At 66.5% G+C, this 56,476-nt stretch carries 51 protein-coding genes, 1 tRNA gene and 1 pseudogene (1 of these 53 cut by a window edge); 19 read left to right on the forward strand and 34 right to left on the reverse strand.

Features of this window, described 5'->3' with window-relative positions:
- Positions 1-212: pseudogene (locus QZM72_RS27405) on the reverse strand (efflux transporter periplasmic adaptor subunit); the annotation flags it as partial.
- A gap of 400 nt (positions 213-612) precedes the next feature.
- On the opposite strand from QZM72_RS27405, the gene QZM72_RS27410 reads away from it, so the two are divergent.
- On the forward strand, positions 613-1,254 hold the full coding sequence (locus QZM72_RS27410) for a TetR family transcriptional regulator (protein WP_089468335.1): 642 nt from the start codon (positions 613-615) through the stop codon (positions 1,252-1,254).
- A gap of 37 nt (positions 1,255-1,291) precedes the next feature.
- Here the strand turns inward: QZM72_RS27410 and QZM72_RS27415 are convergent, their stop codons facing one another.
- A complete protein-coding gene (locus tag QZM72_RS27415; protein WP_089468788.1) occupies positions 1,292-1,957 on the reverse strand; it encodes a cysteine hydrolase family protein in 666 nt (221 codons plus the stop codon).
- Positions 1,958-2,109: 152 nt separating this feature from the next.
- Here QZM72_RS27415 and QZM72_RS27420 point away from each other — a divergent pair, with 152 nt between their 5' ends.
- Positions 2,110-3,123: a helix-turn-helix domain-containing protein gene (locus QZM72_RS27420; RefSeq protein WP_089468336.1), complete on the forward strand. Its 1,014-nt coding sequence runs from the start codon at positions 2,110-2,112 to the stop codon at positions 3,121-3,123.
- A gap of 59 nt (positions 3,124-3,182) precedes the next feature.
- Here QZM72_RS27420 and QZM72_RS27425 read toward each other — a convergent pair whose 3' ends face one another.
- From QZM72_RS27425 to QZM72_RS27450, 6 genes are all read right to left on the reverse strand, one after another.
- Positions 3,183-3,890: a CoxG family protein gene (locus tag QZM72_RS27425; protein WP_089468337.1), complete on the reverse strand. Its 708-nt coding sequence runs from the start codon at positions 3,888-3,890 to the stop codon at positions 3,183-3,185.
- A 28-nt stretch (positions 3,891-3,918) separates the two neighbouring features.
- The gene (locus QZM72_RS27430) at positions 3,919-4,278 is read right to left on the reverse strand and encodes a DUF427 domain-containing protein (RefSeq protein WP_089468338.1); all 360 of its coding nucleotides are present in this window, start codon (positions 4,276-4,278) and stop codon (positions 3,919-3,921) included.
- Between the two features lie 126 nt (positions 4,279-4,404).
- A complete protein-coding gene (locus tag QZM72_RS27435) occupies positions 4,405-4,842 on the reverse strand; it encodes a carboxypeptidase-like regulatory domain-containing protein (protein ID WP_089468339.1) in 438 nt (145 codons plus the stop codon).
- Between the two features lie 104 nt (positions 4,843-4,946).
- On the reverse strand, positions 4,947-6,428 hold the full coding sequence (locus tag QZM72_RS27440; protein ID WP_301739678.1) for a DegQ family serine endoprotease: 1,482 nt from the start codon (positions 6,426-6,428) through the stop codon (positions 4,947-4,949).
- A gap of 112 nt (positions 6,429-6,540) precedes the next feature.
- Positions 6,541-7,887, reverse strand: a complete 1,347-nt coding sequence (locus QZM72_RS27445; RefSeq protein ID WP_089468341.1) for an ATP-binding protein — start codon at positions 7,885-7,887, stop codon at positions 6,541-6,543.
- A 3-nt stretch (positions 7,888-7,890) separates the two neighbouring features.
- The gene (locus tag QZM72_RS27450; protein WP_006481728.1) at positions 7,891-8,553 is read right to left on the reverse strand and encodes a response regulator; all 663 of its coding nucleotides are present in this window, start codon (positions 8,551-8,553) and stop codon (positions 7,891-7,893) included.
- 186 nt (positions 8,554-8,739) lie between these two features.
- Here QZM72_RS27450 and dacB point away from each other — a divergent pair, with 186 nt between their 5' ends.
- The 3 genes from dacB to QZM72_RS27465 all read left to right on the forward strand — a co-directional run bounded on the left by dacB (position 8,740) and on the right by QZM72_RS27465 (position 12,751).
- Positions 8,740-10,272 carry a D-alanyl-D-alanine carboxypeptidase/D-alanyl-D-alanine-endopeptidase gene (gene dacB / locus QZM72_RS27455; protein ID WP_301739679.1) on the forward strand — a complete coding sequence of 511 codons (1,533 nt, stop codon included), beginning with the start codon at positions 8,740-8,742 and terminating at the stop codon, positions 10,270-10,272.
- Between the two features lie 328 nt (positions 10,273-10,600).
- Positions 10,601-11,515 (forward strand): sterol desaturase family protein, encoded by a 915-nt coding sequence (locus QZM72_RS27460; RefSeq protein WP_301739680.1) that lies wholly within the window; start codon positions 10,601-10,603, stop codon positions 11,513-11,515.
- Positions 11,516-11,611: 96 nt separating this feature from the next.
- Entirely contained in the window at positions 11,612-12,751 is a 1,140-nt protein-coding gene (locus QZM72_RS27465) for an SGNH/GDSL hydrolase family protein (protein WP_089468344.1), read from the forward strand.
- 89 nt (positions 12,752-12,840) lie between these two features.
- Here the strand turns inward: QZM72_RS27465 and QZM72_RS27470 are convergent, their stop codons facing one another.
- From QZM72_RS27470 to pyk, 6 genes are all read right to left on the reverse strand, one after another.
- On the reverse strand, positions 12,841-13,869 hold the full coding sequence (locus tag QZM72_RS27470; RefSeq protein ID WP_089468345.1) for an L-threonylcarbamoyladenylate synthase: 1,029 nt from the start codon (positions 13,867-13,869) through the stop codon (positions 12,841-12,843).
- A gap of 11 nt (positions 13,870-13,880) precedes the next feature.
- The gene (locus QZM72_RS27475; protein WP_089468346.1) at positions 13,881-15,077 is read right to left on the reverse strand and encodes a 5-(carboxyamino)imidazole ribonucleotide synthase; all 1,197 of its coding nucleotides are present in this window, start codon (positions 15,075-15,077) and stop codon (positions 13,881-13,883) included.
- A gap of 91 nt (positions 15,078-15,168) precedes the next feature.
- Positions 15,169-15,690, reverse strand: coding sequence for a 5-(carboxyamino)imidazole ribonucleotide mutase (purE, locus tag QZM72_RS27480; protein WP_050014544.1), 522 nt, complete (start codon positions 15,688-15,690; stop codon positions 15,169-15,171).
- 17 nt (positions 15,691-15,707) lie between these two features.
- Positions 15,708-16,598, reverse strand: a complete 891-nt coding sequence (locus QZM72_RS27485) for a phosphoribosylaminoimidazolesuccinocarboxamide synthase (protein ID WP_089468347.1) — start codon at positions 16,596-16,598, stop codon at positions 15,708-15,710.
- Between the two features lie 232 nt (positions 16,599-16,830).
- Positions 16,831-17,895, reverse strand: coding sequence for a class II fructose-bisphosphate aldolase (gene fba, locus QZM72_RS27490; protein WP_006481730.1), 1,065 nt, complete (start codon positions 17,893-17,895; stop codon positions 16,831-16,833).
- Between the two features lie 316 nt (positions 17,896-18,211).
- Entirely contained in the window at positions 18,212-19,648 is a 1,437-nt protein-coding gene (gene pyk, locus QZM72_RS27495) for a pyruvate kinase (protein ID WP_050014704.1), read from the reverse strand.
- Here pyk and QZM72_RS27500 point away from each other — a divergent pair.
- Positions 19,647-19,775 (forward strand): hypothetical protein, encoded by a 129-nt coding sequence (locus QZM72_RS27500; protein ID WP_256979671.1) that lies wholly within the window; start codon positions 19,647-19,649, stop codon positions 19,773-19,775. The two genes, pyk and QZM72_RS27500, sit on opposite strands and share 2 nt — an antisense overlap.
- Positions 19,776-19,932: 157 nt before the next feature.
- Here QZM72_RS27500 and QZM72_RS27505 read toward each other — a convergent pair whose 3' ends face one another.
- The 3 genes from QZM72_RS27505 to QZM72_RS27515 form a co-directional block, all read right to left on the reverse strand.
- Positions 19,933-21,129: a phosphoglycerate kinase gene (locus QZM72_RS27505; RefSeq protein ID WP_301739681.1), complete on the reverse strand. Its 1,197-nt coding sequence runs from the start codon at positions 21,127-21,129 to the stop codon at positions 19,933-19,935.
- A gap of 280 nt (positions 21,130-21,409) precedes the next feature.
- Positions 21,410-21,733, reverse strand: coding sequence for an AzlD domain-containing protein (locus QZM72_RS27510; RefSeq protein WP_006477942.1), 324 nt, complete (start codon positions 21,731-21,733; stop codon positions 21,410-21,412).
- Complete coding sequence (locus QZM72_RS27515) at positions 21,730-22,485, reverse strand: AzlC family ABC transporter permease (RefSeq protein ID WP_089468349.1); 756 nt, start codon at positions 22,483-22,485, stop codon at positions 21,730-21,732. The genes QZM72_RS27510 and QZM72_RS27515 overlap by 4 nt, the downstream gene beginning before the upstream one ends.
- 207 nt (positions 22,486-22,692) lie before the next feature.
- On the opposite strand from QZM72_RS27515, the gene QZM72_RS27520 reads away from it, so the two are divergent.
- The 6 genes from QZM72_RS27520 (at position 22,693) to QZM72_RS27545 (ending at position 27,252) form a co-directional block, all read left to right on the forward strand.
- Positions 22,693-23,616: a branched-chain amino acid transaminase gene (locus QZM72_RS27520; protein ID WP_089468350.1), complete on the forward strand. Its 924-nt coding sequence runs from the start codon at positions 22,693-22,695 to the stop codon at positions 23,614-23,616.
- A gap of 50 nt (positions 23,617-23,666) precedes the next feature.
- A complete protein-coding gene (locus QZM72_RS27525; RefSeq protein ID WP_006482499.1) occupies positions 23,667-23,861 on the forward strand; it encodes a zinc-finger domain-containing protein in 195 nt (64 codons plus the stop codon).
- 140 nt (positions 23,862-24,001) lie between these two features.
- Positions 24,002-25,039 carry a lipopolysaccharide heptosyltransferase II gene (gene waaF / locus QZM72_RS27530; RefSeq protein ID WP_089468351.1) on the forward strand — a complete coding sequence of 346 codons (1,038 nt, stop codon included), beginning with the start codon at positions 24,002-24,004 and terminating at the stop codon, positions 25,037-25,039.
- Between the two features lie 115 nt (positions 25,040-25,154).
- On the forward strand, positions 25,155-25,601 hold the full coding sequence (locus tag QZM72_RS27535; RefSeq protein ID WP_034178922.1) for a nuclear transport factor 2 family protein: 447 nt from the start codon (positions 25,155-25,157) through the stop codon (positions 25,599-25,601).
- Between the two features lie 33 nt (positions 25,602-25,634).
- Positions 25,635-26,672 carry a hydrolase gene (locus QZM72_RS27540; protein WP_089468352.1) on the forward strand — a complete coding sequence of 346 codons (1,038 nt, stop codon included), beginning with the start codon at positions 25,635-25,637 and terminating at the stop codon, positions 26,670-26,672.
- Positions 26,665-27,252, forward strand: coding sequence for a DUF2946 family protein (locus tag QZM72_RS27545; RefSeq protein WP_301739682.1), 588 nt, complete (start codon positions 26,665-26,667; stop codon positions 27,250-27,252). Before QZM72_RS27540 ends, QZM72_RS27545 begins: the two co-directional genes overlap by 8 nt.
- A gap of 39 nt (positions 27,253-27,291) precedes the next feature.
- On the opposite strand, the gene QZM72_RS27550 is transcribed toward QZM72_RS27545, so the two are convergent.
- Positions 27,292-28,986 carry a M48 family metalloprotease gene (locus tag QZM72_RS27550; protein ID WP_089468354.1) on the reverse strand — a complete coding sequence of 565 codons (1,695 nt, stop codon included), beginning with the start codon at positions 28,984-28,986 and terminating at the stop codon, positions 27,292-27,294.
- A gap of 269 nt (positions 28,987-29,255) precedes the next feature.
- Between QZM72_RS27550 and moaC the strand changes: the two genes are divergently transcribed.
- Positions 29,256-29,735, forward strand: a complete 480-nt coding sequence (gene moaC, locus QZM72_RS27555; protein WP_089468355.1) for a cyclic pyranopterin monophosphate synthase MoaC — start codon at positions 29,256-29,258, stop codon at positions 29,733-29,735.
- A gap of 209 nt (positions 29,736-29,944) precedes the next feature.
- Here the strand turns inward: moaC and QZM72_RS27560 are convergent, their stop codons facing one another.
- The 10 genes from QZM72_RS27560 to QZM72_RS27605 all read right to left on the reverse strand — a co-directional run bounded on the left by QZM72_RS27560 (position 29,945) and on the right by QZM72_RS27605 (position 39,320).
- Complete coding sequence (locus tag QZM72_RS27560) at positions 29,945-30,295, reverse strand: TonB family protein (RefSeq protein WP_089468356.1); 351 nt, start codon at positions 30,293-30,295, stop codon at positions 29,945-29,947.
- Positions 30,296-30,743: 448 nt separating this feature from the next.
- Positions 30,744-32,522: a Wzy polymerase domain-containing protein gene (locus QZM72_RS27565; RefSeq protein ID WP_089468357.1), complete on the reverse strand. Its 1,779-nt coding sequence runs from the start codon at positions 32,520-32,522 to the stop codon at positions 30,744-30,746.
- A 155-nt stretch (positions 32,523-32,677) separates the two neighbouring features.
- On the reverse strand, positions 32,678-33,274 hold the full coding sequence (locus tag QZM72_RS27570) for a pilin (RefSeq protein ID WP_089468358.1): 597 nt from the start codon (positions 33,272-33,274) through the stop codon (positions 32,678-32,680).
- 95 nt (positions 33,275-33,369) lie between these two features.
- Positions 33,370-34,071: a TerC family protein gene (locus QZM72_RS27575; RefSeq protein ID WP_089468359.1), complete on the reverse strand. Its 702-nt coding sequence runs from the start codon at positions 34,069-34,071 to the stop codon at positions 33,370-33,372.
- 157 nt (positions 34,072-34,228) lie between these two features.
- The gene (gene sucD / locus QZM72_RS27580; RefSeq protein ID WP_006477916.1) at positions 34,229-35,110 is read right to left on the reverse strand and encodes a succinate--CoA ligase subunit alpha; all 882 of its coding nucleotides are present in this window, start codon (positions 35,108-35,110) and stop codon (positions 34,229-34,231) included.
- A gap of 69 nt (positions 35,111-35,179) precedes the next feature.
- Positions 35,180-36,346, reverse strand: coding sequence for an ADP-forming succinate--CoA ligase subunit beta (gene sucC / locus QZM72_RS27585; RefSeq protein ID WP_006477915.1), 1,167 nt, complete (start codon positions 36,344-36,346; stop codon positions 35,180-35,182).
- 68 nt (positions 36,347-36,414) lie between these two features.
- Positions 36,415-37,023 carry a DUF2889 domain-containing protein gene (locus QZM72_RS27590; protein ID WP_050014576.1) on the reverse strand — a complete coding sequence of 203 codons (609 nt, stop codon included), beginning with the start codon at positions 37,021-37,023 and terminating at the stop codon, positions 36,415-36,417.
- 146 nt (positions 37,024-37,169) lie between these two features.
- Positions 37,170-38,063: a recombination regulator RecX gene (gene recX / locus QZM72_RS27595; RefSeq protein WP_301739683.1), complete on the reverse strand. Its 894-nt coding sequence runs from the start codon at positions 38,061-38,063 to the stop codon at positions 37,170-37,172.
- Positions 38,063-39,133, reverse strand: coding sequence for a recombinase RecA (gene recA, locus QZM72_RS27600; RefSeq protein WP_011546125.1), 1,071 nt, complete (start codon positions 39,131-39,133; stop codon positions 38,063-38,065). Before recA ends, recX begins: the two co-directional genes overlap by 1 nt.
- 49 nt (positions 39,134-39,182) lie before the next feature.
- Positions 39,183-39,320, reverse strand: a complete 138-nt coding sequence (locus QZM72_RS27605; protein ID WP_179233432.1) for a hypothetical protein — start codon at positions 39,318-39,320, stop codon at positions 39,183-39,185.
- Here QZM72_RS27605 and QZM72_RS27610 point away from each other — a divergent pair.
- The 5 genes from QZM72_RS27610 to QZM72_RS27630 all read left to right on the forward strand — a co-directional run bounded on the left by QZM72_RS27610 (position 39,319) and on the right by QZM72_RS27630 (position 44,481).
- Positions 39,319-40,047, forward strand: a complete 729-nt coding sequence (locus QZM72_RS27610) for a response regulator transcription factor (RefSeq protein WP_089435843.1) — start codon at positions 39,319-39,321, stop codon at positions 40,045-40,047. The two genes, QZM72_RS27605 and QZM72_RS27610, sit on opposite strands and share 2 nt — an antisense overlap.
- Before the next feature lie 17 nt (positions 40,048-40,064).
- Positions 40,065-41,618, forward strand: coding sequence for a sensor histidine kinase (locus QZM72_RS27615; RefSeq protein WP_089468361.1), 1,554 nt, complete (start codon positions 40,065-40,067; stop codon positions 41,616-41,618).
- A gap of 227 nt (positions 41,619-41,845) precedes the next feature.
- Positions 41,846-43,504, forward strand: coding sequence for an MFS transporter (locus QZM72_RS27620; protein ID WP_089468362.1), 1,659 nt, complete (start codon positions 41,846-41,848; stop codon positions 43,502-43,504).
- A gap of 159 nt (positions 43,505-43,663) precedes the next feature.
- Positions 43,664-43,740 (forward strand) — tRNA-Met (locus tag QZM72_RS27625).
- 258 nt (positions 43,741-43,998) lie between these two features.
- Entirely contained in the window at positions 43,999-44,481 is a 483-nt protein-coding gene (locus QZM72_RS27630) for a DUF488 family protein (RefSeq protein ID WP_089468366.1), read from the forward strand.
- On the opposite strand, the gene QZM72_RS27635 is transcribed toward QZM72_RS27630, so the two are convergent.
- The 3 genes from QZM72_RS27635 to QZM72_RS35710 form a co-directional block, all read right to left on the reverse strand.
- Positions 44,438-45,268 (reverse strand): hypothetical protein, encoded by an 831-nt coding sequence (locus tag QZM72_RS27635; RefSeq protein WP_089468367.1) that lies wholly within the window; start codon positions 45,266-45,268, stop codon positions 44,438-44,440. The two genes, QZM72_RS27630 and QZM72_RS27635, sit on opposite strands and share 44 nt — an antisense overlap.
- Before the next feature lie 157 nt (positions 45,269-45,425).
- Entirely contained in the window at positions 45,426-46,355 is a 930-nt protein-coding gene (locus QZM72_RS27640; RefSeq protein ID WP_144030103.1) for a hypothetical protein, read from the reverse strand.
- 112 nt (positions 46,356-46,467) lie between these two features.
- Entirely contained in the window at positions 46,468-46,758 is a 291-nt protein-coding gene (locus tag QZM72_RS35710) for a DUF746 domain-containing protein (RefSeq protein WP_367620041.1), read from the reverse strand.
- A gap of 135 nt (positions 46,759-46,893) precedes the next feature.
- Between QZM72_RS35710 and QZM72_RS27645 the strand changes: the two genes are divergently transcribed.
- A complete protein-coding gene (locus QZM72_RS27645) occupies positions 46,894-47,124 on the forward strand; it encodes a hypothetical protein (protein ID WP_089468369.1) in 231 nt (76 codons plus the stop codon).
- Positions 47,125-47,171: 47 nt separating this feature from the next.
- Here the strand turns inward: QZM72_RS27645 and QZM72_RS27650 are convergent, their stop codons facing one another.
- The 3 genes in view from QZM72_RS27650 to QZM72_RS27660 are tightly spaced (each overlapping or abutting the next) and all read right to left on the reverse strand, a layout consistent with a single transcriptional unit that may run on beyond the window.
- Complete coding sequence (locus QZM72_RS27650; RefSeq protein WP_179233433.1) at positions 47,172-48,929, reverse strand: ShlB/FhaC/HecB family hemolysin secretion/activation protein; 1,758 nt, start codon at positions 48,927-48,929, stop codon at positions 47,172-47,174.
- Positions 48,926-49,294, reverse strand: a complete 369-nt coding sequence (locus QZM72_RS27655) for a hypothetical protein (protein ID WP_144030105.1) — start codon at positions 49,292-49,294, stop codon at positions 48,926-48,928. The genes QZM72_RS27650 and QZM72_RS27655 overlap by 4 nt, the downstream gene beginning before the upstream one ends.
- On the reverse strand, positions 49,291-56,476 hold the 3' portion of the coding sequence (locus QZM72_RS27660) for a hemagglutinin repeat-containing protein (protein ID WP_301739684.1). 2,777 nt of this gene lie beyond the right edge of the window; 7,186 of the gene's 9,963 nt are visible here — the last part of the coding sequence; the start codon falls outside the window, past its right edge; its stop codon occupies positions 49,291-49,293. Before QZM72_RS27660 ends, QZM72_RS27655 begins: the two co-directional genes overlap by 4 nt.

The raw sequence follows: 56,476 nt of genomic DNA on the forward strand, positions 1-56,476 counted from the left end.
CCGTCGACCCGTGCGCGCACTTGCGCGACGAGGAATGCACTGGTGCGGCCCGGCAGGTCGGTGAAGACCGGTACGGCTTGCGGCTGGACGGTGACGACGCCGACTTCCGGCGTTTGCGGCGGCGGTGCCGATTCTTTTTTCCCGCACGCGGCCAGGAAAACGGCGGCCGTCGCGACAGTGATTAAGCGGTATGGAACCCGTTCGACGCGCATGGAGCGACCTCTGTGTATAACCAATGGAATGAGTGCCGCGCCCGACCGGAGCGCAACACGGATGCGCCTCGCGGCGCAGATCGAACACCTGAATTACTGGACTGCCAGATACAGCACGTCGGCACGAGACCTCCGTGCCGACGGGGATGCCGCGAACTGCGGACTGGTACTAGGGCGGGAATCAGCAGAGTGGGATATTAACTGATTGCCACTTGGGTCATTCGATCGTAGGGTGGTATTGTATATACATTCACGAATGTATGTAAAAAGCCCGTTTGTACGCCGCCAGCTGTCCAGTCTTACGAATTGTTACCCGCGGCAAGCATAGCCCGTCTGTCCGACGGCGACGAGGGGTGGCGGACCCCATATTCACCGACGATCGATTCCATCAGGCCTGCACATGGTCAGACGTACCAAGGAGGAGGCGCTCGAGACGCGCAATCGCATTCTCGACGCCGCCGAACACGTGTTTTTCGAGAAAGGCGTGTCGCATACGTCGCTCGCCGACATCGCCAAGCACGCCGGCGTGACGCGCGGCGCGATCTACTGGCATTTCGCGAACAAGAGCGAACTGTTCGATGCGATGTTCAACCGCGTGCTCCTGCCGATCGACGAACTGAAGCGGATGCCGCCCGACGCGCCGGGCGGCAATCCGCTCGAGAAGGTGCGCCAGATCCTGATCTGGTGCCTGCTCGGCGTGCAGCGCGACCCGCAGCTGCGGCGCGTGTTCAGCATCCTGTTCATGAAGTGCGAGTACGTCGCGGACATGGAGCCGCTGCTGCAGCGCAACCGCGAGGGGATGAGCGAGGCGCTGCACATGATCGACGCCGATCTCGCGGTCGCCGTGGGGCTCAAGCTGCTGCCCGAGCGGCTCGATACGTGGCGCGCGACGCTGATGCTGCACACGCTCGTCAGCGGCTTCGTGCGCGACATGCTGATGCTGCCCGACGAGATCGACGCCGAGCAGCATGCGGAAAAGCTCGTCGACGGCTGCTTCGACATGCTGCGCTACAGCCCGGCGATGCTGAAGGACGGCGGCTGACGGCGCGGCACACCACACGCCGCATCGCCGTGCCGGATCAGGCCGCCTTCGCGCGCCGCGCGCGGGCCCGCCGGTTCGACGCGGCCACCGAATCGCGCGCCGGCATCGGCGCGCCGGCCAGTCCCGCGATCCACGCGTCGGTCGACATCACTGCCGCGAAATTCGACTGGAACACCACCCCATACGCGCGGTGGATTTCTTCGGCGCTCACCGCACCCGCTTCGTTCTCGTAAGGCAGCGTGCCCGTCGCGTCGTTCAGGTACTCGACCTTCAGCCCCGCATGCGCCGCGTGATAGACCGTCGACGCATTGCAGTTGTGGGTCATGTAGCCGGCCACCGCGAGCGTGTCGATCCCGTGCGCGTCGAGCCACGCGGCGAGATCGGTGCCGGCGAACGAGCTTGCCTGCGCCTTCTCGATCCGATGCGCGTACGGCCGGCTGGCGACCACAGCGTGCAGCGCGACGCCGTCGCTGCCGGGCGCGAAAATCGGCGCGCCCGCCGGCGCGACGTGCTGCACCACGATCACCGGCACGCCGGCCGCTTGCGCGGCGTCGATCGCCCGGCCGATGTTCGCGAGCGACACGTCGAGCGGCGGATATTCGATCGGCAAGTTGCCCGTCACGTATTCGTTCTGCACGTCGATCACGATCAGTGCGCGGCGGTTGGCGGGACGGGAAGCGGGATGAGGGACGGCGTTCGACATGGCGGGCTCCGGGGCGGGAGGCGCTGCCCCGCCCCGGAGCGGGGCGGCCAGCAGCGCGATGCGATGCATTGTCGGGCCGCATGCTGCACGTCGATAGTGGCCCAATAGCCATTCTTCGATAGAATCGGGCCATCGCCTTGCCGGAGTCCGCCATGCCCGCCGCCGCGTCCACCCCGCCCGCGCCCTCCGCGCCGACCGTCGTCGCCGTGATCGCGTACGACGGCATCAGCCCGTTCCATCTGTCGGTGCCGTCGGTCGTGTTCGGCAAGGAACGCGACGCGGCCGCGTCGCCCGTGTTCGAGTTCCGCGTCTGCTCGGCCGAGCGCGGCCCGCTCGCGACCACGGGCGGCTTCACGATCACCGCGCCGTACGGGCTCGACGCGCTCGACGACGCGGACATCGTCATCGTGCCTTCCTGGCGCGACCCGGACGAAATGCCGCCCGACGCGCTGCTCGATGCCGTGCACGCGGTCGCCGCGCGCGGGGCCGAGCTCGTCGGCCTGTGCCTCGGCGCCTACGTGCTCGCCGCGGCCGGCCTGCTCGACGGCCGCCCGGCCACCACGCACTGGGCGTGGGCCGATGATTTCGCGCAGCGCTTTCCGCGCGTGCGACTCGATCCCGACGTGCTGTACGTGGGCGACGGCAACCTGGTGACGTCGGCCGGCACGGCGGCAGGCCTCGACTGCTGCCTGCACGTCGTGCGGCAGCGCTTCGGCTCGGACGCCGCGAACCGGATCGCGCGCCGCCTCGTGATCCCGCCGCACCGCCAGGGCGGGCAGGCCCAATACGTGCCGCAGCCCGTCGCGGCGCATCCGCGCGATGCGCGGCTCGCTGGCCTGCTCGATTGGGTGCGCGCCCATCTCGACGCCGCGCACAGCGTCGATTCGCTCGCTGAACGCGTGCTGATGAGCCGGCGCACGTTCACGCGCCACTTCCGCCAGGCCACGGGCACGACCGTCACCGCGTGGCTGCAGGCCGAGCGGCTCGCGCGCGCGCAGCATCTGCTCGAAACCACCGGACAATCGATCGACGCGATCGCGCAGGCGGCCGGCTACGGCTCGAGCGTGTCGCTGCGCCAGCATTTCGCGGGCGCGCTCGGCACGTCGCCGTCTGCGTATCGAAGGGAATTTCGCGGCGCCGGCGCCGGTGCCGACGCAGGACGGTGATGCCCGCCGTGCGGGCGCAAGGCAGGCCGTGATACGGAACCGGGCGGCTGCTCGGCCGCTCAGCCGCCGTTGAACCAGCGCGCCGCGTAAAGCAGCAGCGCGACGAACACGATCATCGCCGCCCAGGCCCACACCGGCACCGTGCCGGAATCGCGATGCCGGAGCGCGCTCGCCGCCCGTCCGCTCAGCGCGCCGCCGAGATGCGGCGGCAGCGAACGCTTCGTCGCGGCCATCAGCGATGCCGGCCGCAGAAACACATGCTGGCGTCGCTGCGCGGCGGCGCTCGCGCGATTCGGCACGAGGCCGTGCTTCGTCTGCACGACCGCGCAGAACTCGCGGAAGAACGTGTCGGTCCATTCGCGCAGCGCATTGTCGATCTGCCGCCCCGGCAACTCGGCGAGCGGCCCGCTCGCCGTCGCCCAGATCACGTACTCGATTCGCGTGGCGGTCGCGTCGTCATCCGGCGTCAGTACGAGTTCGACCTGGCCGCGCAGCGCGCCCAGGCCGTCGGCGCGCGCCTTGAAGTTGAGCACGCGGCGCGACTGCCCTTGCGCGTCGCCCTGCTCGGCGGCCACATGCGCGCGCACGTCGTAGCGGGCGCGCAGCGGGCCGAGCGGCACCGTGATCGTCAGCGCGAACTCGCCGTGCGCGAGTTTCACGAACGATTCGCAATGGTCGAAGCTCGCCCGCAGCAGCGCGAGATCCTCCAGCGCTTCCCGCACGACAGGCGGCGCAAGCGGTACGCGTAACGTGTCGTTCAATTCCATGACGCCTCCCCGATGAACGCGCGCCGCATCAGGACGTCTCGACAAGACTGTCGACCCGTGCGACATCGAAGGCGACGTAGTGCGCAAGCACGGCGGCCGCCTCCTTCGGTTCTTCATAACTCCATGCGGCGTTCTCGATCACGCCGTCTTCCGTCTGCAAGTCGAAATGCACGGCCTGCCCCCTGAACGGGCAGGCCGACGTCACGCCCGACTTCACGAGCCGGCGCATGTTGACGTCGCTGCGCGGCAGGTAGTGGATGTCCGGAAGCCCCGCTTCACGCACGGTCAACGCGCCGTGCGAATCGGCATAGGTGATGCCGCGATGGATCACGCGCACGCGATGACGGTTCGGCACGATTTCGAGTCGGGGGTCGGCTGCATCGGACATCGTTTCTCCTTCGGGCGGCCGCCAGGCCGGGCAGGAAACGAAAAAGCCACGGCACGCATGCCGTGGCTTTCATTATGGGCGAAACTTCGTCCGATTGCGCGCCGGGAGCCCGGGCCGCGCGAGCGGCTACTGCGCACTCCACTGGAACGCGGCCTTCGTGCCGCCCTTCGCGCCGACCGTGACGGCGCGCGATTCGTCGCTGCCCTGGTACGACGCATGCACCGTATAGCGCCCCGGCGGCACCTTCACGAGCATGTACGGGCCGCGCGCGTCGGTCTTCAGCACTTCGGCGCCCTTGCCGTCGACGATCCGGACGTGGACGTCGGCCAGGAACTCGCCGCCCTTGCCGGTAAAGCGCAGCGCGAGCGGCCACTGCGCCTCGCTGCGCTGGAACGCCGTCGACTCGTCCTGCCCGACGCCGCCGGACACGAAGGTGACGTCGCCCTGCTGGCGCGCGGCGGGCAAGCCGTCGGACTGCGCGTACGCGCCGGTCGCACCGGCTGCGAGGCCGGCGGCCAGCGCCGCGGCGACGGCAAATCGGGACACGTTGCGTAGATATTGCATGGCTCTCTCCTTGGGGTCGGAACACATACGGGGCGCAGCGTCACGCGTTCGAGCAGCGGCCGCGCCCGCCGCGGCCGGCCAGGCCGGCCGTCGGCCGTGGCCGGTCAGCTCAGGTCGACCGGCACGAAGATCTGTGCATTATCGCGCTGGATCAGCAGAGCAAGACTGTTGCCCGCGCCCTTCACCGCGTCGCGCAATTGCTCGGGGCTCGTGACCGGGCGGCCGTTCACCGCGAGGATCACGTCGCCGGGCTGGATGCCCGCGTTGGCGGCCGGGCCGCCGGCCTGCTGCACGATCAGCCCGTGCGACAGGTTGTCCGCATTGCGCTCCTGCGGCGACAGCGGCCGCACCGCGACACCCAGGCGGCCCTGCTCGACCGGCCCGCCGTCGTTCGACGCGAGCTTCGCATCGGTCATCGCGCCGAGCGTCACGCTGATCGACTTCTTCGACTTGTCGCGCCAGATCTGCAGCTCGGCCGTCGAACCCGGCTTCAGGTTCGCGATCTGCGCGGGCAGCGACGTCGAATCGGCGACCGGCGAACCGTTGACCGACAGGATCACGTCGCCCGGCTGCAGGCCGGCCTTCGCGGCCGGACCGTTGGCGTCCACCGAGCTGACGAGCGCGCCGTCCGGCTTCTGCAGCCCGAACGAGCTCGCGAGCGTCTGGTTCAGCCCCTGCACGGCGACGCCGAGACGGCCGCGGCTCACGTGGCCCGTCTTCACGAGTTCGTCCTTCACCTTGATCGCCTCGTTGATCGGGATCGCGAACGACAGGCCCTGGAAACCGCCCGTCTGCGAGTAGATCATCGAGTTGATGCCGATCACCTCGCCCTGCAGGTTGAACAGCGGGCCGCCCGAGTTGCCGGGGTTCACCGGCACGTCGGTCTGGATGAACGGCGTGTAGTTCTCGTCCGGCAGCGCGCGCGACTTCGCGCTGATGATGCCCGACGTGACCGTGTTGTCGAAGCCGTACGGCGAGCCGATCGCGACGACCCACTGGCCGACCTTGCTCTGCGCCGGATCGCCGATCTTCACGGTCGGCAGGCCGCTCGCATCGATCTTCAGCACGGCGACGTCGGACTGCTTGTCGGAGCCGACGACCTTCGCCTTGTATTCGCGCTTGTCGGTCAGCTTGACCGTGACGACGTTCGCGCCGTCGATCACGTGCGCATTGGTGAGGATGTACCCGTCCGAGCTGACGATGAAGCCCGACCCGAGGCTCGCGCTCGGCTGGTCGTCCGGCTGCGCGTCGCCGCCCATGCCCGGCACCTGGCCGTAGAAGTGCTTGAAGAACTGGTAGAACGGGTCGCTCGGATCGATCGGCAGTTGCTGCTGCGGTATGCGCCGCGACACCTGCTTCACGACATGCTTCGCGCTGATGTTCACGACCGCCGGGCCGTACGTTTCGACGAGCCCCGAAAAATCGGGAATGCCGGTCTTGGCGGCGGCTTCGGCCGGCATCATGGCGGCCTGCGCGGGCGTGATGATCTGCGGATCGGCGCGGCGGGTACCGGCGAAATAGCCTGCCGACAGGGCGGCCGCCACGGCGACCGCGACGGTGCCGCGTGCAAGGAATCGGGTATTCATCGTAGGACCTCCTCGTTGTTAGGACGCAGCGTAACGACCCTGACTTAAAGGAGGCTTAATCAGCCTTAAGCCGGGCTTAAGCGGCTTCCGGCGCCGGGCCGGGCCGCCCCATTCAGACGGATTCGGAAGGCTGCGGCGCCTGGGCCGGCATCTCGGCATCGCGGAACACCACGCTGACGAGCAGGCCGCCCGCGGCCGCATCGCCGAGCGACACCGTCGCGCCCTGCTGCGCCGCCACGCGCTTGACGATCGCGAGCCCGAGCCCGCTGCCCGACACGTCGGTGCGCGCGCGCGCCGTGCTGTCGCGATAGAAGCGGTCGAACACGCGCTCGCGCTCGTCGGCCGGAATGCCCGGCCCGCTGTCGGCGATCTGCACGCATGCGCGGCCGGCCGCGTCGCGCGTCAGCGATACGTCGATGCGGCCGCCGTCCGGCGTGTACTTCACCGCGTTGTCGAGCAGGTTGCCGAACATCACGCGCAGCGCGCCGACGTCCGCGACGACGCTCGCCGCGCGCGTTTCCTCGAAGCCGAGATCGATGTCGTGCCGCTGCGCGAGCGGCGCATGCGCGGCCACGCATTCGGCGAGCAGCGCCTGCAGGTCGACCGGTTCGCGCATCGTCGCGCCGTCCGGCTCCGCGCGTGCGAGCGCGAGCAGCTGCTCGGTGAGACGCGTCGCGCGCGACACGCCGTCCTGGAGATCCGCGATCGCCTCGCGGCGCGACGCATCGTCCTTCGCGCGCGCGACGAGCTGCGCCTGGATCTGCACGGCCGCGAGCGGCGTGCGCAATTCGTGCGCGGCGTCGGCGACGAACGCCTTCTGCGTGTCGAGCGCCGACGACAATCGCGCGAGCAACCCGTTCAGCGCCCGCACGAGCGGCTGCACCTCGAGCGGCAGCCGGCCGTCGGGCAGCGGATCGAGCGCTTCCGGCCGGCGCGCCTCGACCGCGCGCGTCACGCGGCCGAGCGGCGCGAGCCCGCGCCCGACGATCCCCCACACGGCCGCGCCGAGGAACGGCAGCAGCACGATCAGCGGCCACAGCGTGCGCAGCGCGACGTTCGCCGCCAGCCGGTTGCGCACCGACAGCGGCTGCGCGAGCTGCACGACGTTGTCGCCGACGATCGCGCCGTACACGCGCCATTCGCCGCGGTCGGTGCGCTCGGTCGAGAAGCCGAGCTCCGCGCGCGGCGCGATCGGCGCGCGCGGATGCGAGAAATACATCAGCACGCCGTTGCGGTTCCAGATCTGGATCACGATGCCTTCGTCGCCGTTGGTGCGCGAGCCGAACACCTGCGAGAACGGCTCCGACGGCAGCGCCGCGGCGATTTCCTGCAACTGGTAGTCGAACAGCTCGTTCGCCTCGGCGAGCGCCTGCCGATAGATGAGCCAGCCCGCCATGCACACGCCCGCGACGACGATCGCGAGCAGCCAGATCAGCAATTGATGACGAATCGACCGCACGCGTCAGCTTTCCTTGACGACCATGTAGCCGAGCCCGCGCACGTTGCGGATCAGGTCCGAGCCGAGCTTCTTGCGCAGCGCGTGGATGTAGACCTCGACCGTGTTGCTGCCGATCTCCTCGCCCCAGCCGTACATCTTCTCCTCGAGCTGGCTCTTCGACAGCACCGCGCCCGGCCGCGCGAGCAGCGCCTCGAGCAGCGCGAACTCGCGCGCGGACAGCGCGACGGGCGCGCCGTCGAGCGTCACCTGGTGCGAAGCCGGGTCGAGCGTCAACGCGCCGTGGCGGATCAGCGACTCGCTGCGCCCGGCCTGGCGGCGAATCAGCGCACGCATCCGCGCGCCCAGCTCGTCGAGATCGAACGGCTTGACGAGGTAATCGTCGGCGCCCGCGTCGAGCCCCTTCACGCGATCGGCGACCGCGTCGCGCGCGGTGACGATCAGCACCGGCAGCGCCAGCCCGCGCCCGCGCAGCGTGCGCAGCACGTCGATGCCGTCGCGCTTCGGCAGCCCGAGATCGAGCAGCAGCAGATCGTACGTCTCGCCGCCGAGCGCCGTCAGCGCGGCGTCGCCGTCCTGCACCCAGTCGACCGCAAAACCGTCCGAGCGCAGCGCCTTGCGCACGCCCTCGGCAATCATTCGATCATCTTCGACAAGCAGAATCCGCATCGGGCCACGCATCCATGGGGCGAGTCAAACACGGCGACCATTGTAGCGCCGCGAATCGCGTGCGCGGCACCCTGCAATGCAACAGTAAGGCGGATTGCAAGGGGCGGGCCGCGACTTGTCTCTACAATGTGCGCTTCGGCGCCCCCGCGCGCCCTGCCCGAGCCCCCGCTTTTCCCGTATTCGCCCATGCCGATTTCCGATCTTTCCGCCCGGTTCGCCCCTCGCGCCCACGTCTGCCTGCGAGCGGCCGCCGTCGTCGCCACCTGCACCGCCCTCGCGTTCGCGCCGCCCGCGCAGGCCCGCAAGAAATCCCACAAGGAAGCGCGCAAGACCGCCATCGTGTCGCCCGCCGCGCGCGCGGCCGGCCTGCCTGCATCGGTGCTCGTCGCGCTGCAGCGCGCGAAGGTGCCGGCATCGGCGATGAGCGTCGTGGTCGAGCGCGTCGGCGATCCGCAACCGCTGATCGCATGGAATGCGAGCCGGCCGATGCTGCCGGCCTCGACGATGAAACTCGTGACGACCTTCTCGGGCCTGTCGATCCTCGGCCCCGACTACCGCTGGCGCACGACCGCGTACACGGACGGCACGATCGACCCCGACGGCACGCTGCAGGGCAACCTGTACATCAAGGGCACCGGCGATCCGAAGCTCGTGCCCGAAGAGTTGATCGACCTCGTCGACAAGCTGCGCAAGGCGGGCGTCAAGCGCGTGGCGGGCGGCCTCGTGCTCGACAAGAGCTATTTCGCGGCATCGACGCGCGACCTGCCTTCGTTCGACGACGATGCGAGCGCGCCGTACAACGTCGGCCCCGACCCGCTGCTGTATGCATTCAAGGCCGTGTCGTTCACGGTCACGCCGGGCGAAGACGGCAAGGTCGCCGTCGACGTGCTGCCGCCGCTCGCGGACCTGTCGATCGACAACCAGCTCGTCGAAGGCCCGGGCTCGTGCAGCGCGGCGGCCGCGGCCGCGCGCCCGACGCTGACGGCCGGCGGCGGGATCATGACCGCGTCGTTCGCCGGCGACTATCCGCTGCGCTGCGGCGCGCACACGACCAACCTCGCGATCCTCGATCACACGACGTTCTTCGCGCGCGGCTTTCTCGCGCTGTGGCAGCAGGACGGCGGCACGATCGCGGGGCCGGTGAGCGAAGGCAAGGTGCCGACCACCGCGCGGCCGCTCGCCGTGCATCACAGCCCGGTGCTCGGCAGCATCGTCTACGACATCAACAAGTTCAGCAACAACGTGATGGCGCGCAACCTGTTCCTGACGATCGGCGCGGTCAGCGGCAAGCCGCCCGCGACGCCCGAGCAGTCGAGCCGCGTGATCCAGGCGTTCCTGCAGAAGAACGGCATCGCGATGCCCGACCTCGTGCTCGAGAACGGCTCGGGGCTGTCGCGCGAAGAGCACGTGAGCGCGCTGTCGCTCGCCGCGCTGCTGCAAGCCGCGAACGCGAGCCCCGTCGCGCAGGCGTTCGTCGATTCGCTGCCGATCGCCGGCATCGACGGCACGATGAAGAACCGCCTCACCAACGCCGGCGTGCTCGGCAACGCGCACATCAAGACCGGCACGCTGCGCGACGTGCGCGCGATCGCCGGCTACGTCGCCGGCGCGGACGGCCAGAGCTACGTCGTCGTCAGCTTCATCAACGACGATCGCGCGGAAGGCGCACGCGCCGCGCACGACACGCTGCTCGAATGGATCTACGCGGGCGCGCACTGACGATCGGCGCACCGTGCAGCGGGCCGCCGCGACACGGCGGCCCGCGCCCCCCGCACCGCGTCGCCCGCGAAATTTCGCGCTGCGCGGTTTGAAACGCCCCCGCCACCGTCGCGCGACGCCCCGCGCGCGCCGCGTCCGCAAAACGGGGCCGCACCGCCCGGCCCCGTGCAGTAGGGATTCCGTAGAAACCCTGTCCTCAGAGGGAACCCTCTACGCTGCCCCCTCGCCTAGCGCGTGACGATTGCGTAGGCTGTTGGCCTGACCGATATCTACAACGGGCCACACGCCCGGCCTCATGGCTGCAGGGGAACGAAGGAGACACTCGCCCATGCGATTCGACGTCGAATTGCTTCTGCTCGCGCTGGCGCCCGTCTTCCTGCTCTGCATCGCGTGGGAGGCCAGGCACCTCGCCCGCACCCGTGCGCAGGACCGCATCTATGCGTGGCGCGACACGCTGTGCAACGCAGCGCTCGCGCTGATGCACCAGGGCGCCGACAAGCTCGCATGGCTGTTGGTGATTCCCGTCTATGCGTACTGCTACCGGCACTATCGTCTTTACACGTGGCATGACGGCTGGCTGTCGTTCGCGGTGCTGTTCGTCGCGCAGGACTTCCTCTACTACGTGTTCCATCGCGCGAGCCATCGCGTGCGCTGGCTGTGGGCCGCGCACGTCGTGCACCACTCGTCCGAGCGGATGAATTTCTCGACCGCGTTCCGCCAGAGCCTGATGTACCCGGTCGCGGGCATGTGGCTGTTCTGGCTGCCGCTTGCGTTCGCGGGCTTCCCGCCGCAACAGGTCGTCGGCATCGTGCTGATCAACCTGGCGTTCCAGTTCTTCGTGCATACGCAGGCGATCGGCAAGCTCGGCTGGCTCGAATACGTGCTGAACACGCCGTCGATCCACCGCGCGCACCATGCGCGCAACCCGCGCTACATCGACCGCAATTACGCAGGGGTCCTGGTGATCTGGGATCGCCTGTTCGGCAGCTATGTCGACGAAACGCCCGACGATCCGCCGCAGTATGGGATCGTCGAGCGACTCGGCTCGAACAACCCGCTCGTCGCGACGTTCCACGAGTGGGTCGCGATGGCGTCCGACGCGTGGCGCGTCGGCGGATGGCGCAACAAGCTGCGCGCGATTTTCGGCCCGCCCGAATGGGCGAGCGCTTATCATGCGCAGATTGCCGAGGCCGCGAACCAGGATCCGCGCACCGTGCCGCAAGCGGCTGCGCGCGACCGATAAACCGTTTCAGCCAACGGCCGCCGCGCAGCCCGGAACCGAGCAGGCACGCGGCAGATGAGAAACACATCAGGGCCATATCTACGAGGAGATAGAACGATGCAGACACAACAACACGCACTTTCCCGCACGCGTCAGCGCATGCTGCGCACCGCGCAGGTCGCGATCGCCGGCGCCGCGCTCGCGCTGCTCGCCGCATGCGGCGGCGGCGACGACAACAACGGCAGCAGCGCGTCGAACACGCCGCCGTCGGGCGTGAAAATGCAGATCGTGTCGTTCGGCGACAGCCTGTCCGACGTCGGCACCTACTCGCAGATCAAGCTCGGCTTCGGCGGCGGCCGCTTCACGACCAACCCGGGCCAGGTATGGACGCAGAACGTCGCGCAGTACTACGGCGACACGCTGCAGCCCGCGAACCAGGGCGGCTTCGGCATCCCGCTGCAGGCCACCGGCGGCCTCGGCTACGCGCAGGGCGGCTCGCGCGTGACGCTGCAGCCGGGCATCGGCCATGCGGACGCCAGCGTGCCGAACCCCGACTACGCGCAGGCCACCACCACGCCGATCGCCGATCAGGTCAAGCAGTACCTGACGCAGCACGGCAGCTTCAACGCCGGCCAGATCGTGCTGATCAACGGCGGCGCGAACGACATCTTCTACCAGGCCCAGGTCGCGCAGGCGCAAGGCAATACGCCGGCGGCGCAGCTCGCGGCGGCGCAGGCGATCGGCCTGGCCGCGCAGCAGCTCGGCGGGATCGTCCAGCAGATCGTCGCGGCGGGCGCCACGCACGTGTTCGTCGCGAACGTGCCGGACATCGGCGGCACGCCGCTCGCGCTGCAGGGCGGCACGCAGGCCGCGTTCACGCAACTGTCGGGCCTCTTCAACCAGACGCTGGCCGGCACGCTGGCCGCGCTGAAGGTCGACACGACGAAGGTCGCGGTGGTCGATTCGTTCACGTGGCAGGATGGCATCGCGGCCAACTACCAGGCGAACGGCTTCAGTGTGAAGAACACCGATACGGCCTGCAACCTGAAGGCGATGGTCCAGGCCGCGACGCAGTACGGCGTCGCGAACGCGACCGCGTTCGGCTCGTCGCTGTTCTGCTCGCCGCAGACCTACACGGTCGCGAACGCGGACCAGACCTACATGTTCGCCGACACGGTCCACCCGACCACGCGCCTGCATGCGCTGTTCGCGCAGTACGTCGAACAGCAGATCGCGAAATCCGGCGTCGGCAAGTAAGCCGCCGGCCCCGCGCTCAAACGAAAACGCCTGATCGGTTCGCGCCGGTCAGGCGTTTTTTCATTGTCGAGCGGAAGGCGAAGACTGCGTCAGTCGCGCGCTTCGAACGCGGCCGCCGCGCGGCCGAGGCGATCGTTGACCGCGATCCATTCGACGGTCTCGGGCAGCTTCTCGACGAGGATGCGCGCGACCTGCGCGCGATCGAGCGCCCGCAGCATCCCGTACAGGTCGCGTGCATAGGCCTGCGGATCTTCCGGCGCCGCGACGAAATGCACGCCGTCGGCCTGCGCCCAGTGCGCTGCCCGCGACGCGCGGGCGACGAGCGCGACGCGCTCGCCGTCGGTTTGCGCGGCCGAGAGCAGCGGCTCGAGCGCGTCGAACGGCAGCAGCGCGAGCGGCGTGCGCGGCGCGTAATGCGCTTTCAGCGTGCCCGACGCGCGCGGCGCGGTCGCATCGCTGCCGTCCGGCAGCTTCGGCGCGCGGCCGAGCACGTCGGCGATCTGTTGCGGCGTCACGTGGCCCGGGCGCAGCAGCGCCGGGAAACCGCGCGACAGGTCGAGGATGGTCGACTCGATGCCGACTTCGGATGCGCCGCCGTCGAGCACGTGCACGGTATCGCCGAATTCGTCGCGCACGTGCTGCGCGGTCGTCGGGCTCACGTGGCCGAACCGGTTCGCGGACGGCGCCGCCACGCCGCCGTGGCCGCCGCGCCGCGCGCTGAACGCGGCCAGCAGCGCCTGCGCGACCGGATGCGACGGACAACGCAACCCGACCGAATCCTGCCCGCCGCTCACGGCATCCGGAATGCGCGCGTGGCGCTTCAGGATCAGCGTGAGGGGCCCCGGCCAGAACGCATCGATCAGCAAGTGCGCGTCGGCCGGCAGGTCGTCGGCCCAATAGCCCGGATCGCCGCCGGGCGGCAGATGCACGATCACCGGATGGTTCGCGGGCCGCCCCTTCGCCGCATAGATGCGCGCGACGGCCTCGGGGTTCGCCGCGTCGCCGCCGAGCCCGTAGACGGTCTCGGTCGGAAACGCGACGAGCTGGCCCGCGTCGAGCAGCGCGGCGGCCGCGTCGATCTGCGCGGGCGTCACGTGCTTCGGGAGATCGATGGACATCGGCGCGCGCCTCAGTCGAGCGGCACGCGCAGCAGTTGCGCGCATGCGGTGGCCGCGGCGACGGCTTCGTCGCGCGTCTCGGCGGTGAAGTTCACGTGGCCCATCTTGCGGCCGACGCGGGCTTCTTCCTTGCCGTACAGGTGCAGGTGCGCGGCCGGCATCGCGGCGACCGTGTCCCACGGCGGCGTGACGGCGTCGGCCGCCGCACCGTTGGGAAACCACACGTCGCCGAGAATGTTCAGCATCGCCGACGGCGAATGCTGGCGCGGATTGCCGAGCGGCATGCGCGTCATCGCGCGCACCTGCTGCTCGAACTGGCTCGTTGCGCACGCATCGACCGTGTAGTGGCCGGAGTTGTGCGGGCGCGGCGCCATTTCGTTCGCGACGAACGAGCCGTCTTCCAGCACGAAGAATTCGACGCACAGCACGCCGACGTAGCCGAGCGTATCGGCGATCCGGATCGCCGCCTGCTGCGCTTCCTCGACGCGCGCCGCGTCGGCGGCCGGCGCCGGCACGACCGTCAGCGCGAGGATACCGTTGTGATGCACGTTCTGCGCGAGCGGGAACGCGGCCGAGCGACCGTCCGCGCCGCGCGCGATCAGCGCCGACACTTCGTATTTCAGCGGCAGGCGCTTCTCCAGCACGCACGGCACGCCGCCGAGCGCGGCATGCGCGTCGCGCGCTTCCTGCGCGGTGGCGACGCGCACCTGGCCCTTGCCGTCGTAGCCGAGGCGGGCCGTCTTCAGGATGCCCGGCAGCACCGCGTCGAGCGCCGCATCGTCGAGCACGGCGAGCGCCGCCGCCGATTCGATCACGACGTGCGGCGCGACCGGCACGCCCGACGCCTCGATGAAACGCTTCTCCGCGATGCGATCCTGCGCGACCGCGACGCAGCGGCCGGCCGGTGCGACGAACGTCGTGCGCGCGAGGAAATCGAGGCTCGCGGCCGGCACGTTCTCGAACTCCGTCGATACGGCGTCGCAGAGGTCCGCCAGTTCGGCGAGCGCGGTTTCGTCGTCGTACGCCGCGCGCAGGTGGCGATCGGCGACCGCGCCGGCGGGGCTCGTCGGATCGGGATCGAGCACGGCGACGCGATAGCCCATCGACTGGGCGGCAAAGCAGAACATGCGGCCGAGCTGGCCACCGCCGACCATGCCCAGCCACGCGCCGGGCAGGATCGGGGAAACGGAATCAGGAGTTGCGGTCATGTCAGTGGTCGGTCGCGGCGGCACGCGAAAAATGCCCGCCGCAGTAGGAAAATCCGGCGCCGGCCGCAGCGTGCGGCCGCGCGCCATGCCGTCATTCCAGCGGCGGCAGCACCATCGCGTGCGCGGCTTCGTTCTGGCGCACGCGGAACGCGGCGAGCCGGTTCGCGTAGTCGACCGAGTTGCCGGACAGGATCGACACGGCGAACAGCGCGGCATTCGCGGCGCCGGCCTCGCCGATCGCGAACGTCGCGACCGGCACGCCCTTCGGCATCTGCACGATCGAGTGCAGCGAATCGACGCCCTTCAGGTACTTGCTCGCGACCGGCACGCCGAGCACGGGCACGGTCGTCTTCGCGGCCAGCATGCCGGGCAGGTGGGCGGCGCCGCCGGCGCCCGCGATGATCGCGCGCAGCCCGCGCTCGCGCGCCTTCTCCGCATAGTCGAACATCTCGTCGGGCATCCGGTGCGCGGACACGACCTTCGCTTCGTACGGCACGCCGAATTCCTGCAGGATGGCGACCGCATGCTTCATCACGTCCCAGTCGGAACTCGAGCCCATCAGCACGCCGATGAGCGGCGCGCTGTGCGTGTGGGCGGTCTGGACTTCACTCATTTCGTACGTTCCCTCTGTCAGGCGAGCGACTGGCCCGTGATGCGCTCGAGCGCTTCCTGGTACTTCGCGGCCGTCTTCTCGACGACGTCGGCCGGCAGCGCCGGCGCCGGCGCGGTCTTGCCCCACGGCTGCGCCTCGAGCCAGTCGCGCACGAACTGCTTGTCGAACGACGGCGGGTTCGTGCCCACTTCGTACTGGTCGGCCGGCCAGAAGCGCGACGAATCGGCGGTCAGCACTTCGTCCATCAGGTACAGCTTGCCGTGGTTGTCGAGGCCGAATTCGAACTTCGTGTCGGCGATGATGATGCCGCGCGTCGCCGCGTAGTCGGCCGCTTCCTTGTACAGGCGGATCGAGATGTCGCGGATCGTCGCGGCCAGCTCGGTGCCGATGCGGCGTTCGGTTTCCTCGAACGTGATGTTCTCGTCGTGCTCGCCCATCTCGGCCTTCGCGGCCGGCGTGAAGATCGGCTCGGGCAGCTTCTGCGCGTTCTGCAGGCCTGCCGGCAATTGCACGCCGCACACGGCGCCCGAAGCCTGGTATTCCTTCCAGCCGCTGCCGGCCAGGTAGCCGCGCACGACCGCTTCGATCATGATCGGCTCGAGGCGCTTGACGACCACGCCGCGGCCCTTCACCTGTTCGACCTCGTCGGCCGCGACGACCGCTTCCGGCGCGTCGCCCGTCAGGTGGTTCGGCACGATGTGCGCGAGCTTGTCGAACCAGAAGTTCGCCATCTGGTTCAGCACGCGGCCCTTGTTCGGAATCGGCTCGCCCATCACCACGTCGAAGGCCGACAGGCGATCGGTCGTGACGATCAGGAGCTTGTCGTTGCCGACCGCGTAGTTATCGCGAACCTTGCCGCGACCGAGGAGCGGCAGCGAGCGGAGCGTGGATTCGTAAAGGGTAGACATCGTCTTTTCGCAGATAAGGAGCCAAACAAAAAGGGAAACGCCGTTCCCCGCGGCAGGCGGGAACGGCGGTCTTGCAATACGTCGGCGAACCGGCGGGCGCAACGCCCGGCGGCTGCCGGCCGGCCCTCGTTCGGCCGGACGGAACGGCTGCCGGGGCCGGATCGGATCCGGCCACCCGGGCGGCCAGCCCGTGCCCGGCGGCAGAACCGGGCGGGGCAATCGTACTACAGTCTCAGCGCACGACCTGCGCGAGCGCGCCGGACTTGTACTGCTCGGCGATCTTGTCGAGCGACACCGGCTTGATCTTGCCGGCCTGCCCTTCGCAGCCGAACGCGAGGTAACGGTCGACGCACACCTTCTTCGCGGCTTCGCGCGCGGGCTTCAGGTAGTCGCGCGGATCGAACTTGCCCGGGTTCTCGAACAGGTAGCGGCGGATCGCGCCGGTGATCGCGAGACGCAGGTCGGTGTCGATGTTGATCTTGCGCACGCCGTGCTTGATGCCTTCCTGGATTTCCTCGACCGGCACGCCGTAGGTTTCCTTCATGTCGCCGCCGAATTCGCGGATCTCGGCCAGCAGTTCCTGCGGCACCGACGACGAACCGTGCATCACCAGGTGCGTGTTCGGAATGCGCGCGTGGATTTCCTTGATGCGCTGGATCGACAGGATGTCGCCCGTCGGCTTCTTCGAGAACTTGTACGCGCCGTGCGACGTGCCGATCGCGATCGCGAGCGCGTCGCACTGCGTGAGCTTCACGAAGTCGGCGGCCTGCTCCGGATCGGTCAGCAGCTGCTCGCGAGTCATCGTGCCTTCCGCGCCGTGGCCGTCTTCCTTGTCGCCCTTCATCGTCTCGAGCGAGCCGAGCACGCCGAGTTCGGCTTCGACCGTCACGCCGATCGAGTGCGCCATCTCGACGACCTTGCGCGACACGTCGACGTTGTACTCGTACGACGCGACCGTCTTGCCGTCGGCTTCGAGCGAACCGTCCATCATCACGCTCGTGAAGCCGCTGCGGATCGCCGCCGTGCAGACCGCCGGCGACTGGCCGTGATCCTGGTGCATCACGACCGGGATGTGCGGATACGATTCGACCGCCGCTTCGATCAGGTGGCGCAGGAACGGCTCGCCCGCATACTTACGCGCGCCGGCCGATGCCTGCATGATCACGGGCGCGCCGACCTGATCCGCCGCCGCCATGATCGCCTGGACCTGCTCCAGGTTGTTCACGTTGAAGGCCGGCAGGCCGTAACCGTGCTCTGCCGCGTGGTCCAGCAATTGACGCATTGATACGAGAGGCATTGTGGAACTCCTTGGAATGAAAACCGGTGCGCCCTGACGCCGGCGCGGCGCTCGCTCCCCTCTGAACCGGGACGGCGCGGCGCGGCTGAGCGTCGAATAGCCGCATTTTATCGCGAAGCGCCTCCGATTCCGACCGCCCGGTGGCGCCCGCTCGCAATTTGTTACGTTCGCACGGCACAATCGGGCCAAAAAGGAGAAAAAAAGCCGCGCGGGGCTTCGGACCCCGCGCGGCTTTGCGCAAAAAACGGTGCCGGATCGATGTCGACCGACCCGGGCTGCCGGCCCGCGGGCCGGCTCGATGCGGCTCAGCGGGCGCTCAATAGTGCTCGCCCACGCGCACGATCTTCAGCGTGTTGGTGCCGCCCGCCTGCCCCATCGGCTCGCCGACGGTCAGCACGACCATGTCGCCGTGCTGCACGTAGCCCTGCTTGACGACGATTTCGAGCGCCGCCTGCAGTGCCGAATCGCGGTCGCTGTTGAAGTCGACGTGCAGCGGCGTCACGTTGCGGTACAGCGCCATCGTGCGCTCGCTGCCGACGCGCGGCGTCAGCGCGAAGATCGGCACGTGCGTGTAGTGACGCGACATCCACAGCGCGGTCGCGCCCGATTCGGTCAGCGCGATGATCGCCTTCGCGCCCAGGTGATAGGCGGTGAACAGCGCGCCCATCGCGATCGACTGGTCGATCCGCGTGAACGTGCGATCGAGGAAATCCTTGTCCAGCTCGACTTCTTCCGACTTCTCCGCCTCGACGCACACGGCCGCCATCGTCTCGATCGTGACGACCGGATACTTGCCGGCGGCCGTCTCGGCCGACAGCATCACCGCGTCGGTGCCGTCGAGCACCGCGTTCGCGACGTCCGACACTTCCGCGCGGGTCGGCACGGGCGCGTAAATCATCGATTCCATCATCTGCGTCGCGGTGATCACGAGCTTGTTCGACTCGCGCGCCATCCGGATCATCCGCTTCTGCAGCGCCGGCACGGCCGCGTTGCCCACTTCCACCGCGAGGTCGCCGCGCGCGACCATGATGCCGTCGGACGCGTCGAGGATGCTCTGCAGCGCCGGAATCGCCTCCGCGCGCTCGATCTTCGCGATCATCTTCGGCTTGATGCCGTACGGCGCGCCCGCGATGTTCGCGAGCTGACGCGCCATTTCCATGTCGGTCGCGTTCTTCGGGAACGACACCGCGACGAGATCCGCGCCGAGCGACATCGCGGTGCGGATGTCCTCCATGTCCTTCGCGGTCAGCGCCGGCGCCGACAGGCCGCCGCCCTGGCGGTTGATCCCCTTGTTGTTCGACAGCTCGCCGCCCACCTTGACGATCGTGTGGATCTCGTCGCCGAGCACGCGCTCGACGGTCAGCACGATCAGGCCGTCGTTCAGCAGCAGCAGGTCGCCCGGCTTCAGGTCGCGCGGCAGTTCCTTGTAGTCGAGGCCGACGCGCTCGTCGTTGCCGAGTTCGCAGCCCGCATCGAGGATGAACGGCTGCCCCGGCACGAGCGTCGTCTTGCCGTTCTCGAACTTGCCGACGCGGATCTTCGGGCCCTGGAGGTCGGCCATGATCGCGATCTCGCGGCCGACCTTGCGGGCGGCCTCGCGCACCATCTCGGCGCGCTGGCGGTGATCGTCGGCCGTGCCGTGCGAAAAATTGAGCCGCACGACGTCGAGGCCCGCCTGCATCATCTGCAGCAGAATCTCCGGCGAACTGGATGCCGGGCCGATCGTGGCGACTATCTTGGTGGCGCGCTGCATGAAACTCCTCATCTGGATCAAGGTGGATGCGCTGGGTGAAACGCTGCGAGAGCCGGAAGCGGCAGGCCCAGCGGCCGCCGTTCCGGGGAGCGTGCCGGTGCTGGCGCCCGGCATCGCTTTGTTCTGAATCTCGTGGTGCTGCACGGCCGCGTCGCCGGCGGCCGCCGGTGCGCGCGGGGCGGTGTTCGCCCGCGCGGGCGCGCGTGTGCGCTTGCCCGCGCCGGCCGGCTGCTCAGCTTTCGCGGAGCGCGCGGCCTTCGTCACCCCTGCGCGCGCCGCCACGCTCAGGCCGCCCGCGTTTCGAGCACTTCCACCGCCGGCAGCTTCTTCCCTTCGAGGAACTCGAGGAAGGCGCCGCCGCCCGTCGAGATGTAGCTGACCCGGTCGTGGATGCCGTACTTCGCGATGGCCGCGAGCGTGTCGCCGCCGCCCGCGATCGAGAACGCGGACGATTTGGCGATCGCTTCGGCGAGCGTCCTGGTGCCGTTGCCGAACTGGTCGAATTCGAACACGCCGACCGGGCCGTTCCACACGATCGTGCCGGCCTTCTCGAGCTGGCTCGCGAGCGCGCGGGCCGTATCGGGGCCGATGTCGAGGATCATGTCGTCCGCTTCGATGTCGGCGACCTGCTTCACCGTGGCCGCGGCCGTCGGCGAGAATTCCTTGGCGGTGACGACGTCGGTCGGGATCGGCACCGATGCGCCGCGCTCGCGCGCTTCGTCGATGATCGCCTTCGCTTCCGCGACGAGATCGGCTTCCGCGAGCGACTTGCCGATCGACAGGCCGGCCGCGAGCATGAACGTGTTCGCGATGCCGCCGCCGACGATCAGCTGGTCGACCTTGCCGGCCAGCGACTTCAGGATGGTCAGCTTGGTCGACACCTTCGAGCCGGCGACGATCGCCACCAGCGGGCGCGCCGGGTTGCCGAGCGCCTTGCCGAGCGCGTCGAGTTCGGCGGCCAGCAGCGGGCCCGCGCACGCGACGGGCGCGTACTTCGCGATCCCGTGGGTGGTCGCTTCCGCACGGTGCGCGGTGCCGAACGCGTCGTTCACGTACACGTCGCAGAGCTTCGCCATCTTCTGCGCGAGCTCGTCCGAATTCTTCTTTTCGCCCTTGTTCACGCGGCAGTTCTCGAGCAGCACGACCTGGCCCGGCGCGACGTTCACGCCGTTCTCGACCCAGTTCGACACGAGCGGCACGTCGCGGCCGAGCAGTTCGGCGAGACGCTTCGCGACCGGCGCGAGCGAGTCGTCCGGCTTGAATTCGCCTTCGGTCGGACGGCCGAGGTGCGACGTGACCATCACGGCCGCGCCGGCGTCGAGCGCGGCCTGGATGGCCGGCACGGACGCACGCACGCGCGTGTCCTCGGTGATGTTGCCCTGGTCGTCCTGCGGGACGTTCAGGTCGGCGCGGATGAACACCCGCTTGCCGGCGAGCTGGCCGGCGGCGATCAGGTCGGTAAGACGCTTGATTTGGCTCATGTTGAACAGATTGAAGTAGTGGATGGGGAAAGGGGGTTCACGCTGGACGTGCGCGGGCTGCCGCGAAAGGGCGCCGGATGCGGCCGTGGCTGGCGGTTCGCAAGACGCGCACGGGTAAAAAATCTCGAACGGGCATTCTAGCCGATCCACCCGGCAGACTGACCCGTGCGGCGGCGAATTCCGCCTATTTGGGATCGCGCGCCGGAACGGCCGGATTGCCGCAGCGCAGCAATGCGCGCGCGCAGCCGGGCGGCCCTGCCCGGGCCGGAACGGCGGCGCCTCAGAAAATCAGGCGCAGCGCGGTGAACACGAGCATGCCGACGACGATCGTGCCGAGCATGCTGCGCCGCCACAAAAACCAGCCGAGGCCGGCGAGCGCCGCGTAGAACGGGTGGTTCGACAGCGCGAACGACAGCCCGGCCGGCGTTTCGAGCACGTCGGGCAGCACGACGGCGACCAGCGCGGCGGCCGGCGCGTAGCGCAGCGCGCGCTGCGCGCGTTCGGGGAGCACGGTGCGCTCGCCGCCGATCAGGAACAGCGCGCGCGTGACGGCCGTGACGATCGTCATCCCGACGATGACGATCCAGATCTCGGTCGCGCTCATTCGATGTCCTTTTCGTGCACGGTCTCGGTCCGGATGCGCCGCCAGTCCGCGCGTTCGACGAAGAAATCGGCCGCGCAGCCGGCCGCGAGCGCGGCGAACACCGCGATCGGCAGCGCGAGCCGGTACGGCAGGTCGAACGCGATCAGCGACACGATGCCCGCGACCGCGACGGCCGCGAGCGTCGAGCGGTTCGCGACCGCCGACACCATGATCGGGATCAGCGCGAGCGTGCCGGCCAGCTCGAGCCCCCAGCTCGCGGGAAAGATGCTCGCGAGCAGGATGCCGGCGAGCGACGACACCTGCCAAGACGCCCAGCTCGCGAGCGCCATCCCCCAGAAATACGCTTCCTTGCCCGGCACGCGGCCGTAAGCGAAGCCCTGTTTCTGGAATAGCAGATAGATCACGTCGCCGTTGAAATAGCCGATCGCGAGGCGCCGCCACAGCGGCAGGTAGGAAAAATGGGGCGCAAGCCCCGCGCTGAAGATCACGAAGCGCAGGTTGACCATCGCGGCCGTGAGCAGGACCGTCCAGATCGGCAGTTTCGCCGCGAGGAGCGGCAGCACCGCGAGCTGCGACGAGCCCGCGTAGACGAACAGCGACATCGCGCTCGCCTGCCCGAGCGTCATCACGGACTTGCTCATCGCGACGCCGGTGACGAGCCCCCAGGACAGGATCGCCATCAATGTCGGGGAATAGTCGCGCGCGCCCTGGATCAGCGCGAAGCGGTCGGTGGCGGACAATCGAGCGAGCATCGGAAAGCGGGCCGCAGCGGGCGGTTCGTCGGGACGCCGGCGCCTCCTGCCGGTGCGACCCATCGTTATTGGAATCGGTACCGGACGATTATAGCGCCGGCCCCGTGGCGCCCGACCGGATCGCCCCCAAATGACGCTAAAATAAGCGTCTTTCCGGTTCAACGCTGCACACCACCCGCAGCACCTCACCGCTTCCAGGAGAATCCTATGTCAATGGCCGACCGCGACGGCAAGATCTGGATGGACGGCAAGCTGATCGACTGGCGCGACGCCAAGATCCACGTCCTGACCCACACGCTGCACTACGGCATGGGCGTCTTCGAGGGCGTGCGCGCGTACCGGACGGCCGACGGCGGCACCGCGATCTTCCGCCTGCGCGAGCACACCAAACGTCTGCTGAATTCGGCGAAGATCTTCCAGATGGACGTGCCGTTCGATCGCGAAACGCTCGAAGCCGCGCAACTCGCGGTCGTGCGCGAGAACCACCTCGAATCGTGCTACCTGCGCCCGATCATCTGGGTCGGCTCGGAAAAGCTCGGCGTGGCCGCGAAGGGCAATACCGTCCACGTCGCGATCGCCGCGTGGCCGTGGGGCGCGTATCTCGGCGAGGACGGCCTCGCGAAGGGCATCCGCGTGAAGACGTCGTCGTTCACGCGTCACCACGTGAACGTGTCGATGGTGCGCGCGAAGGCGTCGGGCTGGTACGTGAACTCGATCCTCGCGAACCAGGAAGCGACGGCCGACGGCTACGACGAAGCGCTGCTGCTCGACGTCGACGGCTACGTGTCGGAAGGCTCCGGCGAGAACTTCTTCCTCGTGAACAACGGCAAGCTGTACACGCCCGACCTGTCGTCGTGCCTCGACGGCATCACGCGCGACACGGTCATCACCCTCGCGAAGGACGCCGGCATCGAAGTCATCGAGAAGCGCATCACGCGCGACGAGGTCTACACGGCCGACGAAGCGTTCTTCACCGGCACGGCCGCCGAAGTCACGCCGATCCGCGAGCTCGACAACCGCACGATCGGCAGCGGCGCGCGCGGCCCCGTCACGGAAAAGCTCCAGTCGGCGTTTTTCGATATCGTGTCGGGCAAGAACGCGAAGTACGCGCACTGGCTGACGAAGGTCTGAGCGCGCCGCGCCACCGACCGCCCCACACAAGAGTGATAAGAGAAAGTCTCATGAGCGAAATCAAGGAAATGCCGCTGGTCGAGCTGACGGCCAAGGATCTTCCCGCCTACTGCCCGAACCCGGCCATGACGCGCTGGAATGCGCACCCGCGCGTCTTCATCGACGTATCGCACGGCGAGGCGCGCTGCCCGTACTGCGGCACGCGCTACAAGCTGCGCGACGGCGAGGTCGTCAAGGGCCACTGAGCCCGGCGGCCGGGCCCGAGGGCCCGCCGACCCGCAAGGCGGCGCAACCGGAAATCCCGGCGCGCCGCCCTTCCCCATTCTGGCAACCCGAACGCGGCGCCCGTGCGCCGTGCTTCATTACGACATCGGAAGTCGACCTGATGCGTCGAGCGCTGGTTATCGCACCGAACTGGATCGGTGACGCATTGATGGCGCAGCCGCTTTTTGCGCTGCTGAAAAAGCTCCATCCCCGCATCGCGATCGATGCCGTCGCACCCTCGTGGGTCGCGCCCGTGCTCGAACGGATGCCCGAGATCCACGATGTCTACGCGACCGATCTCGCGCACGGCAAGCTGCAGCTGCTGCGCCGCTGGCAGCTTGCGAGCGACCTGCGCGACGTCGGCTACGACGCGGCGTACGTGCTGCCGAATTCGCTGAAATCCGCGGTGATCCCGTGGCTCGCGAACGTCCCGCTGCGCATCGGCTATACGGGCGAGCACCGCTACGGGCTGCTGAACGTGCGGCACGCGAACCCCGACAAGTCGGGCGAGCGGCCGCCGATGACGACCCACTACGCGGCGCTCGCGTACGCACCGGGCGCGAAGCTGCCCGAGTCGATGAAAACCCTGCCCGCGCCGCGCCTGGACGCCGACCTGAACGAGACGGCGCGCGTATCCGCACGTTTCAATCTCGATACGCGCAAGCCGCTCGTCGTGTTCTGCCCCGGCGCCGAATACGGCCCGGCCAAGCGCTGGCCGCCCGAGCACTTCGCGTCGCTCGCGACCATCGTCCATCAGTCGTTCCCGTATACGCAGATCGTCGCGCTCGGCTCGCCGAAGGATTCGGCCGCCGCGCAGGCGATCGCCGACCACGCGCCGAACGTGCGCAACCTGTGCGGGCAGACGTCGTTGTCCGAGGCATGTGCGCTGATCGCGCGCGCGAACGCGGTCGTCACCAACGATTCGGGGCTGATGCACGTCGCAGCCGCGTTGCGCCGCCCGCTCGTCGCGTTGTACGGATCGACCGATCCGCGCCACACCCCTCCGCTGTCGGACCTGGCGAAGGTACAATGGTTACATCTCGAATGCAGTCCCTGCTTCGAACGCGAGTGCCCGCTCGGCCACCTGAAGTGCCTGCGCGAACTCGGTCCCGAGCAGGTATTCGGCGATTTGCGCGGCATGCTCGTCGGGCAGCGCTGACCCTGACCGGCAGCGTCGCACGGCGCGCCGGGCAATCCGATTCACCGGTGTACGGCGGCTCCACCCGGGCCGCCGTGCTGAATACGGCGCGCGATGCGCGCGAGAGACAACCCCGATGCCACGTTTTGCCCGCCTGTTCGAAGCTGCTGCCGATACGCTGAACGCCTACTACCAGGCCGTCGCGGATGCCAATCTCGACGCGCTGCTGGCGCTGTGGATCGACGAGGATTTCGCCAGCTGCGTCTGGGCGGACGGCGAGCATCTGCACGGCCTCGACCAGATCCGCAGCGGCCTCGCCAACCGGCTCGCGACGCGCCCGGTCACGATCGAGCCGCTCGACATCCGGGTGTACGACAGCCTCGGCACGGTCGTCTATACGATCGCCGAAGCGCATCAGCAGGCCGACCTGACGGCCGAACCCGACATGGTTTTCGCGACGTACGTGATGATCCACGAACGCGGCGAGTGGCGCATCGCGCACATCCACGCGAGCCCGATTCCTGAACAAGCGGCCGGACAATTCGCCGCGAAGATCCGTCACGGGCAGGGTCCGCTGCACTGACGAAAAACGAAGCAACGCATTAGCGGGGCGATCATGAGTACGGCTTCTCCGCCCACCTCGCCGCTGACTGGGGCCCCGGCCCCCGACGACGATTCATTGCGCTATCGCGCACCGCGCTGGCTGCCCAACAGCCATGTGCAAACCATCGTGCCCGCGCTGTTCGCGCGGCGTCCGGTCGTCGCTTATCGGCGAGAGCGATGGGAAACGCCCGACCACGACTTCATCGACCTCGACTGGGTCGCGCACCTCGACAGCGCGGCGCCGGCGCCCGACGCGCCGCTGTTCGTGCTGTTCCACGGCCTCGAAGGCAGCTCCGGCTCGCACTACGCGCTCGCGATGATGGCCACCGCGCGCGCGAACGGGTGGCACGCCGTCGTCCCGCACTTCCGCAGTTGCAGCGGCGAGATCAACCGCCAGCCGCGCTTCTACCATCTCGCCGACAGCGCCGAGGTCGACTGGATCCTGCGCCGGCTCGCCGCGCAGCATCGCGGGCCGCTGGTCGCGGCCGGCGTGTCGCTCGGCGGCAACGTGCTGCTGCGCTGGCTCGGCGAGCATCGCAGCGACACGTCGATCGTGCGCGCCGCGGCCGCGATCTCGACGCCGATCGACGTGCACGCCGGCGGCCGCGCGCTGTCGCAGGGGTTCGCGATGGTCTACACGCGCAGCTTCCTGAAGACGCTCAAGCGCAAGGCGCTCGCGAAGCTCGACCAGTATCCGGGGCTGTTCGACCGCGAAGCGATGCTGCAGGCCGTGACGATGCGCGACTTCGACGAGGTCGTGACCGCGCCGCTGCACGGTTTCGCGAACGCGGACGACTACTGGACGAAGGCGACCACGCGGCCGCTGCTGCCCGCGATCGACGTGCCGACGCTGATCCTCAACGCCCGCAACGACCCGTTCCTGCCCGAATCGGCGCTGCCGGGCCCGGCCGACGTGTCGCCGTCCGTCGAGCTCGACCAGCCCGCGCACGGCGGCCACGCGGGCTTCATGACCGGGCCGTTCCCCGGCCGCGTCGACTGGCTGTCGGCGCGGGTGTTCGGCTATTGCTCGAAATTCGTCGACCATGGATGACATCGTCAGGCAGGCGCTCGCCAAATGGCCGAACGTGCCGCATTGCACCGGCTGGCTGCTGCTCGACCGGCGCGGCACCTGGCGGCTGCGCGACGACGCCGCGCAGGCGGCCGGCGAGCTCGGCTCGCCGATCCGGCACGCGGCGCTGAACGCGTTCATCGGCCGCAACTACGCATGCGACGCGCAGGGCCAGTGGTTCTTCCAGAACGGGCCGCAGCGCGTGTACGTCGAACTCGCCTATACGCCGTGGGTCGTGCGGCTCGCCGAGCATGACGGGCAGCTTGCGCTCACCGACCAGACGGGCGCCCCGTTCGAACCGGATGCCGCCTGGCTCGACGACGGCGGCGGCGTGCTGTTTCGCGATGGCGGCACACCCGCGCGCATCGCGGCGCTGCACGATCACGACCTCGGGCTGTTCGCCGATCACGCGGATTTCGATGCCGAGCCGCCGGTGCTGCGCTGGCGCGATGGCCGTACGCTGCCGCTCGGCAGCATCGCGTGCGCCGACGTACCGGCGCGGTTCGGCTACGTCGCCAGCCCGGCGCGCCTCGCGCGCGACGCGGCCGACAGCGGCGAGTGAGCCGCGGCGAGGCCGGCCGCGTTCGCCGCGCGGCCGCCGCTACCCGCGGCCGTTCTTCTCGTCGTCGCGCTCTTCCTTGTAGCGCGCCTCGAATTCCAGCAGCCGCGCGCCGATGATCGACTGCTCGTAGAACGACACGTCCTTCGCGTCGCGCGCTTCCTTCAGTTGCCGGATCGCCGACGGCCATGCGCCGTCGAGCGCCAGTTTCTCCGCCAGTGCCCGGCGCCGCGCGAGCACGTCGCCCTTGCCGTCGCTCGCCTTCGCGAGGTACTCCCACCAGTCCGGCTGTTCGGGGTCGGCCTTCGCCTGCGCCCGCGCGAGCGTCTGCGCTTCGCCGAAGCGGCGCGCGGCGATCAGCGCCTGCAGGTGCGCGACGATCGCCGCGTGCGACGCCGGCCAGCGCCGCTGCGCGAGCGCCGAAAGCGGTACCGCGTCGTCGGTCCGGCCCGCGCGGCGGGCGATGTCGGCGGCCAGCACGTCGAGGCTCGGCGAACTGGTCGCCGGATCGTCGTCGCGCCGCTCGCGCTCGTCGAACGCGCCGCGCGCCGATGCGAGCGCCTTGTCCGCCGCATCGTACTGGCCGAGCAGCGTGTTCGCGAGCGCGATGCCGTACCAGTTCGCCGCGACGTTCGGCGCGGTGCGATCGTCGATCTCGAGCTGCATCCGGCGCGCCTCGGCCGAGATGTCGGTCGGCGCCCGGTTCTGCAGGACGCGCAGCCGTGCACGCACGAACCCGTATTCGGCGGACTGGCGCGGCTGCCGGTACGGCGCGCGGCGCGCACGATCCTCCATGTCGGCGATCCGCTCGCCGGTCAGCGGGTGCGTGCGCGCATAGGCGGGCACGCCCGCATCGCCCGTCGACGCGCGGTCGAGCCGCTCGAAGAAGCCCGGCATGCCATACGGGTCGTAGCCGGCTCCCGCGAGCAGCTGGAAGCCCACGCGATCGGCCTCGCGCTCGGCCGACCGAGAGAAGCGCAGCTGGTTGTCGACCGCGTATGCCTGCCCGCCCATCGCGATCGCGCTGCCGAGATCGCCGCTGCGCGCGAGCACGCCGGCCAGCACGCCGAGCAGCATCGTCGCGAGCGCCGTATAGCCGCTCTTCTCGCTCGCGCCGATCATCCGGGCGATGTGCCGCTGCAGCACGTGGCCCATCTCGTGGCCGACCACCGACGCGAGTTCCGACTCCGTCTGCGTCGTGACGACCAGCCCGCTGTTGATCCCGATGAAGCCGCCCGGCATCGAGAACGCGTTGATCTGCGGATCGCGCACCGGGAACAGGTCGAAGTCCGGCGTGTAGCCGCCGATGTAGCGCGCCGCCGCCGCGGCCGCGAGCCGCGCCGCCATCGCGTTCAGGTAGTCGCGCACGAGCCAGTCGTCGAGATAGTCGGGATCGCGCCGCACTTCACGCATCACGCGTTCGCCGAGCCGGCGCTCGGCCCGCGGCGTCAGCGAGCCGCCGGAGCCGTCGCCGAGATCGGGCAGCTCGAGCGCACGCAGCGGCGCGCGCAGGCTCGCGACCGGCGCCGACGCACCGTCCGCGCCCGAGAACCGGCTCTCCGCGCCGCCGTACGTGCCGAATACGCCGGTCGCGATGCCGGACGGCACGGTGGAAATCGACGTCGCGCCGCCAACCGCCGGCTCGAGCGGCGGCGCGGAGGCGCTCTGCGCATGGCCGCCCGGCGGCAGCGCGAGCGCGGCCGACAGCGACACGGCAAGCAACTGTTTGACACGCATGGCAGGATGAAAACGACGCCGTCCCGCGCGAACGGCGCGCATCGCGGCGTTTGGTCTGAATATTCGGATCATTGTACCGGCGCCGCGACGACTGTCCCGTGCCGCGCGCGCGTCATCTGCGCCTGCGGCAACGCGAACGCCGCTGCTATGATAGGCGCCCGCTAAGCCGTTGGATCGGTTCGTCGCGCCGGCATGGCGTTCAGTGCCCGGCCGATCGCGAAGCAGGATCGAGGGACGTGCGTACGCACTCCGTTCCAATAGAGGAAGACATGTCAGGACTCACCCATTTCGATGCAGCCGGTCACGCCCACATGGTCGACGTCGGCGACAAGCAGGAAACCCGACGCATCGCGATCGCGCGCGGCACGATCCGGATGCTGCCGGCCACGTTCGCGCTGATCCGCGACGGCAAGGCCAAGAAAGGCGACGTGCTCGGCGTCGCGCGCATCGCGGCGATTCAGGGCGCGAAGCGCACGGCCGATCTCATTCCGCTGTGCCACCCGCTCGCGCTGACGCGCGTGGCCGTCGAGTTCGAACTCGACGACGCGCTGCCGGGAGTCCACTGCGTCGTGCAGGTCGAGACGTTCGGCCGCACCGGCGTCGAGATGGAAGCGCTGACGGCCGTGCAGGTCGGGCTGCTGACCGTCTACGACATGTGCAAGGCCGTCGACCGCGGGATGGTGATCACCGACGTGAGCGTCAGGGAGAAGCGCGGCGGGAAGTCGGGGGACTGGAAGGCGGAAGCGTAAGCGTAACCGTATTCCTTTATAAGCCTTTCGCTCTGCGACAAGCCGACGACCCTGGTCTCGCTATCGTCGAACGAAGTCACCCAAATCTGACGACGGGTATACGCTCGAGAAGCGGCAGTTCTGATCGTTCCAATGAGATTGCCGCGAGGCCCCGTCGCGATTCGGGTGCCGGCCCCGCGGCCGCGCCCATCGAGCGCACGCCCGCCCCATCACTGCCCGCGCCGCGGCTCGAACACGAACGGTTGCGTAAGCAGGAACGGATTCGCGGTCGCGCCAGTCTGCGCGCAGGTCGCATGGGTCATCGCGTCGACGGCCGCGCGATCGGCCGCCGCATTGCGGCTGCTCGTCGTCACGGTCACGTTCTGCGCTTCGCCGGACGTCGTCATCAGCGCGCGCACGAGCACGGTCGCCGGGCGCGTGAGCGGTTTCGCGCTATCCGGATAGACGGCGCGCGGGATATGGCAGGTCAGCTTGCTTTCCTGCGATGACGACAGCATCGCGCAGCCGGAAAACAGTACCGCGACGGCGGGCAGGATCAGGTAGGTCGAGCGAATGGCCATGGTCTAATATCGTTCTTCAGCACTGTTCTGGGCACACGCGTCGCGCCGGCAGCCTTTCGCCGGCGGCATCGCGTGTGTCGCACTGCGCCGCGGCCTTCGGATCGGCGCCCCGTTACGGCCGCGCGGCCGAGCGATGCTCGATCGCGATCCTGCTCGGCGGAATGCCCGGATAGCCGGGACATTCTCCGTATTCACATCGGCTACGCCCCGCGCCGGCGGCACGCGAGGGCTTTCGCGCATTGTGCACGCGCCGCCCGGTCAGCGGCGGCGATTTGACAATGGTTGACGCGAATCGTCACCCATTCGGCCGGAATCCACGCGATCCGCGACGTAATCGATACCCGACCGGATTGGCGCCATGCGCCGGGCCGTGTTGCTCCGGCGTCAGTCGTCGTCACCGCGGCCCGGTAGACGCCGGAGTGCCCCGTTCCGGCGCGCACGACACGCATCAATCCGAATCGTCGTCGTCCGAATCGTCGCCCTCGTCGGCCGGCGCTTCCCCGTACTTCGCGACGATCGCCGCCCTGAACGTCTTCAGCGCAGGCTCCTGGTCGCACAGCTTGTACAACGCGGCCAGCTGTTGCGGCCAGTCCTTCAATTCCTTCGCAAACACGTGCAGGCGCGCGACGGTATCGAGCGCATCGGCTTCGCGGCCGGCCAGCGCCTGCAGCACCGCATAGCGGCGCAGCACCGTCTCGCCGGGCAGCAGCGCGATCGCGCGCTCATGCGCGGCGAGCTTGAGCGGCAGGTTGTCCGGCGAAATGGTCAGCAGCGTCGCCGCACCGTAATCGCCCCACGCGCCGAACAGCAGCGACGGCGCATCGCGGTACTGCGCGGCCGGGTTGCTGCCGTAATACAGCACTTCCGCGCGCTGATAGTCGCGCAGCACGGGCACCGCCGCCAGCACGCCGCCGAACGACAACACCGCGAACAGCCCGAACGCCGCACGCCCCGGCAGGATACGCAGCGGCTTCACCTCGAGCAGCCCGATCACGAACATCGCCGGCAGCAGGAAGAACATGTATTGCTGCGGATACTCGACCAGCGCATGCATCAGCAGGATGCCGATCAGCGCGAAGCCGAACACGCGCATGCTCGACTGCGGCGCCCGCACCGCGCGCACGAACCACGTGACGAGCGTGACGGCGAGCACGCCGAGCCCGACGAGACCGGACTTCGCGAGCAGGTCGATGAAGATGTCGTGCGCGTTGTTCGCGATCTCGACGCCGCCGAGCGTGCGCACGAGCGCGAACTGGTGCGACGGGAATTCGCCCCAGCCGACCCCGAGCAGCGGATGTTCGCGGAACATCGCGAGCCCGTACTTCCACAGCGCGAGGCGCGGCGCGATCTGCCCGGCATCGCGCATCCGGTCGGCTGCCGACTCCGCGAGATTCAGGTGGTAGTGCACGTTGGCCCAGCGCACGGCGACGTTCACCGCGATGAACGCGACCGCGAGCACGACCGGTATCAGCCACGCACGCGCATTGCCCGGCGTGCGGCGCGATTCGACCCAGGCCATCCAGAAGCCCGCGACCACCATCACCGCGACTTGCAGCCACGGCCCGCGCGACACCGTCAGCGCAAGACCGACCGACAGCACGAGCGACAGCGTGAGCCATGCCCACACCGCGAGCCGGCGCGTCTGCACCAGATACAGCGCACCCGCGAGCGCGAAGGCGATGTAGCTGGCCAGGTGGTTCGCCTGCGCCATGTTGCCGTACGGGCGGCGATCGACCGCGATGTTGTATACCACGACGAATGGCGAGACGGCCGATTCCAGGTGGAATAGCTGCACGATCTGGGCGCCGACCGCGAATACGCCGCCCACGAGCAGCGCCCCGGCCATCATCCGCGACACGATTTCCGCCATCCCGTCGCGCGCAAGCGTATACCCGGCCTGCATCGCGACCAGCGCGGCGGCGAGATAGCCGACCGCCAGCCAGTTCATCGACGGCACCTTGAGCGGGATCAGCGCGACCTGCGCGATCAGCACCACCGCAAAACCAAGCGGCGCCGCGAACGCGGCCGGCGCGGCAAACGGCTGGGCGGGGCGGCCGGTGCGCGCGAGCAGCACGACGGACACGCCCACCAGCAGATACAGCACCAGCGCGGAAAACTCGGAATAGAAGGTCGGGATCGGATACGTATGATTCGTGATCGCGTACGGCACGATCAGGGCGACAGCCAGCGCAACGAGCGGCAACGAACGGGAAAAAGTAGAAGGCATGAGCGAACCGGGTGTCAGCAACCGGCGCACTATACAAAACTTTCCCTGCTCTGTGCGGGGCTGTCGCTCCGCGAGCCGGCGCGCAGCCGCAGCCCCGCCGGCCGAAGCGGCGGCCGGCAGGCCGCATGCGCCGCCCTCCTCCGGCTCCGCCAGCCTTATGCACGGCACTCCGCGGGCGCATATTTCGCGGGCAGCGTCGCGGCGTTACCGGGCAACGGCCCCGCGCCGGGCGCCGGCAGCGACGATGCGTCCTTCCCGGCGGCGAAACATTCCCACGCAATCGCGCCCGCTTGTATCGACCCCTTTTTGAGCGGCACGCGCGCGGTGGGCGCATCGGCCTTGTCGGGCGCGGACGGCACGAGCACCAGCGTATTTGTGCCGGCCGCGGCGACCCGGGCGGTGAACGCGACCGTGATCTGGCCGGTATTGGCGTCGATCGAAACCGATTCGACGTTGCGGGTCGAGGTGGGTGGACTATAGCCGCCGTCGAGGCTCGCGCCGCTCGCCGCATTGTCGGCGACCGCGAGCCGCGCCGACGACGCGAGCGCAAGCCCCTCGCCGACGCGCGACCGCGCGAGGTAATCCTGGTACGCGGGAATCGCATAGGCCGCGACGACGCCGACGATCGCGAGCACGATCATCAGTTCGATCAACGTGAAGCCGGCCAGCCGCCAGCGCGGCGACGGCCGGTTCGCGCGCCGCAGATCGGCGGCAACGCGACGGAACAGGGAAACGGAAAAGGCTTCGAACATGGCAGGCTCCGGAAACGAAAAACGCCTGCCGACAAAGGCAGGCGTCTCGATCGTAGCCAGCGGGCAGCGAAGCCGGCAGTCAGCCGGATGGCCAGTCAGTGCTGCGGCACGCCGCGGCGTTTCCTGAGCGCGTAACCGATCGCGACGACGAACAGTGCGCCGACGATGCTCGCGCCGTAGACCACTTCCGGCGTATCGAGCACCGGCCAGCGGTCGCCGACCGGGTCGTTCACGATCAGCCCACCCGCGATCCAGCCGAGCAGCCCGGCGCCGAGCGCCACGACGACCGGGAACCGGTCGAGCAGCTTCAGCACCAGCGTGCTGCCCCACACGATGATCGGCACGCTGACAATGAGCCCGAAGATCACGAGCGCGATCCGGTGCGACGGGTCGGCCTGCTCGGCCGCGCCGGCGATCGCGATCACGTTGTCGAGGCTCATGACCGCATCGGCGATCACGATCGTCTTCACGGCATCCCACAGCCGGTCGGCCGGCTTGATGTTGTCGTGCGCGTCGGCGGCCGGCGCCATCAGCTTGATGCCGATCCACAGCAGCAACAACCCGCCGCCGAGCTTCAGGAACGGCACGTCGAGCAGCGCGACCGCGAACGTGATCAGCGCGACGCGCAGCAGGATCGCCCCCGCGGTGCCCCAGACGACCCCGCGCAGCCGCTGGTTCGCCGGCAGGTTGCGGCACGCAAGCGCGATCACGACCGCGTTGTCGCCGCCGAGCAGGATATCGATGATGACGATCTGGAGAATGGCGCCCCAGTGCAGCGAGGTCAGGAATTCGAGCATGGCGGTGAGGAAAGGGCAGCGGCCGCCTCGCGGGCGACCCGGTTCATCGTCGGCACATGCAGCGCACATGCCCGGTGCTTACGAATTCATTGCGGGAGCATAACAAAAAACGCCGGCAAAGCCGGCGTTTTCTGCAGGACGGACCCGATGGAAATACTTACAGCGCCTTCTTCAGCAGACGGCCCATTTCCGACGGGTTGCGCGTGACGGTGATGCCGCACGCTTCCATGATTTCCAGCTTCGCTTCGGCCGTATCCGCACCGCCCGAGATCAGCGCGCCGGCGTGGCCCATGCGCTTGCCCGGAGGCGCCGTGACGCCCGCGATGAAGCCGACGACCGGCTTCTTCATGTTGTCCTTGATCCACTCGGCGGCGTTGGCTTCGTCCGGACCGCCGATTTCGCCGATCATCACGACCGCATCCGTATCCGGATCGTCGTTGAACATCTTCATCACGTCGATGTGCTTCAGACCGTTGATCGGGTCGCCGCCGATACCGACTGCCGACGACTGGCCGAGGCCGAGTGCCGTCAGCTGGGCAACCGCTTCATACGTCAGCGTGCCCGAACGCGACACGACGCCGATACGACCCTTGCGGTGGATGTGACCCGGCATGATGCCGATCTTCAGTTCGTCCGGCGTGATCGTGCCCGGGCAGTTCGGCCCGAGCAGCAGCGTCTTGCGGCCTTCGCGACGCATGCGGTCCTTCACTTCGATCATGTCGCGCACGGGAATGCCTTCCGTGATGCAGATCGCGAGATCCAGGTCGGCTTCGACCGCTTCCCAGATCGCAGCCGCCGCGCCTGCCGGCGGCACGTAGATGACCGACACGGTCGCGCCGGTTTCCGCCTTCGCTTCCTTGACGCTCGCGTAGATCGGAATGCCTTCGAAGTCTTCGCCGGCCTTCTTCGGGTTCACGCCCGCGACGAATGCTTCGCGGCCGTTTGCGTATTCACGGCAGGCGCGCGTATGGAACTGACCGGTTTTGCCGGTAATGCCCTGCGTGATGACCTTCGTGTCCTTGTTGATCAGAATCGACATGTATTTTGACCTCTGTTCGATGGGCGTCGCGTGCAAACCGCGCCGCCCTACGTGTTCATTAGCGCGTGCTTACTTGCCTGCGGCAGCCGCGACGACCTTCTGCGCAGCCTCTTCCATGCTGTCCGCCGAGATGATCGGCAGGCCCGAATCGGCCAGCATCTTCTTGCCGAGGTCCTCGTTCGTGCCCTTCATGCGCACGACGAGCGGCACGTTCAGGTTCACGGCCTTCGAACCGGCGATCACGCCTTCCGCGATCACGTCGCAGCGCATGATGCCGCCGAAGATGTTCACGAGAATCGCCTTCAGGTCCGGGTTCTTCAGCATCAGCTTGAACGCTTCCGTGACCTTCTCGGTCGTCGCGCCGCCGCCGACGTCCAGGAAGTTCGCCGGTTCGCCGCCGAACAGCTTGATGGTGTCCATCGTCGCCATCGCGAGGCCCGCGCCGTTCACGAGGCAGCCGATGTTGCCGTCGAGCGAGATGTACGCGAGGTCGAACTTCGACGCTTCGATTTCAGCCGGATCTTCCTCGTCCAGATCGCGGTACGCGACGATTTCCGGGTGACGGAACAGCGCGTTCGAGTCGAAGTTGAACTTCGCGTCGAGTGCGGTGACCTTGCCGTCGCCGGAGACGTTCAGCGGGTTGATTTCAGCCAGCGATGCGTCGGTTTCCCAGAATGCCTTGTACAGGCCTTGCAGGATCGCGCGCGCTTGCGGAATCGATGCGGCCGGCACGCCGATCTTCGCGGCGAGGTCGTCTGCCTGCGCGTCCAGCAGGCCCGTCGACGGCTCGACGATGACCTTGTGGATCAGTTCCGGGTGCTTTTCGGCGACTTCTTCGATGTCCATGCCGCCTTCGCTCGAACCCATCAGCACGATCTTCTGCGAGATGCGGTCGACGACAAGGCTGACGTACAGTTCCTGCTTGATGTCGGCGCCCTCTTCGATCATCAGGCGGTTGACCTTCTGGCCTTCCGGGCCGGTCTGGTGCGTGACGAGCTGCATGCCGAGGATCTGGTTCGCGTATTCGCGCACCTGCTCGATCGACTTCGCCACCTTCACGCCGCCGCCCTTGCCACGGCCACCCGCGTGAATCTGAGCCTTCACGACCCAAACCGGGCCGCCGAGCTCTTCCGCCACCTTGACGGCCTCGTCCACCGAGAACGCCGGCTTGCCGCGCGGTACCGCGACGCCGAATTTCCGCAGGATTTCCTTACCCTGGTACTCGTGAATCTTCATGCGTGATTCCCTTCAGTCTGAGAGTTGGATGAAATGTCGCTTAAGACGCTTCTTCGAATGATTTCCGTTCATTCCTTCGTGCTGCCTTCACCGGGCAGATCCGGCCGAATCGGGCCATACCAGCGCGGGTAGTACTGCCGCACGACCTCGCCATCGAATCGCAGCGCGCGGCAGCGGCCGAGCTGGAAAGGCGGTTCGGCGTGCACGCCGTCATGATCCGGGCCTTCGCCGCCCTCCTCGCGCACGTTCCATACATCACCGGCGAACGCCTGGATCGCGGCCGTCGGCAGCACGGCGCACAGTTCGGTGAGATGGGAACAGCCTGCGACGCCGGCGAGCAGCCGGTTCGCGTTGCGGCGGAAATTGCGGAAGAGATTGAGCCCGATGAGGGCCCGATAGGCGGGGGAAGCGGATTGACAGTGACCGGGATAGGGCACCCATTCCGAAGACGCTTCGGCGTCGACGACATTGAGGTCACGATCGATGGTCACGCGCAGCCAGAGTTCGTGGATCGGCAGGCCCTGGGGCCGGATGCCCGACGCAAGCGCGACATCGCGCGGCTTGTGGTCGGTCAGGCAGGCTTCGATGTCCCACAAGCCGTCGCCGCGCTCGTAGGCTTCCGCTCGGATTGCGCGTCGATGTCGCAACTGACGGGGCACGGGCTCGGATAGCGGCATGCTGGAGGTTGAGGCCGAAGAGGAAAACCCGTGGATTTTAGCATATTGGGTATTTGAGGCATTCGGCCCCGACGGCGGGTATTCCCGCCTGTCCGGAAGCGGTTGCGATGCAGCAAAATCGCGCGCCACGCGCGCGACCGGGCCACTCAGTCGTCGATCGGAAAATCGTCGCCCACCTTCAGCAGCTTCACGATCGTCGCGCTCGAGAAGCCGCGCGCGGCCAGGAAGCGCGCCTGCTTCGCGCGCTCCGCGGGCGTTTGCGGCAGTGCACCGAATTTCTTGCGCCAGACGGCCTGCGCGCGGCTCCACTCGGTCTCGCGCAATTGGGCATTCACCTCTTCGACGAGACTGTCGCCGACCGCATGGCGCTTCAGTTCGCTGACGATGCGTGCGACACCGACGCGCGACGCGCGGCGATGCACGAGGCTCTCGGCAAAGCGCGCGTCGGACAGCCAGCCTTCCTTCTCCAGTACATCGAGCACCGGGTCGACGGATTCGTCTTCGCCGACGTAGGGGGCGAGCTTGCGCGCAAGCTCCGCACGGCTGTATTCGCGCCTCGACAGGTAGCCGAGCGCGCGCCCCTTCAACGACCGCGGCGGCTTCGACGACTTGCGTTCGCCGGCGCCCGGCGCATCGCTTGAAGCAGCGCCGCCGGAAGATGCGCCGAAAGCCGTGCCGGATGCGCGATGGGTGCGGTGCGGATGCTGGCTGCTGCGCGTATAGACATCTTCGGTCGCGGGCGCATCGGCTGCGCGATCGTCCGCGGCGCGATCGCCCGGGAAGCGGACACCGGACACCCGACGGCGGGAGCGATCATGCGCGTCGAACGATTCATCGTCTTCGAACGGATCGTCCGGCGCGGCAATCTCAAACGAAACGAGGGCATCGTCGGATGCCCTCGTCGCGGTGCGGTTCGCGGCGTTGCCGCCTGCGTCCGGCCGGCTGGCGCCCGAGGGGCCGGCTCGCCGGCCGGAGCGACCCGCCGTTTCGGACGTGTCGCGCTCCTCCGGCTCGCCAGCCCGGCCTCGGCGCACAACCATCACTCTTCTTCGTCCAGAGCCTCGGCTTCGTTGGCTACGCCATCGGGCATGCTGACGACACCGAGCGATTCGCGAATGCGGTTCTCGATCTCGCGTGCGATTTCCGGATTCTCGCGCAGGAATTCACGCGCGTTGTCCTTGCCCTGGCCAATCTTCTCGCCGTTGTAGCTATACCAGGCGCCGGCCTTGTCGACGATCTTCGCCTGCACGCCGAGATCGATGATCTCGCCCTGGCGCGAAATGCCTTCTCCGTACAGGATGTCGAAGATCGCTTCGCGGAACGGCGGCGACACCTTGTTCTTGACGACCTTCACGCGGGTTTCGTTGCCGATCACCTCGTCGTTTTTCTTGATCGAGCCGATCCGGCGAATGTCGAGACGCACCGACGAGTAGAACTTCAGTGCGTTGCCGCCCGTCGTGGTTTCCGGGTTGCCGAACATCACGCCAATCTTCATCCGGATCTGGTTGATGAAGATCACGAGGCAGTTCGTGCGCTTGATCGTGCCGGTCAGCTTGCGCAGCGCCTGCGACATCAGGCGGGCCTGCAGACCCGGCAGCGAATCACCCATCTCGCCTTCGATTTCGGCCTTCGGCACGAGCGCCGCGACCGAGTCGATGACGATCATGTCGATCGAGCCCGAGCGCACCAGCGCATCGGTGATTTCGAGCGCCTGCTCGCCGGTGTCCGGCTGCGAGATCAGCAGCTCCGGCACGTTCACGCCGAGCTTCGACGCGTACTGGACGTCGAGCGCGTGCTCGGCGTCGATGAAGGCTGCCGTGCCGCCGATCTTCTGCAGTTCGGCGATGACCTGCAGCGTGAGCGTGGTTTTACCGGACGATTCCGGACCGTAGATCTCGACCACCCGGCCGCGCGGCAGGCCGCCGACGCCCAGCGCGATGTCGAGACCCAGCGACCCCGTGGAGACGACCTGGATATTCTCGGCCGCCTCGCCGTCGCCCATGCGCATGATCGAGCCCTTGCCGAACTGCTTCTCGATCTGCGCGAGCGCGGCCGCCAGCGCCTTGCTCTTCTCGGCGGTCATCCCGGAGCCCTTCTTGCTATCTTCCATGAATCGTCCTTTGCTATGATGAGCAGCGTCTGTTGGAGGCGCGCCCGCATCAAGCGCTGCCCACGAATGCAGACACTGTATAAAAAAACAGTGGTTTATGCAAGCCCGCAATGCGGGTTGCGTTGTACACGAATAACTTCGGAGACAGCCGCGCCGGCGCGAACGTGCCGGCATCGGTCAGCAACATGCGAATTCTCATCGCCGAAGACGACAGCATACTCGCGGACGGCCTCACCCGGTCACTCCGCCAATCGGGCTATGCCGTCGATCACGTGAAGAGCGGCGTCGATGCCGACACCGCGCTGTCGATGCAGACTTTCGACCTGCTGATCCTCGATCTCGGGCTGCCGAAAATGTCCGGGCTCGACGTGCTCAAGCGCCTGCGCGCGCGCAATTCCAATCTCCCCGTGCTGATCCTGACCGCCGCCGACAGCGTCGACGAACGCGTGAAGGGGCTCGACCTCGGCGCCGACGACTACATGGCCAAGCCGTTCGCGCTCAACGAGCTCGAGGCGCGCGTGCGCGCGCTGACCCGGCGCGGCGCGGGCGGCGGCCCGACGGTCGTGCGCCACGGTTCGCTCGCATTCGACCAGGTCGGCCGCATCGCGTATGCGAACGATCACGTGCTCGATCTCTCCGCGCGCGAACTCGGCCTGCTCGAGGTGCTGCTGCAGCGGATCGGCCGCCTCGTGTCGAAGGAACAGCTCGTCGATCACCTGTGCGAATGGGGCGAGGAAGTCAGCAACAACGCGATCGAAGTCTACGTGCACCGGCTGCGCAAGAAGATCGAACCGAGCGGCGTGCGGATCTCGACCGTGCGCGGCCTCGGCTATTGCCTCGAGAAGGTCGCGCCCGCGACGCCGGCCGACACGGCAGCGTCCCAGCCCGCGGCCGCCGGCACGCCGCTGCGCTGACGCCGGACGGCGCCGCGATGGCCACGCCGGCCCATTCCCCTTCCCGCCCCCCGACCGGCGCGCCGTCGTCGGCTGCCGACGAGGCGCGCGACGCCCGCTACGAGAACCCGTTCGCGCCGCCCGACGAAACCGAATCGCCCGAAACGCCGCGGCCGCGCTCGCTGTTCGGCGAAATTCTCGACTGGATGCTCGCGCCGCTGCTGCTGCTGTGGCCGATGAGCATCGCCGTCACCTATCTCGTCGCGAAGACGATCGCGAACAGCCCGTTCGACCGCGCGCTCGAAACCAATGCGTACGTGCTCGCCCGGCAGATCCATCCGGTCAACGGCGTCGCCGAGCTGACGCTGCCGGAACAGACGCGCGACTTCCTGCGCGCCGACAACATCGACAGCGTCTACTTCCAGGTGCTCGGCACGCGCGGCGAACTGGTCGCGGGAGAGGCCGACATGCCGCTGCCGCGCGACGAGGACCGCCCGCCGCCGGGCGTCGTCGTGTTCCGCGACGATCTGCTGCGCGGCAACGACGTGCGCGTCGCATATACGACCGTCGCGCTGCCGCAGGCGAGCGGCACGCAGCCCGTGCTCGTGCAGGTCGGCGAGACGCTCGACAAGCGCAACGCGCTCGCGAACGACATCATCAAGGGCGTGATCCTGCCGCAATTCGTGATCCTGCCGCTCGCGATCCTGCTCGTGTGGTTCGGGCTGTCGCGCGGGCTCGCGCCGCTCAATGCGCTGCAGGCGCACATCCGCGCGCGGCGGCCCGACGACCTGTCGCCCGTCGAGGCGCAGCGCGCGCCGCCCGAGATCGAACCGCTCGTCACGTCGTTCAACGACCTGCTCGCGCGGCTCGAACAGAACATGGCGCTGCAGAAACGCTTCATCGCCGACGCCGCCCACCAGATGAAGACACCGCTCGCGGGCCTGCGCACGCAGGCCGAATTCGCGCTGCGCCACCCGGTGCCGCCCGACGTGCAGCGCTCGCTCGAGCAGATCGCGACGAGTTCCGAACAGGCCGCGCGGCTCGTCACGCAACTGCTCGCGCTCGCGCGTGCCGAGAACCGCGCGAGCGGGCTCACGTTCGAGCCGGTCGAGATCGGCGCGCTCGCGCGGCGCACGGTGCGCGACTGGGTGCAGGCCGCGCTCGCGAAACGGATGGACCTCGGTTACGAAGGGCCGGACGACGACGCGCCGCTCGACGTCGACGGCAATCCGGTGATGCTGCGCGAGATGCTCGGCAACCTGGTCGACAACGCGATCCGCTATACGCCGGAAGGCGGCCGCATCACGGTGCGCGTGCGTGCCGAACGCGCGGCGCGGCGCGTCCATCTCGAAGTCGAGGATACGGGCCCCGGCATCCCGGCCGGCGAGCGCGAGCGCGTGGTCGAGCGCTTCTACCGGATCCTCGGCCGCGAAGGCGACGGCAGCGGCCTCGGGCTCGCGATCGTGCGCGAGATCGCCACTCAGCACGGCGGCACGCTGACGCTCGACGATCACGTCTACCAACACGCACCGCGCCTCGCCGGCACGCTCGTGCGCATCAGCCTGCCGCTGACCGACACCGCCCCGGATTAACCCTGACGCGCGCCGCCGCGAATCGGCGCAACCCCGTCGAAACCGGCGATTTACCGGCCGTTCGCGCCATGATCGACACGCGAAGCGACCGATTCGACACGGGTTAACGCGCAGTCGTTTTGTACGAGCGAGTCAGTGGGCCGTAAGTTTCCGTGCCAATAATCGTCGACAGGCCCGCCCCTCCCACGGCGGCCGCACATCTATATCAAGGGACTTGGAGACGATTCATGGCAACGTTAGGCGGGCAAATTTCGCACTCGCCGATGACGGGCGAAGAGAAGAAGGTGATCTTCGCGTCGTCGCTCGGCACCGTGTTCGAGTGGTACGACTTTTACCTGGCCGGCTCGCTCGCGGCCTACATCAGCAAGAGCTTCTTCTCCGGCGTCAATCCGACCGCCGCGTTCATCTTCACGCTGCTCGGCTTCGCGGCCGGCTTCGCGGTGCGGCCGTTCGGCGCGATCGTGTTCGGCCGGCTCGGCGACCTCGTCGGCCGCAAGCACACGTTCCTCGTGACGATCGTGATCATGGGCGTCTCGACGTTCGTGGTCGGCTTCCTGCCCGGCTACGCGTCGATCGGCATCGCCGCGCCCGTGATCTTCATCGCGATGCGGCTGTTGCAGGGCCTCGCGCTCGGCGGCGAGTACGGCGGCGCGGCGACCTACGTCGCCGAGCATGCGCCGGCCAACCGGCGCGGCTTCTACACCGCGTGGATCCAGACGACGGCCACGCTCGGCCTGTTCCTGTCGCTGCTCGTGATCCTCGGCGTGCGCACGTTCATCGGCGAGGAAGCGTTCGGCAGCTGGGGCTGGCGCGTGCCGTTCGTCGCGTCGATCCTGCTGCTCGGGGTGTCGGTGTGGATCCGGCTGCAACTGAACGAATCGCCGGTGTTCCTGCGCATCAAGGCGGAAGGCAAGACGTCGAAGGCGCCGCTGACCGAGGCATTCGGCCAGTGGAAGAACCTGAAGATCGTGATCCTCGCGCTCATCGGCCTGACGGCCGGCCAGGCCGTCGTGTGGTACACGGGCCAGTTCTACGCGCTGTTCTTCCTCACGCAGACGCTGAAGGTCGACGGCGCGAGCGCGAACATCCTGATCGCGATCGCGCTGCTGATCGGCACGCCGTTCTTCCTGTTCTTCGGGTCGCTGTCGGACAAGATCGGCCGCAAGCCGATCATCCTCGCGGGCTGCCTGATCGCGGCGCTGACCTACTTCCCGCTGTTCAAGGCGCTCACGCACTACGCGAACCCGCAGCTCGAACTCGCGACGCAGAAGGCGCCGATCACGGTCATCGCCGATCCGGCCACCTGCTCGTTCCAGTTCAACCCGGTGGGCACGTCGAAGTTCACCAGCTCGTGCGACATCGCGAAGAGCGCGCTCGCCAAGGCCGGCCTGAACTACGAGAACGTCGCGGCGCCGGCCGGGACGCAGGCCCAGATCAAGGTCGGCGACACGGTGCTCCCGACTTACGACGGCAAGGCGGCCGACGCGAAGGCGCAGGGCGCGGCGTTCGACAAAACGCTCGCATCGACGCTGAAGGGGGCCGGCTACCCGGCGAAAGCGGACCCGGCGCAGCTCAACTGGCCGATGACGATCGTGATCCTGACGATCCTCGTGATCTACGTGACGATGGTCTACGGCCCGATCGCCGCGATGCTGGTCGAGATGTTCCCGACGCGGATCCGCTACACGTCGATGTCGCTGCCCTATCACATCGGCAACGGGTGGTTCGGCGGCTTCCTGCCGGCGACCGCGTTCGCGATCGTCGCGGCGAAGGGCGACATCTACTCGGGCCTCTGGTATCCGATCGTGATCGCGCTGGCCACGTTCGTGATCGGCCTGCTGTTCGTCAAGGAGACGAAGGACTCGGACATCTACGCGCAGGATTGATGTTGGGTCCGCGGCGGGGACGGCCGGCGGAGGTGCTCCTTCCGGTGACCGGCTGCCGCCCGCGATGGAGATCGGCACGGCGGCTGGCATCTTTTTTCGGGAAAGATGGAAAAAGGTATTGACAGCCGACCGGCCGATCGACATAATTCAAGTCTTCACGGCGAATTAGCTCAGTCGGTTAGAGCGACGGAATCATAATCCGCAGGTCCGGGGTTCGAATCCCTGATTCGCCACCAAACAAAACAAAGGGTTACAGCGCTTCGGCCTGTAACCCTTTGTCGCTTCTGGCCTTATGTAGGCATCGTGTAGGCGTTTTGGGTCGGCATCAATCAATGCCGATCCATATCACCGCATCATAACGACAATCGAGTCACCGACAGCGCTCGGAAAATTAATGGGGCCAGTTTTCCGCAGCGGCCCTCGCCACCGCTGGCTGTCACAAATTAGCAGAGATCGGTATCCTCCGATGTACCGTCTCTCGACCGAGTTCAATAATGACTGTTTTCACGATAGGCTACGAAGGACTGGACATCGACACGTTCATGTCCCTACTCGCAGAGCACAGCATTGAGACCGTTGTGGACATCCGCGAGCTTCCGCTGTCACGCAAACCCGGCTTCTCAAAAAAGGCGCTGGCCAGCACGCTGAATCTCTCCGGGCTCGAATACATCCACATGGTCGACCTTGGCTGCCCGAAGCCGGTACGTGACCGCTACCGGGAAGATGGCGACTGGAAGCGCTATACCGTTGGCTTCCTCAAGTACCTTAAGACGCAGCAAGCGGCGATCGCTGACCTGTCCGATTTGGTCAGTTCGTCGAGCTGCGCCCTGCTTTGCTACGAGGCCGACTTCAACTTCTGCCACCGCTCGATGGTCGCTAATGCAGTGCAGGAGCACTGCGGTGCTGCCGTCGAACACATCTCCGCCGCCGAGGTCAAAACATCGAGCCCTGCCGGTCGTCAGCTGGCTTGCGCTTAGGCGGATAGATCAAGCTGATAATCAGCCACTGGTCCTGGAATCGATGCTGGTTACCCATCAGGAACATCAGCTCCTTACTCCCCAGATCTTCCTCCAGCTTGACGCGAAACGGCTTCTCCCAGTCAGCACCATAACTGTCGCGGCATTTCCAGAAGAGCGCGCCGGCCTCCCAATCGACGATTTTGTGCTTGTGCTCCTCTTCTCCGTCCGGCGTATCGCAGATGTATCGGTAATAGAAGTCGAACGGCACCTTGCGAAGCTGCTTGACCTGCTTGCGCTCTTCCGCCTCAGAAAATAGATTGCCCTGCATCTGTTCCTGCAGCAGTTTCTCCCGCTCATCGTCAGTCCAATCCGGGTTCCGAGCCTTGACAATATCCAGGCCGAGCAATCGCTTCGGATGAAGGAGCGCGAGCGACAAGCCGCCCTCAAGCCTCGCCGCGTCGATGGAATCGAAGCTGTCGAATGACGGGATCTTGTCCAGCCACTCCCACCGCGACGACCATTCTTTCTTCGTGTCGATTACGTTGCCGCAATTGATCGTGTCGACGTAGACCTTATGGCTCTCCGGGCGGTGATCTTTGTTCGCTTTCTCGACGCGCACGTCGATCCACTGCCACTTCCTGAACTGCTGACCGTCCTCGATCATCCGGAATGGTACCGGGAAGAGACGCCGCATCGCGCCGCTCTGCGCGATACCCGCGACGCAGGAGGTTTCCACGTACTGCGCACTTGGCGAAGGATAGGTCTTCGCCAGAATCAGGATGCGTTCGACTCGCCCAAGTGCCATTACTTGACCTCATCTTTTCATTGCGCAATACGCCTGCGTAGCAGTAAGGCCTCGTCATCTGTCATGCAGCATTTGCTTACCCCAGCACTACAGCAAGACTGTGGGCAATACCGCAATCCTCACCCAACGCCATTACGGCCGACACGTCCGTCACAAGCTATTGGGCCGCAGCGTTAGCCGGAGAAGTTTCGCTCACTGCAGCTCCGCTCTCTCGGTTAGGGGGTCGAACCTCGGTCTCGCATGGAAGAACGGGGAACTGCTGCGGAATATCAGTCTGCCCGCTAATCCGTGCATCGACAAATGACTCTATATCCTCGGTCTGAGGGGCATTCGGATCAAGCAACACTCGCGCATGATCTGGGCCAAGAAAGACCACGGACAAACCCTTGGGGATGTTCGTACATTCGTACTTCGCGTCGAAGTCGAGCAAGTGTGCAAGGCGATATACCTTAGCCGGCCATGCCTCATCTGAGAAGTCCTTGTGCACCCATTTGGCATAGGACGCCAGTACGAACGCCGATAATACGAGAAACGCGACCGACAGAACTGGCGGTCCATCATATCTCCCCTCGCCTGACAGTTTTAGTCTTACCCATCCGAAGAGGACCAGCGCGTGTACTGCTGCGAATAGAGCAACGACGAGAAAAAGAGGATACGCGTACTCGAAGGCCAGCAGTCCGGCTACGATTGCCCTTGTGAAGGGTAAAGCCGAGGCATCTACCGGAAAGACTCCATTGATTAAGGACGAAGCCTTGCCCGTGCTGAATACGACCAAGGCAGACACCGCAATCGACGCCGTCAGCTTCGTAAAGCCGTACGCCCATAACCGCGTGAAGAACGAACTGCGCTCGATAGACACGCCCAAGAAGACGGCCGCGAACCCAGTCGCCCAAAGTCGTATGGAGAAAAGGTATTCATCGAGCCAAGATCCTTGGCGACTCATTCCGACAAGCAAAAGTACGACAGCCAATACTGCCACCGCACCGACTGCCCACGACTTGTCTCTTTCCTCTGCTTCTTTTTCGTTTTCTCTCTGCTGCTTGGCGCGTCGAGCCTCCCGCAGGAGTTCCGCAACGTGGTCTTTCAACGTTTCGGTCGGTCGGCTATCTCTGTACTCTCGTTCGGAAAAGGAAAGTTCTTCATAGAGCGCCTCCAAGTGCTGCCGAGGATTGCGCGGTCTATCGAATCTGTATTTCCGCTCAGTCATTTGATTCCCTGCGTTTTCTTGACGCTCTCAACGCATCCCCAGCCGGTGGCTGAATCCTACTTGGTTGCGCCAGCAAACCGAGCCTCACCCATGCTTCCATTGCTCCGCTTGGATCGAGCAGCAGCAGCCGTTGCCGCCAAGCCTGTATCCAGCGTCGAACCATCCTGTGTTCTGCGCGAAGCTCCCGCGCTACTACCCTTTGACTCTCCCGCCAACCCAGCATTGTGACGAAGCGCCGGGCGTGGGCTCGTGCCGACGGAAGCAACAACGGCGTGTTCGACACCCGCGTGAAATACGCCAGACATGCCTAACAGCGAAACCCTGGCATCCCGCTCGGACGCCGGTATGGGTGGTAGCCCGTACTGGTGCTACTACACCACGGACACGAATCGGACGTCACATTCCCGCTCAACATCCAATGGACTTGCTCAAGCAGGAATGCCGACAGCGCGACATCCTGGACCTGCTCGTCACCGGCCGGTTCCCGAGCGGAGAATCCGGCGACGGTGAGATCGAAGTGACGAACTGGCGCAACGGCACCACGCGCGGGTTCCGTATCGTCTCCACGCTCTTCACCGCGAAGCAAACGATCCGTATCGATCACGCGTCAATATCCATGATGATGGCCGCCAAACAATGCGAGTCATAGTAGCAGTGCCCGTTATAGTACAGTCCCGTCTCGCATCCCGCCTTCCCTTAAAACTGCGCTGTCACCTGAAAACCAACCGTCACACGTGCAGTCGGAAATCCAGACGGCTTGTAGATCGGTGTGCCGGCAAACAAGTCGTAGCCGTATCCACCAAACCGCGTCGCAACGCTACCCTTCACGCCAATCACCGCACCGGCCAACTGCGTTCCGACCAACACAACCGGCTGCGGTCCCCACACACGGCCGTAATCCAGTCCGGCATAAATCGCTTGTCCGGTCTGCCCGATAGGCATTTGCAGTTCGTTGCGCCAATAGAGGCCACGCGCCGCCGCCAACATCGTTTCACCATCGAACCCGCGCACCGTGTAGCGGCTACCAATGGTCAGGTCATCGATGTAATACAGCGTGTTACCCGTGTACTGACCGTGAACGCTCGTCACATAACTGAACGGCTGCTTTCCAATCGCGAAAGGCACCGAAAGATTCGCGTCCAAGACCGCCATTCGGTAGCGGTAGGTCGGGCCACCGCTCGCCGCGAGGATGTCCTCCCGTGCGCCGAGACCGCCGACCCCTTGACGATAGGCCAGCGTGCCGTCGAACTGCGCCCCATCGAAGTAGTGACGATCGGTCAGGCCGAATTCGATAACCGTGTTGTTGCGACGCTGCTGCGTGATTTCCGTGTCTTCGATGAAGCTTTCGCCAAAACGACGCGACAGACGGACGTACCCGCCGAACACATCGTTCTGACTGCGCAACAGCACGCGCGCCAGTTTGAAATCAAGCGTCTTCGAATTGCCGCTCGCAACAAAAGTCTGATTCACGCCGGCAATCTGTTGATAGTACGTGTTCGTGTACGCCGCGATCGTTGCGGTCCAGTAGCCCCACGGCATCGAGTAGAAGCCGTTCCAGCCGTGTGATCCAAGGCGCTTGTCGCCGAATTCGAGGTCTTGACTCACGCCGACGTTAAACACGTCATTCAAGCCAAGCGGGTTGTCGATGCCAATCGACAGATTGCCCTGGAGTCTGCCCGTCGCGCGCGTTCCCGAATTGTCGATCGACGCTACGACGGTCCAGGGCTTGCCGCGCTTCACATCGAGCACCACGTCGCTCTCGCCGGGCATATCGCCAGGTGCGATCCGCATCGACACATCCTGGCTTGATACGCGCTTCATCTGCTCAAGCCCTTGTTCGATGTCGCGCAGGTTCAACACGTCGCCGTCGCGCGTCGGGAAGGCGGTCTTCCACGTTCCGCGCAACTTCTCGTCCTCGATACGCACGTGGCGGATCACGCCCGGAATCACGGCTAGCTTCAATGTGCCGGTGGACAAATCCTGCTCGGGCACAAGTACGCGGGTCGTGATGTAGCCGCGCGCGAGGATGGTCTGCGACAGCCCCTTAACGATCAAGTCGACGCCTTGCTTGCCGACGCATTGGCCAGCGTAGTGCGCGAGCCAGTCGCGGGCAAAGGCGAAGCGATCCATCGGCAAGGCTGATGCGCCTTGCGCCTTTGACGCGGCCGGTAACGACTCGGGCACGTCGAGCGCGAAACGATCAATTCGAAAGCACGGTGTTTCGGTCGGCAGTACCGGATAGGCTTCCGGGCGCGGCACGTCCGAACGCACGCCCGGCGCTTGCACGGTGACGTCACGCTGCTGGGCGTCACGGCGCTGTTGCACCTGCTGATTCTGCTCGGCGTTCGCGCGGGCGGCGGCGGCCTGGTCATTCGGAGTGGGGGCCTGTTGTGCCTGCGCAGAGAGCGTAACCAACGCGGACAATGGCAAGATCGACAACCGCTTAACAGTCATGACTGATGCCAATTTGCCCAATCTTTTAAGTACGCCCTCGACACATCCCCAAATTGCACTTCCATACGCGACAGAAGTGCACCATCTCGGTGTGCTTGGGCGTATAGAGCCTCCAATAGACCCGTTGCAACGAAGGTCTTCAGATCGACGTTCTCTGCCGTCATGCCGCGTTCGATAGTCTCGAAGATATATGTCCGGTCTTCGGGCGAATATTCATCGAATCTTGCTGCGACACTCTTTCCTAACTTTCCGAAGAGGAGCGTAGTCGGGATGTCTACCCCCCAATCCTCGATAGCTTCATCTCTAGCCAGCCGAAGAGATTCGATTTTCGTCAAATCGGCAACAAAATCTTTCCATGTATTCATCGCTTTCCTTTCAATGCATTCTGGAGGTCTCTCAGTACGTTCTGTGCTGCCGAACGATCGCTGAATGAGGCATTAGGATTTGAATCTATCCACTTTTGCAGGGCCGTTGAGTAATCTTGTGCTTTCTGAGTGTGGAAAACACCACCGACTGGACTGCCAGTCTCGGTTTCGTAGCGGACTGCATCAGCAGTACTCCCTGTACCAATCTTAGCCCCATCACGATAGAGATCATCCATCAGTCCACCGAGCTTCGCGTCCGTCACCACTGGTTTCGACATGCCCGCAGCAAGATCGTCGGCAAGCTTCGGAGCGGTCGCAATATTGGCTGTGCCGTTCGAAGTTATGCTGCTATTACCCGGCGAAAGTTGTGTATTCGCGCCCGAACTCCCCGCAGTGGCCGTTCCCGGAGAGGGCGATGCGCTCGCCCCATTTCCATACGGTTGGGTTCGTGCCGCATTGCCAGCCGCGTTCAAGTCACCACTTGCAGTTTTGAGCGCACCGTTTCCAACCGTGGCGACATCCGCTGATGTTGTTGCCACATCAGTTCCGACTGCCGCCTTTCCGCCGAGACCCAGCGTCGCCAAGATAGGCGTCAGGAACTCCGCGTCAGGCCCGACCGATGTTCCAGACTTGTACGGTTTCTTCAATCCATCGAGAGAAACGTATCCCGGATCGCCGGGCGACGCGAATGGCCCGCCGTTCGGAAGATTAACGATCACGCCCGCGACGTTGACCACTCCGTTCCAGACACCGGCCTTGGCATCCGAAGCCATCGCGGCGGTCCGGTTGAGCAGCCCCTGAAGTCCTGCGATTGTCGCTCGGTCGTCCGTTTTTTGGGGGTCGTTGCCTGCATTGTAAAGCTCGACGTTCGATGCCATCGCCGCGCCCGCACTGCCACCCACCAGTGCGCCACCGACCGTTGCCGCAACGTTCGCAGCGATGTTGCCGACCAGCGACGAGCCGGTCGTATCGCCCACCGATTTGCTGATCTTCTCTGCCTGTCCGGCCAGCAGTGACGACGTGCCGGCTCCCGCTGCGCCGCCGATCGCCGTGAGCGCGCTGCCGCCGCCGAGTCCGCCGATCAGTGCGCCGCCGGCTGCTTGCAAGCCCGCACGCGACGCACCTCCCTCATCCCAGCTCTTCGCCTGGTCAATGTACGACTGCATCGCAATCAGGTCGCCGCGCTCGTAGGCGGCCTTAGCCGCATCGATCGCATCCTTGCGTTTGCCGTCAGCGTACAGGCCGATCCCCTGCGAAATCGTCTGCCCGGCCGCCTGCGCCGCATTCATCGTATCGGCCTGCTGCGACAGCGTTTTCTGAACGTCGGGCGTCTTCGAAACGGTCCCGTTCAGATTCGTCGTATCGCGGTTCAGGTTCGCAACGTCCTGCGTCTGCTCGCCCGGCTTCGTGATATTGATCGTGCCGGCGCTCACCGCGCTCTTCGTCGTCGCGCTCTGGTCCCCGCTGTCGTTCTGGAACACCATCGGCGTGACGCCGCCCGAGCCCGATACCGACGACGGACCAACTGCCTTGTTGCTCGGTCCGACCGATGCACCCGCGCTAAAGCCCGCGCTGTTCGCGCTGTAGTGCGAGTGGTTCTCGATGTCGCTCGTCGTGAGCGTGCCAGTCATCAGGCTGTTCTTCGACGCGTCGGCCGTGCTGGCGATATATGCGCCCTTCAGGTCGGTGTTGCCTTTCACGGTCACATCGAAACCGCCTGCGCCCGCCTGGATGCCGGCCTGCTCAGTCACACCCGCATAATTGCCGTCCGCGTGGCCGTTCTGCGCACTGAAACTCCCGCCGACGCCGCCCGCCTGACTGATCGTGAAGCCGCCACCCGCGCTCGACTGATGCGCGGCGCTCACGGTCGTATCCTGAACGCTCGCCACGTTCAGGTTGCCGCCCACGTCGGCCACCACCTTGTTCGCGTTCACGTTCGCGCCGATCACGTTCGTGTCGCCGCCGCTCACGATGGTCGCGGTCTGGCTCGCGTTAATATGCGTGTTGTTCTGGATCGCCGCATCCGAATTGCCGTCTCCATGCGCGCGCTGCATCGACGCGGACACGCCGATGCCGTTCGTGCCGATCGACACGCCGACGCTCGACCCCGACGACGAGTTCGAGCTTTGCGTCTTGTCCGTATCGGTCGTGTTGACGAGATTGACCTGGTTGTTCGCGACCAACGCCACGTTGGCCGCGTTCACGTTCGAGCCCGCGATCGTGATGTTGCCGTCCTTCGGCGTGCCGTTGCCGGGTGTGCCCGTTGCAATCAGCGTCGCGGTGCCGCCCGCATTGATGCTGGAACCCCGCTGAATCGTCTGGTCTTCCGACGACTGCATCGAACTATGGCTCGAACCGACGCTGACCTGCACGCCGATGCTCGGAGCCTGCGGCCCCTTCGCGCCGTCCAGCAGAGCCTTGGCCCCCATACCGCCGAATGCCACGTCGCCGGCCGCCGCGATGCTGTGCAGCGCTGACGCGCGGCCGTTGCTGTCCTTCGCCGATTCGCGCGCGGCCTGCGTCTCGCTGATCGCGTTGTTGATTGCATCGCCCACCGAGCCCGACAAACCGACCGTCAGCCCGCTCTTGCTCGTCTGCTGCTGTTGCGCTTGATGCGTGGTGTCGGTGGCCGAATCGATCACGATGTTCGCGGCCGTCCCGGTCAAGTCCTTGCCCGCAACCAGATCGCTGCCTTTCACGTGCAGCGTATTGCCCGCGTTGACCGTCAGATTGCCGTCCACCGAACCCACCGTGCTGGCATTGTTCGTCACGCTGGACGATTGATTCTGCTGCGCGAGCTTGCTGTTGCCGACCGAGAAAGACAGTCCGCCGCCCGACATCAGGCCCGAGTGCTGTTCCTGATAGGTGGTCGACGACTGGCTGGTGTCCTGCGACGTCGTGATGTTCACGTCGTGCGCCGCATTGAGCGTGACATCATGCGTGCCGACGACCGTACTACCTTGTACGTTGATGTCCTTGCCGCTACCGATCGACACGCCGTCCGCAGAAATCAGGCTGCCGTTCGCCACCGTGCTGGTCGCGTCCTGGCTGCTGGCAATTTTCGTGCCGCTCACGACGCCGCTGCGGCTATGCGTCTCCCGTGAGTTGTACACATGTGTTTCAATCGCGGCCCCAATGTTCACGTCGCCGGCCGCCAACAAGTTCACATCGCCTTTCTTCAGGTCGATCGTGCTGCCGATGACATTGATGTCCTTGCCCGCCACCACATTCAACGTATCGCCCCCCTTTACGGTCGTGCCCGTCAACGCCTGGTCCGACGCATGCCGGGTTTCCGCATAGCTGCGATTCCCTTGGTCGCCCGAGCTATTGGCGTTGATGGTCGACGTGGTGCTCGCAGCGCCAAAGGTCACATCACCTTTGGCCGCGACCGTGCCGCCTTGACCGAAGTTGAGTTGCGCACCCTGTGCCGTCAGGTCACCGCCCACACCGATGGCCGACTTACCGCCCACGTTCACGGTGCTGCCGGTCGCGCTGTTGAGATCCGTATCCGACACGCCGTTCGCACGCTGCACGATCTTGTGCTCGCCCGTCTGCACCGCACCGAGATCCCAGTTACCGCCGACATTCATGCCGAAATTGCCGCCGACCGTCAGGCTGCCCGCATTCTGCTGGAAGTTCCCGCCGGTCTTGATCGACGCATCGCCGAGCACATCGAGTTGCGCGGTCGGCCCGAGCGTCATCTTGACGCTCGTCGCACCGTCACGACTGACCTGGGTGCTGGTGTTCGTCGCCGTGTTCAGAATCAAATCGCCACCGGCATTCAGATTCAGGCTACCGGCCTTCACCTTGGCCGAGGTCAAATCGACCTGACCGTCCGTCGTCAGCGACATCAGCCCGCCGCTTTGCAGTGCGCCGAACGCGTTGTCGATCTGCTTGCCCTGGATCGACAACGTATTGTCGGCCTTTACCGTGCCGCTGTTCGTGAAGTTCTGCGCATCCTTCAGATCGATGTCGGTGGCGGTGATCAGCGGACCATTGACGTTCTGCTGGTTCGCCTGTGCCAGATACACAACCGGCACGAGCACCGACTGGCCGTCGACCACGCGCGTTTCCATCATGATCACGTTGCCGGTCAGCTTCGATACCTGATCGGCGGACAGGCTCGCGCCCACCGGCAGATCGAGCGATTTCGCCAGATCCGCGCCAGCGCCCAGCAACGACTGATACATCGCCTGCAAATCGGTGTACGGGCCGAGCACGGCCTTGCCCGTGAGCGCCGTCACCTCGTTTCTGACGAGCTGCTGTTCGTAGAACCCGTCGCCGAGGCGCTTGGGGACGTGCGTCAGATCGACGCCGATCTGATTGAAAAAGTAGTCGCTCGACAGGAACGTCTTCTGATTCGTGAACGCCGGGTTCGTCTCGATCACATAGCTCGCGTTCGGCGACTGGATCGGCCTGTACAAGCCGCCTTGCGGAATCGCGAGATTGTCCAGTACTCTTTGCGCCGTCGCGCCGGCAATGATTGGGCTGACGGGCTGAACGGGCTTGCTCGTCACGGTCCCGCCTTTCGCGCCGGTGCCGGAAACCTGCCCGGTTACCATACCGCCCGACGTTTTCGACACCGCGGCATTACCGTTCAGGCTTCCAAACGTCAGGCCCGGCACTTCCTGGCCGGGAAGCAATCCGAGCGACGGAATCGATGCATTGCCCGCCGTGTTGTTGATGCTGACGCCCGTGCCCGAGATCGTGCCGTTCGAACCCAACGTCGAGTCGTAACCGGCAATCGCATACTTCTTGACATCGGCCGGCGCCGCCTGCGCGTAACCGCCGGGGTGACCACCGACGAACGGCATGTCGCCGAACGGCAATGTCCAGTTGTGCTCGCTATTGTCGTAGTTGTTGTAGTGGTAATAGCCCGAATACGTGACGGTCACGGCCGGCGCCTGCTGGCCGGAAGCCGCCCAACCGTCGCCGTCGTAATGCTGCGGCATGTCGACGTTGCCCACGGCCGTGATGTGGCTCCAGTAGTTCTGGAGGTTCCCGACCGTCGTCGCATCGATCTTGCCGCCCGACACGATCTGACCGGCAGCACTCAACGCCGTAACCGTGCTCGCGACTGCCGTGCCGGTATAAGTCGTGTATTGATAGCCGCTGTTCCATTGCCCGCCGTTGGGCGGAACGGTAAATACACCGCCCGGCTGGGTCTGCAGCTTCGCGATGATGGGCGCCGGATCGTAATCCGGATAGTTCGGATCGCGCGAGAGGTTGATCCAATGAACATCCTGACCACTACAAGCGGCCATGTAGTACGCAATGCAGCCCGACATGCTGATGCCCAGTTGCTCCAGCACCGCGGGGTCGACGCTCGTGGTCCCGTTCGATGTCTGCATCTGACGACGCGTGTTCGTGACGCGGTCCGCATGCAGTTCCATGTCGCCACCGGACTGGATCAACGCCGACGCATTGTTGACCAGCGCCGCATTCGTGTAATTGCCGCTCGCGTCCTTGCTACCCGCCAACACGACCTTACCCATGCCGAACATGGCCGTCGTCGCCATCGTGTCGGCGGACGACGTATCGTCCCGGTTCTCGATGTCATGCGCGAGTATCTCGAGCGTACCGTTGGCATCCGATCCGCCGATTAGCGCAGTCGCCCCGACGTTCGAAATCGTACCGGTCCCATTGAGTGACGCACTCGCGCCGACGAGCGCGCCCGTGTTGTACAAATTGGCCGATTGCGTTCGCAACAGCCCACCTGCCGTCAGCGCGCCCACGTTCACGATGTTGCCTGCATTGACGCTCAGGTTGTTCACCGACTGCAGGTTCGCATTGTTCGTGAAGGTGCCTGGCAGCGTGAACGTGAGATCGTGACCGACGTTGAACTGCGTGTCGGACGTCGACACGTAGTCACCCTGCAGATTCACGTTCACGTCGCGCGCCGCGCTGTACGCCCCGCCGCCCAGCAACGTGGCAACCGACATCGTCAGATTGCGCGTAGAACTGACTCGGCCATTCGTGTTCGTGATCGCGCCGCCTGTCGCCACGTTCACGTCGCCATTCGTATTCGCGACGTTACCGATCGCGCCGCCGCTGTTGTCGACGGTATTGGCGTTCACGTGCAGGGAGCCGCCGCTGAGCTGACCGCCTTGCGTGTTACTGATCGATGCCGCGCCGATGGTGACATCGCCGTTGCCGGTGATCGCGCCCATACCTGACACGTTGCCGGCATGGCTATTCGCTATCCAGGCCCCACCCTGGACGTTCAACCGGCCCGTGCCGAGATCGACGACGGCACCGTCCGTATTGTCGAGCGACGCCGCTCGAAGATCGAGCGTACTCGCGTCGCCGGTTGTCGACTGGCCCGCCTGGACATGACCGCCGCGGTTGGATATTGCGCCGCCGGCCGAGAACGATAGTGAAGCATTCGAGCGCAGCAGGCCCTGCGTATTGTTCACGTCGCCGCCGATCGCCGCGTTCATACCGCGTTGCGCGGCGAGAATCCCGTTCGCGTTGTTCCAGTTGCCCGCGCTGACGACGGCCTGCCCCTTGGTCACGATGGTGCCCGAAGCATTGTTCAGCGCGCCGGCTCCATTGCCCGGCGCGATCGTCAGCGTACCCGTACCGGCATGCGTGATCGTTCCGCCCGCATTGTTCAGCTCGGCCGGCCTGAGCGTGAGGTCCGTACTGTTGGTCTGGATCACGCCGGCCGACGAGTTGTCGAGCGTGCCGGTGACGTCGACAGCCATCGCCGACGTTCCGTATTGGGTGATCGTGCCACCACGGTTTGTCAGGTTCGTCGCGGTTAGCGCGAGCTGGTTTGCTTCAAGTCTGCCCTGACTGTTATCGAGCAGATTGCCGGCTTTCACAACGAGATTCGGTGCAACGATCGACCCTTGCTTGTTCGTCATCGCGCCGGTCTGGATCGTCGCATTCGCACTCGCGCCGATTTGTCCGCCGTCGTTGATCAACATACCGGCGGTCACGCCCAGGTCCGTACTCGACAGCAATTTGCCGTTCGCGTTGTTAAGCGTTCCGCCGACCTCGGCACCCAGCCCGGTCTGTGCAGTGATCGAACCCGCCGTGTTGTCGAGCGTTGCGGACCGGACATCGACCCGGCCATTGCCGACGATCTTCCCGCCCGCATTGCTGATCGCGTTCGCTCCGTTGCCGAGCGTCAGCGTGCCGGTTCCGACATGCGTGATCGTGCCGTGATCGTTGATC

This window comes from Burkholderia sp. AU45388, from assembly GCF_030481585.1.
In the GTDB taxonomy this organism is placed as follows: Bacteria; Pseudomonadota; Gammaproteobacteria; order Burkholderiales; family Burkholderiaceae; genus Burkholderia; species Burkholderia sola.

Excerpts from the sequence above, each read along its gene's own strand:
- QZM72_RS27410 (WP_089468335.1), top strand. The coding sequence starts at position 613 with ATGGTCAGACGTACCAAGGAGGAGGCGCTCGAGACGCGCAATCGCATT.
- QZM72_RS27415 (WP_089468788.1), bottom strand. The coding sequence starts at position 1,957 with ATGTCGAACGCCGTCCCTCATCCCGCTTCCCGTCCCGCCAACCGCCGC.
- QZM72_RS27420 (WP_089468336.1), top strand. The coding sequence starts at position 2,110 with ATGCCCGCCGCCGCGTCCACCCCGCCCGCGCCCTCCGCGCCGACCGTC.
- QZM72_RS27425 (WP_089468337.1), bottom strand. The coding sequence starts at position 3,890 with ATGGAATTGAACGACACGTTACGCGTACCGCTTGCGCCGCCTGTCGTG.
- QZM72_RS27430 (WP_089468338.1), bottom strand. The coding sequence starts at position 4,278 with ATGTCCGATGCAGCCGACCCCCGACTCGAAATCGTGCCGAACCGTCAT.
- QZM72_RS27435 (WP_089468339.1), bottom strand. The coding sequence starts at position 4,842 with ATGCAATATCTACGCAACGTGTCCCGATTTGCCGTCGCCGCGGCGCTG.
- QZM72_RS27440 (WP_301739678.1), bottom strand. The coding sequence starts at position 6,428 with ATGAATACCCGATTCCTTGCACGCGGCACCGTCGCGGTCGCCGTGGCG.
- QZM72_RS27450 (WP_006481728.1), bottom strand. The coding sequence starts at position 8,553 with ATGCGGATTCTGCTTGTCGAAGATGATCGAATGATTGCCGAGGGCGTG.
- dacB (WP_301739679.1), top strand. The coding sequence starts at position 8,740 with ATGCCGATTTCCGATCTTTCCGCCCGGTTCGCCCCTCGCGCCCACGTC.
- QZM72_RS27460 (WP_301739680.1), top strand. The coding sequence starts at position 10,601 with ATGCGATTCGACGTCGAATTGCTTCTGCTCGCGCTGGCGCCCGTCTTC.
- QZM72_RS27465 (WP_089468344.1), top strand. The coding sequence starts at position 11,612 with ATGCAGACACAACAACACGCACTTTCCCGCACGCGTCAGCGCATGCTG.
- QZM72_RS27470 (WP_089468345.1), bottom strand. The coding sequence starts at position 13,869 with ATGTCCATCGATCTCCCGAAGCACGTGACGCCCGCGCAGATCGACGCG.
- QZM72_RS27475 (WP_089468346.1), bottom strand. The coding sequence starts at position 15,077 with ATGACCGCAACTCCTGATTCCGTTTCCCCGATCCTGCCCGGCGCGTGG.
- purE (WP_050014544.1), bottom strand. The coding sequence starts at position 15,690 with ATGAGTGAAGTCCAGACCGCCCACACGCACAGCGCGCCGCTCATCGGC.
- QZM72_RS27485 (WP_089468347.1), bottom strand. The coding sequence starts at position 16,598 with ATGTCTACCCTTTACGAATCCACGCTCCGCTCGCTGCCGCTCCTCGGT.
- fba (WP_006481730.1), bottom strand. The coding sequence starts at position 17,895 with ATGCCTCTCGTATCAATGCGTCAATTGCTGGACCACGCGGCAGAGCAC.
- QZM72_RS27500 (WP_256979671.1), top strand. The coding sequence starts at position 19,647 with ATGAAACTCCTCATCTGGATCAAGGTGGATGCGCTGGGTGAAACGCTG.
- pyk (WP_050014704.1), bottom strand. The coding sequence starts at position 19,648 with ATGCAGCGCGCCACCAAGATAGTCGCCACGATCGGCCCGGCATCCAGT.
- QZM72_RS27505 (WP_301739681.1), bottom strand. The coding sequence starts at position 21,129 with ATGAGCCAAATCAAGCGTCTTACCGACCTGATCGCCGCCGGCCAGCTC.
- QZM72_RS27510 (WP_006477942.1), bottom strand. The coding sequence starts at position 21,733 with ATGAGCGCGACCGAGATCTGGATCGTCATCGTCGGGATGACGATCGTC.
- QZM72_RS27515 (WP_089468349.1), bottom strand. The coding sequence starts at position 22,485 with ATGCTCGCTCGATTGTCCGCCACCGACCGCTTCGCGCTGATCCAGGGC.
- QZM72_RS27520 (WP_089468350.1), top strand. The coding sequence starts at position 22,693 with ATGTCAATGGCCGACCGCGACGGCAAGATCTGGATGGACGGCAAGCTG.
- QZM72_RS27525 (WP_006482499.1), top strand. The coding sequence starts at position 23,667 with ATGAGCGAAATCAAGGAAATGCCGCTGGTCGAGCTGACGGCCAAGGAT.
- waaF (WP_089468351.1), top strand. The coding sequence starts at position 24,002 with ATGCGTCGAGCGCTGGTTATCGCACCGAACTGGATCGGTGACGCATTG.
- QZM72_RS27535 (WP_034178922.1), top strand. The coding sequence starts at position 25,155 with ATGCCACGTTTTGCCCGCCTGTTCGAAGCTGCTGCCGATACGCTGAAC.
- QZM72_RS27540 (WP_089468352.1), top strand. The coding sequence starts at position 25,635 with ATGAGTACGGCTTCTCCGCCCACCTCGCCGCTGACTGGGGCCCCGGCC.
- QZM72_RS27545 (WP_301739682.1), top strand. The coding sequence starts at position 26,665 with ATGGATGACATCGTCAGGCAGGCGCTCGCCAAATGGCCGAACGTGCCG.
- QZM72_RS27550 (WP_089468354.1), bottom strand. The coding sequence starts at position 28,986 with ATGCGTGTCAAACAGTTGCTTGCCGTGTCGCTGTCGGCCGCGCTCGCG.
- moaC (WP_089468355.1), top strand. The coding sequence starts at position 29,256 with ATGTCAGGACTCACCCATTTCGATGCAGCCGGTCACGCCCACATGGTC.
- QZM72_RS27560 (WP_089468356.1), bottom strand. The coding sequence starts at position 30,295 with ATGGCCATTCGCTCGACCTACCTGATCCTGCCCGCCGTCGCGGTACTG.
- QZM72_RS27565 (WP_089468357.1), bottom strand. The coding sequence starts at position 32,522 with ATGCCTTCTACTTTTTCCCGTTCGTTGCCGCTCGTTGCGCTGGCTGTC.
- QZM72_RS27570 (WP_089468358.1), bottom strand. The coding sequence starts at position 33,274 with ATGTTCGAAGCCTTTTCCGTTTCCCTGTTCCGTCGCGTTGCCGCCGAT.
- QZM72_RS27575 (WP_089468359.1), bottom strand. The coding sequence starts at position 34,071 with ATGCTCGAATTCCTGACCTCGCTGCACTGGGGCGCCATTCTCCAGATC.
- sucD (WP_006477916.1), bottom strand. The coding sequence starts at position 35,110 with ATGTCGATTCTGATCAACAAGGACACGAAGGTCATCACGCAGGGCATT.
- sucC (WP_006477915.1), bottom strand. The coding sequence starts at position 36,346 with ATGAAGATTCACGAGTACCAGGGTAAGGAAATCCTGCGGAAATTCGGC.
- QZM72_RS27590 (WP_050014576.1), bottom strand. The coding sequence starts at position 37,023 with ATGCCGCTATCCGAGCCCGTGCCCCGTCAGTTGCGACATCGACGCGCA.
- recX (WP_301739683.1), bottom strand. The coding sequence starts at position 38,063 with ATGGTTGTGCGCCGAGGCCGGGCTGGCGAGCCGGAGGAGCGCGACACG.
- recA (WP_011546125.1), bottom strand. The coding sequence starts at position 39,133 with ATGGAAGATAGCAAGAAGGGCTCCGGGATGACCGCCGAGAAGAGCAAG.
- QZM72_RS27610 (WP_089435843.1), top strand. The coding sequence starts at position 39,319 with ATGCGAATTCTCATCGCCGAAGACGACAGCATACTCGCGGACGGCCTC.
- QZM72_RS27605 (WP_179233432.1), bottom strand. The coding sequence starts at position 39,320 with ATGTTGCTGACCGATGCCGGCACGTTCGCGCCGGCGCGGCTGTCTCCG.
- QZM72_RS27615 (WP_089468361.1), top strand. The coding sequence starts at position 40,065 with ATGGCCACGCCGGCCCATTCCCCTTCCCGCCCCCCGACCGGCGCGCCG.
- QZM72_RS27620 (WP_089468362.1), top strand. The coding sequence starts at position 41,846 with ATGGCAACGTTAGGCGGGCAAATTTCGCACTCGCCGATGACGGGCGAA.
- QZM72_RS27630 (WP_089468366.1), top strand. The coding sequence starts at position 43,999 with ATGACTGTTTTCACGATAGGCTACGAAGGACTGGACATCGACACGTTC.
- QZM72_RS27635 (WP_089468367.1), bottom strand. The coding sequence starts at position 45,268 with ATGGCACTTGGGCGAGTCGAACGCATCCTGATTCTGGCGAAGACCTAT.
- QZM72_RS27645 (WP_089468369.1), top strand. The coding sequence starts at position 46,894 with ATGGACTTGCTCAAGCAGGAATGCCGACAGCGCGACATCCTGGACCTG.
- QZM72_RS27650 (WP_179233433.1), bottom strand. The coding sequence starts at position 48,929 with ATGACTGTTAAGCGGTTGTCGATCTTGCCATTGTCCGCGTTGGTTACG.
- QZM72_RS27655 (WP_144030105.1), bottom strand. The coding sequence starts at position 49,294 with ATGAATACATGGAAAGATTTTGTTGCCGATTTGACGAAAATCGAATCT.